Here is a 54,959-nt window from a genome sequence, read left to right on the forward strand (position 1 = left end):
GCTTGTCGTCGTCCCCGCTGTTCAGCCAGACCAGGCCGCCGACCAGGGCCACCACGGCGAGCACGCCGGCCGCCGCACCGAGCATCGACTGCCGGCGGCGACGCGCCTCGGCGGCCTTCTTCGCGGCCAGCTGGGCGGCCAGCCGCCGCCCTGCCTTGGTGGCCGGGGCGGCCTGGTCCTCCGACCGGTTCTCCACACGCTTGCTCACGTCGACTCCCTGCAGGGTGGGTGGGTGCGCCCCCGGCGGGCCGCCGCCGAGGCCAGCGCACACGGTACCCGCCCGGAGCCCCAGCGTGCCCATACGCCCGCCACGATCCGGACACGAAGCCCGATACGGGGAAGCCGAGCCGGAGTACGGTCCGGCCATGGCGATCCTCACTGAAGAAGATCTGGCACTGCTCGGCGAACCGCAGCTCGCGCACGTGGCGACGGTCGTGGCGGCGCCCCGGCGAGGAGCGCGTCATCGTCCGCGTCAGGCGCTCTTCTTCGCCGCGGTCTTCTTCGCCGTGGCCTTCTTGGCGGCGGTCTTCTTGGCCGGTTCGGCCTTTTTCGCCGCGGTCTTCTTCGCGGGCGTCTTCTTGGCGGCTGTCTTCTTCGCCGGTTCGGCCTTCTTCGCGGGCGTCTTCTTCGCGGCCTTCTTCGCCGAGCGGGCCGACGAGATCGGGGTCGGCTCGGCCCCGCCACCGGACGGCGCCTCGCCCCGGGCCGCGCGCGCCCGCTCCACCGACGCCTTGAGCGCCGCCATCAGGTCCACCGCGGCGGCCGGCGCCGCCTCTTCCTCCTCCGGCTGCACCACCTCGCGGCCCTCGACCTTCGCGTCGATGACCTCCTGCAGGGCAGCTCGGTAGTCGTCGGTGAACGCGTCCGGCTCGAACTCCCCGGCCATCGAGTCGATCAACGAGCTGGCCATGGCCAGCTCCGGCGGGCGTACCTTCAGATCCTCGTCCAGGAAACCGAAGTCGGGCCGGCGGATCTCGTCCGGCCACAGCATGGTGTTGAGCAGCAGCACGCCCTCGCGTACCCGCAGCGTGGCCAACTGCTCCCGCTGGCGCAGCGCCACCTTGACGATCGCCACCCGTTCCGAGTCGGACAGCGCGTCGCGCAGCAGCACGTACGGCTTGGTCGCCGAGCCCTCCGGCTCCAGGAAGTACGCCTTGTTGTAGAGGATCGGATCGACCTGCTCGGCCGGTACGAACTCCAGCACGTCGATCGCGTGCGAGGTGCTCAACGGCAGGTCGGCGAAGTCGGAGTCGGTGAGGATGACCATCTCGCCGCCGCCGATGTCGTACCCCTTGGCGATGTCGTCGTAGGTGACCTCCTCGCCGCAGACCGAGCAGGTGCGCTTGTAGCGGATCCGGCCGCCGTCCTCACGGTGCACCTGGTGGAAACGGATGTCCTTCTCCTCGGTGGCCGAGTAGACCTTCACCCCGATCGACACCAGGCCGAACGACACCGCTCCTTTCCAGATCGCCCGCATTCCCGCGCTCCTCTCCCCGGTTGAAGACCAGAATCGCAAACGATCGAACGGGATGCACGCGCTTCCGTGCGCAACTACAGTCGAGAGGTGCCCGGCGCGCCGTTGAAGCCGATGCTCGCGACGACCGGGCAGCTCCCGGCCGGCGCCGCCTGGTCGTACGAATTCAAGTGGGATGGCGTACGCGCGCTCGCCGACATCTCCCGCGGCGACCGGCACTTCTACGCCCGCTCCGGCGTCGAGATCACCACCGCGTACCCGGAACTGCTCAACCTGGCCGAGCAGGTGGACGACGCGCTGCTCGACGGCGAGGTGGTCCTCTTCACCGACGGGCAGCCCTCGTTCACCGCGCTCGCCGAGCGGATGCACGTACGCAACCCGGTCAAGGCGGCGCGGCTGGCGGCGACCGTACCCGTCACGTACATGATCTTCGATCTGCTGCGGCTCGACGGCGTCGACCTGACCGCCCGGCCGTGGCGGGAGCGGCGGGCGGCGCTGGAGTCGCTCGGGCTCGGCGCCGCCCGGTGGGCGGTGCCGCCGGTCTTCGGCGACGGCCCGGCCACCTACGCGGCGGCCGGCGAGCACGGGCTGGAAGGGGTGATGGCCAAGCGGGTCGACTCGGTGTACCGGCCCGGGGTGCGCTCGCCGGACTGGGTGAAGGTCAAGCTGGAGGTCACCGCCGACTTCGTGGTCGGCGGCTGGCGCCCCGGCGCCCGCCGAATCGGCGGCCTGCTGGTCGGCGTGCCCGGCCCGGACGGACGGCTGATCTACCGGGGACGGGTCGGCGGCGGGATCGGCGCGGCGATCGAACGGGAACTGCTGCGCGAACTGGAACCGCTGCGCGCCACCGACTCGCCGTTCGTGGCCGGCGTGCCGCGCGAGGATGCCCGGGGAGCGATCTGGGTAACTCCCCGGATCGTGGTGGAGGTCAAGTACGGCCAGCGCACGCCGGACGGCCGGCTGCGCTTCCCGCGCATCCTGCGCCTGCGCCCCGACAAACCGCCCGAGGAGGTCGACGATGCCGGCTGACCGGCTCAAGGTCGAGGTCGAGGGGCGCTCACTGGACCTGTCCAACCTGGACAAGGTGCTGTTCCCGAAAGCCGGCTTCACCAAGGGTGAGGTGATCGACTACTACACGCGGATCGCGCCGGTGCTGCTGCCGCACCTGCGTGACCGCGCGCTGACCCGGATCCGGTTCCCCAACGGCGTCGACGGCGGCTCGTTCTTCGAGAAGAACGCACCCGCCGCGACCCCCGCCTGGGTACGCACCGAGAACCTGCCCGCGCCCGGGTCGACGAAAGGGCGGGAGACCATCGACTACGTGGTCTGCGACGAGTTGCCCACGCTGGTGTGGCTGGCCAACCTGGCCGCGCTGGAGCTGCACACGCCGCAGTGGAAGATCGGCGGGCACCCGGACATGATGGTCGTCGACCTGGACCCGGGCGCCCCGGCCGCGCTCAAGCAGTGCTGCCGGGTGGCGTTGCTGATGCGCGACCGGCTGGCCGACGACGGCGTCGAGGCGTACCCGAAGACGTCCGGGAAGAAGGGCATGCAGCTCTGCTGCCCGATCGCCGGCACGCAGGACGCCGAGATCGTGTCCGGCTACGCCAGGCGGATCGCGCAGGAGCTGGAGCAGGCACACCCGAAGCTGATCGTGTCGAAGATGGCGAAGAACCTGCGCCCCGGCAAGGTCTTCATCGACTGGAGCCAGAACAACGCGGCGAAGACGACTGTGGCGCCGTACTCGCTGCGGGCCCAGCCGGTGCCCTCGGTGTCCACGCCGCTGACCTGGGACGAGGTGGAGGCCGGGACGGCGGGCAAGCGGCCGTCGGCGCGGCCGTACACCGCCGGCGAGGTGCTCAGCCGGGTGGAGAAGCAGGGCGACCTGCTGACCCCGCTGCTCGACGGCGGTCCCGAACTGCCCGCCCGCTGACCCGGGTCGCTCGGCTGCTCGCCTGCCCTGGACGGACGGCTCGGACGGTTAGGGTGAGCGGACCGGTAGACAGGAGTTCCGCGCATGGCACACCAGGCAACCGTCGCCGTCGCGCCCGACGCGGTCGGATATCCGCTGCTCAGCTACCACGACGACGCGACCGGGGAACGCACCGACCTCACCGCCGCGCAGCTCGGCGAGTGGACCGCCCGCAGCGCCGGTCTGCTGCGCGACGGGTGCGGACTACGCCCCGGTGACCGGGTGGCGGTGCTGCTGCCGCCGCACTGGCGTACCGCGGCGGTGCTGCTCGGAGCCTGGTCGGTGGGCCTGTCCGTGTCGTTCCGGCCCCGCGCGCTGGCCGGTCTGCCGGTGCTGGAACCGGGCGCGGACCGGCCGTACGACGCGGTGTTCGTGACCCCGGAACGCCTCGACGACTGGCTGGAGGACGTGCCCGAGGGGACGCACCGCTACCTGGTGGGCACCGGGCCGGGCCCGCTCGCCGAGGTGCCGCCGGGCTGGCTGGACTGGTCGGCCGAGGTGCTGCGGCATCCCACCGACCCACCGGACTACGCCGCGGTGGACCCGGCCGACCCGGCGACGCCGGACGGCACCAGCTTCGGCGCGTGGCGGCGTCTGGCCGCTGAGATCGCCACCCAGCTCGACCTGCACCCGGGCGACCGCCTCGTCGTGGACCCGAGGGAGGACGAGCAGCCCGTGAAGTGGCTGCTGGCCCCTCTGTCCGCCGACGCCACAGTCCTGATCCACGCCACCCCCACCCCCACCCCCACCCCCTAGCCCGGCCCGCGCCCGCGCTCTCGTCGATCTTGCGGATCCGGCCCTCGCACTGTCCGGGTTTGTCGCTTTCGTCGGGTTCGCAAGTGCATGATCAACGAGGGCCTCTGGGGGACTGGTCCCGCTTGGTGAAACGTCTCTCCCATGAGGCGGCACGGAGGGCGGTCCGGGTGGCGGGTGGGTGGGGAATCTGGTTGACCGTGGAGGGCGGGGTGGGGCCTACTGCCCCGGTGGACCGTGGGGGTCGGGCGTGGCCGGTGGCGGGAGTGGGCGTGGACGGGACGGACGGGACGGACGGGCTGGTCCGGCGGGAGTTCGGCGAGGACGACCTGCCGGCGCTGACCGGCCTGGCGCAGGCGTGCCTCGCCGCTGACGGCGGGTTGCCGCTGTTCGGGCGTACCCCGTTGGCGCGGGCGCGGCTGCTGCAGACGCGTACCCACGGCGCCTGGTCGGGCGGCGACCTGATCGCGGCCGTCGGGGTCGGCACCGGGCGGACGGCCTCCACCGCCACCGGCCTGGTGCACCCCGCGTGGCGCGGGCGTGGGCTCGGCGGCGCGCTGCTGGACTGGGCGGAGGAGCAGGCGGGAGAAGCGGGCCTGCTGGTCACCACGGAGACGTGGAACGCGGGCGCGGAAGAGTTGTTCGCGGCGCGCGGCTACACGCGGACGTTCCTGGAGTGGGTGCTGCGGCACGATCTCGACGCGCTGCCCGAGGTCGCCGCGCCGGACGGCGTGACGGTGGAGCCTGCGACGCTGGGGCCGGAACTGTTCGCCACCTACCGCGCGTCGTTCGCCGACCGGCCCGGCTTCGTCGAGCCCGAGGCCGGCGAGTGGCTGGGCGACCTGCGTGACGACCAGGACTTCCGCCCGGAGTTGACGCTGTTGGCGCACGGACCGGACGGTGAGGCGGCCGGATTCGTCACAGTGCTCGACGACTGGATCGATCAGGTCGGTGTGGTGCCCGAGTGGCGCGGTCGACGGGTCGGCGCGTACCTCGTGGCGCGCGTGCTGCGCGGTCTCGCCGACGGGGGCGCGGACGCCGCGTGGCTCTGCGTCAACGACGACAATCCGGCCGCCGGGCTGTACCGGCGGCTCGGCTTCCGCGACTTCGGCCGCCGCGCCCGCTACCTCCGTGACTGACGCGACGCGGGAGGCCGTCCTGCGAGGGCTCGCCGCGCTGCGGGCGCAGGGCTGCCCGATCGCCGCCGACCCGCAGTGCCACGAACGCCTCGCCGACGTCGGCCTGCGCCGCTGGCGCAGCGTCGCGCGCCGGCACCGGGGGCGGCGGCTCGGCCCGGACGACCGGTTCAGGGATCTGGTACGCGGACTGGTCGCCACGTTCGAGCCGGACCGGGCCCTGGTCGGTCCGCTGGTACGCGACTACGAGTCCGTGGCGCAGGTCATCGTCGACGCCGTGACGTCGACGGACCCGCCGGGGGGTGTCGCGGACACCCATTGACGTGGTCTTATGGCGGAACGACGACGTCATTGATCCGCAGCTTTGACAACCCCGCGTCGGTACTCCTTTCATGCCTCTCTCGAAAGGCCAACGATGCACAGGAAACCGACGATCCACCTGGCCGTGCTGGCTGCTGCAGCCGCCGCCGTCCTGACCGGCGGGGGAGCCCCCGTCGCGGCCACTGCCGCGCCCGGGACCGCCTCACCCGCAGTCGCCGAGTGCGCGCCGGGCGCCGACGCGCACAGCGCCGCCCGGGTACGCGAGGGCGCCACCGTCAAGGAGCCCGAGCTCTACTCGACGAACGAGGCCAAGGCGTACGGCGTCATCAAGGACGCGCCGCGCCTGCCGAACGGCACCGTCACCGTGCCGACGGTCTTCCACATGATCGCGGACCACGAGTTGAGCGGGGCCGAGAAGGCGCGCTGGAACACGCTCATCTCGGCGCAGATGACGGTGCTCAACGACTCGTTCGCCGGTCGTACCGCGGCCGACGCGTCGAACACGCCGTTCCGCTTCTCGCTCGTGGACACCACCTGGACCGTCAACAGCGCCTGGTACACGGTGGTGCCGGGCAAGAACGAGCGGGACATGAAGAAGGCGCTCTACACCGGCGACTCCCGCACCCTGAACGTCTACGCGGCGAACATCGGTGACGGGCTGCTCGGCTGGGCGTACTTCCCCAAGGGCTACAACAACGGCCGCGACTACATCGACGGCGTGGTGATGCTCGACGAGTCGATGCCGGGCGGCACGGCCGGCAAGTACGCGCTCGGCGACACGCTGACGCACGAGGTGGGGCACTGGCTGATGCTGGAGCACACGTTCGCGCACGGCTGCTCCGCCTCCGGCGACTTCGTGGCGGACACGCCGCGTGAGGCGGCGCCGCAGTTCAACTGCCCGATCGGGGCGGACACCTGCACCGCGCCGGGGCTGGACCCGATCCACAACTTCATGGACTACACGCAGGACTCCTGCATGAACATGTTCACCCCGGGCCAGGCCGACCGGATGAGCGACGCCTGGGTCGCGTTCCGCGCCAGCGGCAAGGGCTGACCGCCAGACCGGGCGGGCCGCACCACGGCGGCCCGCCCGGCCGGCACGCCGGTCAGTCGACGCTCGGCAACGACGGTCCGAGCACGTCGTCGGCGTCCACGATGGTGTACGCGTACCCCTGCTCGGCGAGGAACCGCTGCCGGTGCGCGGCGTACTCGGTGTCGATGGTGTCCCGGGAGACGACGGTGTAGAAGTGCGCCTGCCGGCCGTCGGCCTTCGGGCGTAGCACCCGGCCCAGCCGCTGCGCCTCCTCCTGCCGCGAGCCGAACGTGCCGGACACCTGGACCGCCACCGCCGCCTCCGGCAGGTCGATGGAGAAGTTCCCGACCTTGGAGATGACCAGGGTGCGGACCTCGCCGGAGCGGAACGCGTCGAACAGCCGCTCCCGCTCCTTGTTCGTGGTGGAGCCCTGCACGATCGGCGCGTCCAGGTATTCGCCCAACTGGTGCAACTGGTCGAGGAACCCGCCGATGACGAGCACCTGCTCGGACGGGTGCCGGTCCACCAGAGCCCGCACCACCGGCAGCTTGGTGCGGGCGGTGGCCGCCATCCGGTAACGCTCCTCGGCCTCCGCCGTCGCGTACGTCAGCCGCTCGGCGTCGGTGAGCGTCACCCGTACCTCGGTGCACTCCGCCGGGGCGATCCAGCCCTGCTGCTCGATGTCCTTCCACGGCGCGTCGTACCGCTTCGGGCCGATCAGGCTGAACACGTCGCCCTCCCGGCCGTCCTCGCGTACCAGAGTCGCGGTGAGGCCGAGCCGGCGGCGGGCCTGGAGGTCCGCCGTGAAGCGGAAGATCGGCGCGGGCAGCAGGTGCACCTCGTCGTAGACGACCAGGCCCCAGTCGCGGGCGCCGAACAGGTCCAGGTGGGTGAACGCGCCGCCGCGCCGCGAGGTGAGCACCTGGTACGTGGCGATGGTGACCGGGCGGATCTCCTTGCGCTCGCCGGAGTACTCGCCGATCTCCTCCTCGGTCAGCGACGTGCGGGCGATCAGCTCCCGCTTCCACTGCCGTCCCGCCACCGTGTTGGTGACCAGGATCAGCGTGGTGGCCTTCGCCTCGGCCATCGCCGCCGCGCCGACCAGCGTCTTGCCGGCGCCACACGGCAGCACCACCACGCCGGACCCGCCGGCCCAGAACGCCTCGACCGCCTCCCGCTGGTACGACCGCAGCGTCCACGGCTTGCCGCCGTCCTTGCCGGACTCGGCCAGCTCGATCTGGTGCGCCTCGCCGTCCACGTAGCCGGCCAGGTCCTCGGCGGGCCAGCCCAGCTTCAGCAGCGCCTGCTTGAGCCGCCCCCGCTCGGACGGGTGCACCGCGATGGTGTCGTCGTCGATCTTGGCGCCGAGCATGCCGGCGAGCTTCTTGCTCTTGGCGACCTCGATCAGCACCACCCGGTCCAGCGCGCGCAGCACCAGGCCGTGCACCGGGTCGTTGGCGAGCTGGAGCCGGCCGTACCGGTCCATCGTCTCGGCCACGTCGACCAGCAGCCCGTGCGGCACCGGGTAGCGGGAGTACTTGATCAGCGAGTCGACCACGCCCTCGGCGTCGTGGCCGGCGGCCCGGGCGTTCCACAGGCCCAGCGGCGTGAGCCGGTAGGTGTGCACGTGTTCGGGGGAGCGTTCCAGCTCGGCGAACGGCGCGATCGCCATCCGGCACGCCTGCGCGTCGGGGTGATCCACCTCCAGCAGCAGCGTCTTGTCCGACTGCACGATCAGTGGTCCACCGCTCACGCCAGCGTCCTCTCGCATCGCCCGGAACCCGCCGCCCGGAACCCGGTCCGCACCCCGGCTGACCTGCCGCAGGCCGACCATCCAGTGTTGCACGCCGGAGGGTGCCGCAAAAAAGTCTCGCTGGACAGGCAACGCCATACTCGTCTCACACGTCTAGCAAGCGGGACGATTGTCCAGGGAGGGCCCATGCAGCGTGTCCGGTTTCTCGCACGGGCCACCGCCCTGGCGGTGGTCGTGCTGGTCGGTGTCGGCGCCTGTGCGCTCGATCCGCAGACGGAAGGCGCCGGGGGGAGCACCCCCGGCCCGGTCGGGCTGACGGAGGAAGCATCGGGGGCGAGCGCGTCGCCCGCGCCGGAGCAGCCGGCCACGTCCCCGTCGGCGCAGCCGAGCCGGACGGCCTCGCCGAAACCCTCCCGGTCGCCGGAGGCGACGAAGACGACCAAGCCCAAGCCCAAGCCGAGCGCGTCCGCCGGGTGCCCGCAGGGTGAGCACCAGCGGGCCGTGGAGACGTACCTGACCCGGCTGGGCGGCTTCGGGACGCTGACCGTGGACGGCGAGCAGTCCGCCGCCGACTGCGCGGCGATCAAGAAGTTCCAGATCCGGTACGAGATCAGCCCGTCCTCCGGCCGCGCCGGGCCCACCACGTACGACGTGGCGAAGCGGCTCGCCGCCACCGACACCGCGCGGTGCAAGGGCGGTTCCCGGCTCACCTTCTGCGTCGACCTGACCCGGCAGACGGTCTGGGCGATGCGCGGCGGCACCGTGGTGATGGGCCCGACAGTCACCCGTACGGGCATGTCCGGCTACGCCACCCCGGCCGGCACGTACTCGGTGGGCCGGAAGAACCCGCGCGAGTGGTCCAACCCGTACGAGGTGTGGCTGCCGTACTGGCAGCAGTTCAACGGCGGGATCGGCTTCCACGAGACCACCACCTACCTGCACGACGGCGCGATCGGCTCGCACGGCTGCGTCAACCTGCTGCACCGCGACGCGGTACGCCTGTGGGAGCTGGGCTCGGTCGGCACCCGCGTGGTGGTGATCGGCCGCCGCCCCGGCACCTGAGCCGGCCCGGGACCCGCCCGCACCCGTGTCCGGACCGCCCGGATCAGGGTTTTAACCCCTGTCCGCGCGGTCCGGTTGGTGTAACCCTGGAAGCCGGGTCCATGCCGGTACGGGGAGGGACTGCCATGACCGTTGACCAGGACGTGCTTCCCGAGGACGAACGGGCGCGGCAGCAGGAGGTGCCCACGGCGGTGGTGCTCGCCTACGCGGCCGCCGCGGCGGGGGTGTTCGGCTGGTTCCTGTTCGGGCTGCTGGTGCAGCAGCAGGGCTTCGTCGACTCGGTGGGTGAGGCGGCCGGCACCGCGTTCGCGTTGCTGCTGGCCGTGTCGGTGATCGGCACGCTGCGCCGCAACGGGGAGTAGCTCACTCCTCCAGCACGGCGGCCGTGATCCGGTGCAGCGCGAACGTGTGCAGCATCTCCGTCCGGTCGTCCTCGGCGCGCAGATAGCCCGCGCCGATCGACACCGGCCGGACCAGCCGGGACGCGGTCGCCCCGTGCGCGTCGACGTAGCCCACCCAGACCAGCGCCTTGTCCCGTACCGCCTGCTGGAGCACCGCCAGCGCGTCGCCGTGCCCGGACACCGGTGTGGGACCACCCGTCGCCGTCGGGGCGCCGCGGACCACCGCCGGGGCCCGCCGTGCGGCCCGGGCCGCCGCCTCGCCGCGGCGGATCTGCTCCACCACGCCGAGCAGGCGGGGCATCGGCAGCTTCGGCGTGGCGAGCGGGTCGACCGCACGACCGCTCGCGGTACGGGCCGGCGCCCGCCGGGTCTTCGGGCGTGCCAGCACCATCACTCCGCTGGCGTCCTCGGGCACCGGGGCGTACCCGGCGTCGCGCAACGCGGTGAGCATCCGGTTGACCTGGTACGGGGTGACCAGCACCGTGGGCGCGAGCCGGCGGAACGCCAGCGGCTCCAGTCGCCGGTCCGCCTGGACCTCGCTGAGCAGCGCCTCGTCGTCGCTGCGCACGTACGCGCCGGCCGACCCGACGCGCAGCCCGCCGTGCTTGCGGGCCGCGTCGTCGACCAGGTAGGTCAGGCCCTGCGGCACCGGGGTGCGCGACCGTCGGCGGAACAGCGCGTGCAGGTCGTCGGCGGTGTAGCCGGCGTCGAGCGCCCGCCTGATGCTCGCCGTGGTGACCCGGTGCACGCTGGCGCCGCCCGCCGACTCGTGCTCGGCCACCACGTCCAGCTCGGCGGCGAGCGCCGGGTCGGGCGGGCCGGGCACCACCACCGTCAGGTCGGCCTGCACCAGGACGTGGTCGACCGGGGCGGGCAGCAGCGCGTCCAGCGCCCGTACCGTCGTCGAGGCGTCGCCCGACTCGGCGTCGGAGCGCAGCCCGAGCGGGTCGTCGCCGCGCTCGTCGGCCTCGGTCAGCTCGGCGAGCAGCAGCCGCCCGTACGAGGTGAGCGCTCCGAGCCCGGTCACGCCCAGCGTGGCGGCCTCGGCGAGCACCTCCCGGTGCGCCGCCTCCCGACCCCGGGCCCGCCGGGGCGCGCGCCAGTCCAGCAGCTCCAGCACCTCGTCCGGGGTAGGGGCGGTGCCGGGTGGCAGATCGGCCAGCACGGCGAGCACCGCGCGCCGGGCGGCCGGGGCACCGGCCCGTTCCGCCTCGGCGGAGAGCACCGAGATGGGCCGGTCCCGGTCGTCGCGCTGGCCGATCAGACCGGCCTGGCGGGGCATCGACATCCAGGCGCGGGCGAGCTGCTCCCAGCGCTGGGCCAGCGACACCGCGCGCCACACCTCGTACCCGCCGGTGGGCAGGATCTGCTGGTCACCGCCGTACCGGGTGGTGGCCGCGCCGGTCAGCTCCATCTCCCCGGTCAGCCCGGCCGCGTACGCCACCTCGAACAGCAGCGCGGTGGTCGGCTCGTCCAGCCCGAGGCCGCGGGCGAGCCGCCGCAGGTCGCGGACGCTGACGCCGCCGGAGCGCAGCACCGGGGCGGGTTCCGCGGTCAGCGCCTCCAGCATCGCCTCGATGTGCCGGACCACCTCCATGGTCTGCCCGGCCCCGGCCGAGTCGACGGACTTGACCTCGCGCGGCGGCCCGGACACCGCCGGTGGGCTGGTGCGCAGCGGGCCGAGCGGACCGGCGTCGCGGCGCAGCACCAGCCCCACCTCGCGGGGCAGCTCGACGGTGCCGTTGCGGCCGCCGGACATCCGGACCAGCAGCCGGTGCTCGACCAGCCAGCGGATCGGCGAGCCGGTCGGGGCGCCGCCGTTCACCAGGTCCGGCGGGAGCACGTCTTCGGCGCCGGTGGCGGGGGCCTCCAGCGCGCCGGGCGCCACGGTTCCGACCGGTGGCCCGGCGGCGAGCCGGTCCAGGACGGCACGGGCCGAGGGCGGCGCGGACAGCAGCGTTCGCCGCAGTTTCGCCGGGTCCGCGCAGAGCGCGGCCGCGCGCGGGTCCAGCTCCGCCGCCGGTCGCCCCAGCCCTGCCGGGTACGGGGACACCTCGTCGATGCCGCCGGCCACGCACAGGGCGTGCTCGGGGCCGTACAGCAGGAACCGGGCCCGGAGCCGGTCGACGGCGGCGCGGACCGCTGTGGGTGCGGGCGGCTGCGGCCCGGCGGTGGCCATGGCCAGGATCTGGTCGGTGGAGGTGGCGCCCTCCGGATCGCGGGTGAGCCGGGCGGCGTCGAGGATCTGGAGGGTGAACTGGTCCAGCCCGTCGAGCGCCCGGGCCACGGAGACCCGGGACTGGGCGCGCAGGGCGAGGGCGGACACGTCGGCCGGCACCGGCACGACGAGGTCCGGCCGCAGTTGGAGCAGGGCGGCCAGGGACTCGTCGGGGAGGGCCCGCAGGTGGTCGGCGAGTGAGGTGGTCATCGTCGTACCACGCTAGCCCGCTGGGTACGTTCTCGGCATGCCTCCGCTGATGGTCGGCTTCGACCTCGACATGACACTGGTCGACTCGCGCCCCGGTATCGCGGCCGCCTACCGGGCGTTGACCGAGCGCACGGGCGTGCCGGTCGACGCTGACCTGGCCGTCTCCCGGCTGGGCCCGCCGCTGCGTACCGAGCTGGCGCACTGGTTCCCGCCGGAGCGCGTCGAGGAGGCGGTGACGCTCTACCGGGAGCTGTATCCGGCGTACGCGATCACTCCGACCGTGCCGATGCCGGGTGCGGAGGCCGCGCTGCGCGCTGTGCGGGAGCGCGGTGGGCGGGTGATGCTGGTGACCTCCAAGATCGGGCGGTTGGCGAAGCTGCACCTGGACCACCTCGGGCTACCAGTGGACGAGCTGGCCGGGGACGTGTTCGCCGAGCAGAAGGCGGTCGCCTTACGCGAGCACGGTGCCACGCTGTACGTCGGCGACCACGTGGCCGACATGGCCGCCGCGCGGGCGGCGGGAATCCCGGGCGTGGCAGTGGCGACCGGTCCCTGCCCGGCCGACGAACTGACCGAGGTCGGGGCGTACCTGGTACTTGATGATCTCGTCGAATTCCCGAGGGCGCTGGACCGGATCATCGGGCTAGCCTTGGAGGGGTAGACGGTTCGAGTGGAGCGGGGTTCAACAGGTGCCGACGGGTCGAGTGAAGTGGTACGACGCCGCCAAGGGGTACGGGTTCGTCACCAGTGACGAGGGTGGCGACGTGTTCCTGCCGAAGGGCGCGCTACCGGCGGGTGTCGCCGACCTGAAGGGTGGCCAGCGGGTCGATTTCAGCGTGGTCGACAGCCGGCGGGGCGCCCAGGCGATGGGGGTCAAGCTGCTGGAGGCCCCGCCGTCGGTGGCGGAGCTGCGCCGCCGGCCGGCGGAGGAACTTCACGGCCTGGTGGAAGACATGATCAAGGTGCTGGAGGCGAAGGTGCAGCCGGACCTGCGCCGGGGTCGCTTCCCGGACCGCAAGGCCGCCCAGAAGATCGCTCAGCTGGTCCACGCGGTGGCGCGCGAGCTGGAGGTCTGAGGCACGAGCCCGGCGTCGGCGGCCCGGCCCAGCAGCGCCTCCACCGCGGCGAAGCCGGCCTCTCCCAGGTCGGCGGTGAACTCGTTGACGTAGAGGCCGATGTGCCGGTCCACCACGTCGGGCTCCATCTCCTGCGCGTGCGCGAGGACGTACTCCCGGCTGGCCTCCGGGTCGGCCCGCGCCTGGCGTACCGACTCGCGGATCCAGGCGGCGGCCTCGACCGGGTCGACAGCGCCCCGCCGGGCCAGGATCGCGCCGAGCGGGATCGGCAGCCCGGTGTCGCCCTCCCACCACTCGCCCAGGTCGACCAGCGCGGTCAACCCGTGCCGCGGGTAGGTGAAGCGCGCCTCGTGGATGACCAGGCCCGCGTCGTACCGGCCGGCGGCCACGCCCGGCATGATCTCGTGGAACGGCACCACCTCGATGCGCGCCGGGGCCTGGCCGGCCGCCCAGAGGCGGAACAGCAGGTACGCCGTGGTCCGCTCGCCGGGCACCGCCACCGTCGCGCCGGACAGGTCGGTCCGGTCCCCCCGGGTCAGCACCAGCGGGCCGCAGCCCCGGCCAAGCGCGCCGCCGCAGGGCAGCAGGTGGTAGTCGTCGAGCAGCCAGGGCAGCGCCGCGTAGCTCACCTTTACCAGGTCGAACGCCCCCTGCTCGGCGGCGGTGTTCGTGACGTCGACGTCCGCGTAGGTCACCTCGACCGCGGGCGCGCCGGGCACGCGGCCGTGCACCAGGGCGTCGAAGACGAACGTGTCGTTGGGGCAGGGGGAGATCGCCAGGGAGAGCGCCACTGTCCCACCGTAACCCCGGCGCCCGGCCCGCCGGTCACGGCGTCCGGTGTGACGTCCAGCCGTCCCGGTGCAGCCGCTCGATGCCGTCCAGCAGCAGGTCCAGCGCGAACTCGAACTCGAACTGGTCGTCGCAGCCCGGCCCGACGACGGAGTCGTCGTCGTGGGACGCCGCCGTGGCGATGGCCGCGAGGTTGGGGAACCGGGCGGCCGTCTCCGGCGGCAGATCGGCCGGCGCCTCGGGCACCGTCGCGCCGGACCGGCCGGCCTGCCGGGAGGCGTCGAACAGTTCCTGGCTGAAGCCCAGCACCCGGCTGCCCAGCGCGTGCATGACGTGGTGGGCCAGGTCGGTGGAGAATCCGCCCGCCCGCAACGCGCCGACAGTCGAGTCGAGGTAGGCGAGCACGGCCGGTGTGGCCATGGTCCGGGACTCGATCGCCAGCGAGGCCCAGGGGTGGCGGAGCAGCATCCGTCGCGCCGACAGGACGCGGCGGCGGATCGCCTGCTTCCAGTCGCCGGCGGCCGGCGGGTCGATCTCCGCGACGACGATGTCGATCATGCCGTCGAGCAGTTCGTCCTTGTTGGCGACGTGCTTGTAGAGGGCCATCGGCACGACGCCCAGATCCTGCGCGAGGTTGCGCATGCTGAGCGACTCGATCCCGGTCTGGTCGGCGAGCGCGACGGCGGCACGCAGGACGCGGTCCCTGGTCAGGGGTGCTCGGCGAACCGTTTCCACCTGCTCAGCCATGTCGTCCCCAGTCCTCCCGGTGGCCGTTGACACAGTAACCGCCTTGACTGGTGTACGGCGTACACCTAGCCTGGTCCTATCAGGGTGTACGCCGTACACCTGGGAGGGAGTGGGACATGAAGGCGATCGTCCAGGACCGGTACGGCCCCCCGGAGACACTCATGCTCGCCGACGTCGAGACGCCCGAGCCCGGCCCCGGTGACGTCCTCGTCCGGGTCGAGGCCGCCGCGTTGAACGCGTACGACTGGCACGTCATGCGCGGCGACCCCCGGCTGTCGCGGCTGGCGTTCGGCCTCGGGCGGCCCCGGGCCCGCGTCCGTGGCCGCGACTTCGCCGGCCGGGTCGAGGCAGTCGGCGCCCAGGTGCGGCAGGTGCGCCCCGGCGACGCCGTCTTCGGTGACCTCGGCGAGGCCGACGGCGCGTTCGCCGAGTACGTGCGCGTACCCGAGCACCTGGTCGCGCCGCGGCCGGCGAACCTGACGCCGGCGCAGGCGGCGGCCCTGCCGCTCGCAGGCGTCACCGCGCTCCAGGGGCTGCGGGACGCCGGGCAGGTCCGGCCCGGTCACCGCGTCCTGATCAACGGGGCCTCCGGCGGCGTCGGCACGCTCGCCGTCCAGCTGGCGAAGGCGCTCGGCGCGACGGTTACCGGCGTGTGCAGCACCCGCAACGTCGCGCTGGTCCACTCGCTCGGCGCGGACCACGTGGTCGACTACACCCGCGACGACTACACCCGCGCGGGAGACCGCCACGACGTGGTGTTCGACCTCGTCGGCAACCACTCCCTGACCGCGCTGCGGCGCGCGCTCACGCCGGCCGGGACGCTCGTGCTCTCCGGCGGCGGCGTCTACCGCGGCGGCAGCCTGCTCGGTCCCGTCGGGCTGCTGGCGCGGGGACGGCTGCTGGCGCCGTTCGTCCGGCAGCGCGTCGTCGTCCTCGCCACGTCACCCGGCCGGGCGCACCTCGACGCGCTGCGCGAGCACGCCGAGGCCGGCCGCCTCACGCCGGTCGTCGACCGCGCCTACCCGCTGCACGAGGTGCCCGAGGCCGTCCGCTACCTGGAAGCCGAGCACGCGCGAGCCAAGGTCGTCATCACGGTCTGAGGCCGTCCGTCCCCAGCCCGACGAGTTGTCCACAGGGTTGTCCACAGGTGGACAAGATCAGTGGAGGGCGGCAGCGGCGGTGGTGAGCGCGGTGAACGCCTCGCGCATGCGCCACGCGCTCCGGTCGCGCGGGCCGATCGGGTTGGAGACGGTCCGCAGCTCGGCGAAGGGCACACCGGCCTGGGCGGCGGCGACCGCCACGCCGTACCCCTCCATGGCCTCGGCCACCGCGTCCGGGTGCCGTCCGGCGAGCGCCGCGGTGCTGGCGGCGGTGCCGGTCACCGTGCTGACGGTGAGCACCGTGCCGACCGTGGCCCCCGGCAGCGCGGCGCGCAGACGGGCCAGCAGGCCCGGATCGGCGGGCACGGTCCGGCCACCGCCCAGCAGCTCGGGAGGCATGCCCAGGTCCTCGACCGGGATGAAACCGCCCGGCGACTCGGCGCCGAGGTCGGCGGCGACGCTGCGGTCGGCGAGCACCGTGCCGCCCACAGCGACCCGGCCGACGAACCCTCCGGCGATGCCGGCGCTGACCACCGCCCGGTACGGCCGCCCAGCCGCCTCGGCCAGCGCCAGCAGCCGCGCCGTGGCAGCCCCGGCGACGGCCGGGCCGACCCCGACCGGCAGCACCGTGACATCCGGCGGCGTCACGCGCGATGTCGTCCGGTCCGGTGCGGTGAGCCCGGCACGGATCGCCTCGGCCTCGGCCGGCACGGCCGTGACCACGAGCAAGCCGCTCACGCCACCGGCCCCCGGGGATCGCGCCGCTCGGTGTCCTCGACGCCGCCGGGGCCGCCCACCGAGGAGGACGGCCGGTAGATGTGGAAGCCGGGCGGCGCCAGCCCGTCGTCGTCCGGCGGGCCAGGGCGCTGCGGCGCCGGTGACGTGGGCGCCGGGTCGTCGAACGAGGTGGCGGCCGGTTCCTCGGCCCGGGCGGCCTGCTCCGCCCCCAGTTCCTCGTCGCCCAGCGGCCGGCCGGCCAGTTCCTCGTCGCCCAGCGGCCGGCCGGCCAGGTGCTCGCCGCGCAGCTTGCCGGCGACCAGCACGCCGCGTACGGCCACCAGCGCGGCCACCACGGCGGCCACCGTCACGCCGACCAGGCCGGTGAACGGCACCAGCCCGAGCCCGCCCCCGGCCACGAACGCCAGCATCAGCGCGGTCTCCGAGTGCGCGAACGAGCTGGCCCGCAGCCGCTCCGGGATGCGTTCCTGGATCGAGGCGTCCACCGCGAGCTTGGCGATCCCGCTCATCATCGCGGCCACCAGGCAGAGCAGCGCCACCATCGGCAGCGAGAACTTCAGCGCGGCGAGCACCGCCACGCCGGCCACCACTATCGTGCCGCTGGACTGCAGGGCGGTCGGCCGGTGGATGCGCAGCCGCGTGCCGAGCGCGGTGGCCAGGAACGTGCCGACCGCCAGCGCGCCGCCGACCAGGCCCAGCGCGCCCTGGGCGCCGAGGTCGCGGCCGAAGAAGTCGGTGGTCAGGTCACCGGCCTTGATCGCGAAGGCCAGGAACAGCAGCAGGAAGCCGTAGAGCCCGCGCAGCGCCGCCGCGCCGATCAGCGTGGCGATCACCAGCCGGCCGCTGGGGCGGCCCCGGCCCAGCGGGCGCTCGCCGTCCCGGCGGCGCAGCGCGCGCAGCGGGTGCGGCAACCGCTCGGGCGGCTCGGAGTCGGCCTTCGGCGGCAACCGGAGCGAGATCACCATGCCGATCACGAAGATCACCGAGGCGACCCGAAGCGGCCACTGCGGCCCGAACCAGAACGCGGCCAGCCCGATCGGCGCGACGAGCGCGCCGGCCACCGTGCCGTAGACGCTCGCGCGCGCGCCGACCTGGGACAGCCCCAGCCCTTCGGGGAGCAGCCGCGGCACCGCCGCCGAGCGGGCCACCCCGTACGCGCGGGAGAGCGCGAGCACGCCGAACGCCGCCGGGTAGAGCCCGAAGCCGCCGATGTAGTCGGAGATCAGCCAGGCCAGGAACGCCCGGCCGAGCATGGTGGCGGCCAGCGCGTACCGCCGGCCGTGACGGAAGTGGTCGAGCAGCGGGCCGACCACCGGGGCGAGCATGGCGAACGGAACCATGGTCACCAGCAGGTAGAGAGCCACCTTGTTGCGCGCCTCGCCGAGCGGCACGTCGAAGAAGATCGTCCCGGCCAGGCCGATCGCGATGAGCGTGTCACCGGCGCAGGAGAGCGCGTGCAGGTCGAACAGGCGGACCATGCCCACCTCGTTGCCCGCGCTGCGGGCCCGGGCGGTGCCGGCCCGCCGGGTCATCCAGCGCCCGCCGCGCATCGAGCCCCGCAGCAGCAGCCGGGTGGCGCGGATGCCGGTGCCGACGGTCCGCCCGAGGAAGGAGCGGCCGGAGCGGGAGGACAGCGCCATGCGTCCCATCCTCGCCCATCCGCTTCACGTGTGCCGCATCACCCGGAGAGAATGACTCCGGGGGAGTGCCTGTCGCTCGTGGACGGGCATGGGGAACAATGGTCGGGTGACCAGGCCCGCCTCCGCCCGCGCTCCCCGGCTCGACCAGGTCTGCGCCGCCGCCGTCGAGGTGGCCCGCGACGCGATCACCGAGGTGGAGCCCACCGACATCGGCGATCATCTCCAGGCGGTCGCCGAGGGCGATCGGGTCGTCACCCACTACTTCGAGTGCCGGATGGCCGGTTATCGCGGCTGGCGCTGGGCCGTCACCGTCACCCGGGTGCCGCGCAGCCGGCACGTCACCATCTGCGAGACGGTGCTGCTGCCCGGCCCGGACGCGCTGCTCGCCCCGGGCTGGCTGCCCTGGCAGGAGCGGCTCAAGCCGGGCGACCTGGGCCCTGGCGATCTGCTGCTCACCCCGGCCGACGACGAGCGGCTCGCTCCCGGCTATCTGCTCTCCGACGACCCGGCCGTGGAGGAGACCGCCTGGGAGCTGGGCCTGGGCCGCCCCCGGGTGCTGTCCCGGGAGGGCCGCGCCGAGGCCGCCCAGCGCTGGTACGACGGCGACCACGGCCCGGACGCCGCGATCTCGGCGGCCGCGCCGGCCGCTGCCCGCTGCGGCACCTGCGGCTTCTACCTGCCGCTCGCCGGTTCGCTGCGCCTGGCCTTCGGTGCCTGCGGCAACTTCTACGCCCCGGACGACGGCCGGGTGGTGAGCGCCGACCACGGGTGCGGCGCGCACTCCGAGGCGCTTGTGGAGACGCCGGAGACGCCCGTCGACGAACTGCCCACCGTCTACGACGACAGCGCGGTCGAGGCGATGACCGTGAGCCGGGCCCTGGGCTCGGTGGAGGCGGCCGAGCCGGCGGAGCCGTACGGCCACCCCTGACCGGTCAGGGCTGTCGCAGCGTGGCGGCCGCGCGCCGGCGACGCCGGTTGGCGTCGTGCCGCATCATCACCGCCAGGCCGGGAAAGCCCCACAGGAAACCGGCGAGGCAGGTCCAGAGCCAGTTCTGACGCCCGGATTCGGTGAGCCAGTCCCGGAAGAAGACCAGTAGCACCAGGCCGGCCACCGCCCAGGCGATCAGCCCGGCGACGGCGAACGGCACCATCGGCGGGTCGAGCGGCTCCGGCCGCGGCTGTTGCTCCTGTGACACCGGCCCAGCGTACGTGATCGTTCTTCCCTGCCTGGTGGGTGATCTGGGACGATGCGCGCGACAAAGTCCAGCCGATGACCTAGATGAGGACCAGATGTCCATTGCTCCGCCGCCGGATCACGCCACGCCGCCCGATCCGGCGCACCCACGAAACGCCTTCGACCGCTTCTTCGAGATCTCGGCACGCCGGTCGACGCTGAGCCGGGAGATCCGAGGCGGCTTCGCGACGTTCTTCACGATGGCGTACATCGTGGTGTTGAACCCGCTGATCCTGGGCAGCGGGAAGGACGGCGACGGGCGTTCGCTCGCGATTCCGGCGCTCGCCGCCGCGACCGCGCTCGTCGCCGGCCTGATGACCATCCTGATGGGCGTGGTGGCCCGGTTCCCGATCGCGCTCGCGGCCGGTCTCGGCGTGAACGCGCTCGTGGCGTACGAGATCGCGCCGCAGATGACCTGGGCGGACGCGATGGGCCTGGTGGTCATCGAGGGTGTGCTGATCGGCATCCTGGTGCTCACCGGACTGCGTACCGCGGTGTTCCGCTCGGTGCCCACACAGCTCAAGACCGCGATCGGCGTCGGTATCGGTCTGTTCCTGACCATCATCGGCCTGGTCGACGCCGGTTTCGTCAGGCGGGTGCCGGACGCGGCGAACTCCACGGTGCCGGTGGGGCTGGGCATCAACGGCAAGATCGTCAGCTGGCCGATGCTGGTCTTCGTGGTCGGCCTGCTGGTCACCCTGGTCCTCGTGGTACGTCGGGTCCGGGGCGCGATCCTGATCGGCATCCTGGCCTCCACCGTGCTGGCCATCGTGGTCGAGGCGATCGCCAACGTCGGCCCGTCCTTCGTCGACGGCAAGCCGAACCCGAAGGGCTGGGCGCTGAACGTGCCCGAGCTGCCCAAGCAGATCGTGGACCTGCCCGACCTGTCGTTGCTGGGCCAGTTCAACGTGCTCAACTCGTGGAGCCGGGTCGGCTGGCTGGTGCCGCTGATGTTCATCTTCACGCTGCTGATCACGGACTTCTTCGACACCATGGGCACGATGGTGGCGATCGGCCAGGAAGGGGACATGCTCGACGAGACGGGCACCCCGCCGAAGGCCAAGGAGATCCTGCTCGTCGACTCGATCGCCGCCGCCGCTGGTGGCGCGGCCTCGGTGTCCAGCAACACCTCGTACATCGAGAGCGCCGCAGGCGTCGCGGAGGGCGCCCGGACCGGCGTGGCCAACCTGGTCACCGGCGCGTTGTTCCTGCTGGCCATGTTCCTGGCGCCGCTGTCGCTGATCGTGCCGTTCGAGGCTGCCTCGACGGCGCTGGTGGTGGTCGGCTTCCTGATGATGACGGCGGTCCGCACGATCGACTGGACCGACTACGAGATCGCCATCCCGGCGTTCCTCACCATCGCGCTGATGCCCTTCACCTACTCGATCTCGAACGGCATCGGCGCCGGCGTGATCAGCTTCGTGCTGCTGAAGGTGGCCAAGGGCAAGGCCCGCGAGGTCCACCCCCTGCTGTACGGGGTCGCCGCGCTGTTCGTCGTGTACTTCCTGCGCGGGCCGGTCGAGTCCGTGTTGCTCTGACGCTGGTGAGCCTGGTCATAACGCATGTCGTTAGCCAGGCTCATTAGTTAAGCTAACTAGTTGTGACGGAGCGAACGGTGACGGCGAGACGCGTGCCACCGGCGCAACTGGCCCCTCAGTTGCAAGATGCGATCACCCGGCTCAACCGGCGGGTCCGACAAGCCCGGCCGGTCGGCGACCTCACGGTCACCCAGTTGTCGGCGCTCACCAGCCTCAAGCTGGCGGGCGCCCTCACGCCACGGGAACTGGCGGACGTCGAACGGGTGCAGCCGCCCACGATGACGAAGATCGTCGCGAAGTTGGAGGAACGCGGCCTCGTGCAGCGTACTCCCCATCCGACCGACGGACGGCAGGTCATCCTGGCGGCGACCGAAGGGGGACGGGCCGTGCTCGACCAGTTCGAGCGGGCCCGGAACGAATGGCTGGCCATCCGGCTGGCCGCACTGACCGAGGACGAACGCGACACGCTGCAACGGGCCGCGGAAATCCTCCAGGGCATCGCTCGCGCCTGACACCGCCGACCGCGGTTCGCTTCGTCACACGTGGATGAAGCGTACCGACGCGAGGAGGCGCACCTAGAGTGCAGGCCAAGCTGAGCACGATGTTCCAGTCCCTACGAGTCCGTAACTACCGACTCTTCGCCACCGGACAGCTGATCAAACTGATCGGCGTCTGGATGATGTTCATCGCCCAGGACTGGCTCGTCCTCGAGCTCAGCGACAACTCCGCGACCGCCCTCGGCGTGGTCGTCGCGTTGCAGTTCACCCCCGTCCTCCTGCTCACGCTGCTGTCCGGCCGGCTCGCCGACCGCTACGACAAGCGGATGCTGCTCTTCGTCGCCAACGCGTTCTGGACCGTGCTGGCGCTCGCCATGAGCGTCCTGGTCCTCACCGGCCTGGTGCAGCTCTGGCACGTCTTCACGTTCGCCGCCCTGCTCGGCGTCGCGAACGCGGTCGAGACGCCGGTCCGTCAGGCGTTCGTCTCCGAGCTGGTCGGCATGTCGCTGCTGCCGAACGCGCTCTCGCTCAACGCGGCAGTGTTCAACTCCGCCCGGATCGTCGGCCCGGCCGTCGCCGGCCTGGCCATCGCCGCCGTCGACGTCGGCCCGGTCTTTCTGGTCACCGCGCTCAGCTCGATCGCCCCGCTGGTGAACGTCGTCCGGATGCGTACCGAGGAACTGCACCGCAAGGACCTGCCGCCGGTCGGCGAGCGGGACCAGGCCCGGGTGGTCGACGGCCTCCGGTACGTGGCGCGGCGCCCGGACATCCTGCTGCCGATGGTCCTCATGTCGGTGATCGGGATGAGCCTGTTCAACTTCCAGCTCACCCTCGCCGCGCTCGCGAAGACCGTGTTCAACACCGGCGCCGCCTCGTTCGGCCTGTTCAGCACCGCCCTCGCGGCCGGCGCGCTGGTCGGGGCGCTGGCTGGCACCGGACGGCGCAGCCGGCCCTCGGTCTGGCTCGTGCTCGGCGCCGCGATCGGCTGCGCGGTCTTCGGCACGCTCGTCGGGCTCGCCCCGGCGTACTGGCTGGTCGTGACGCTGCTGCTGCCCGCCGGGTTCTTCATGATCTACTTCGCCCAGGCGGCCAACCAGCGCGTACAGCTCGGTGTCGACGAGTCCTTCCGTGGACGGGTGATGGCGCTGTGGGTGCTGGTGTTCCTGGGCACCAACCCGGTCGGTGCGCCGGTGATCGGCTGGGTCGCCGAGACGTACGGCGCGGGCGCGAGCATCTGGGCCGGCGGCCTGATCTCGCTGACCGCCGCGCTGCTGGCGCTCGCCTGGCAGCTGCGCCGCTCCGGCGCCCGGCTGCGGCTGCGGATGCTGCCCCTGCCCCGGTTCTACGTGGTGTCAGCCGGCGCGAAGTGACGCCGATAGCCGACCGTACCGGTCCGATTACCGAAACGGGTGGCGGGCCGGTGCGGTAGGGCTTAGCTTCGATGTGTGGAAGTAGGGCAGGGACTGCTCCTGGCGCTGGCGATCTTCACCGTCTGCTGCCTGCCCGCCCTGCTCGCGCTGCTGTTCTGCGCCGACGAGATCATCGACCGGGTCGCCTGCGGGTGGGCCGAGTGGCGGGAGCAGCGCCGGGAACGCCGCACCATCGCCCGGCTCGACCGGGCCATCGAGGCCGAGGCGCTGACCCGCGACATCGACCTCACCGAGTTCGACAAGGGCGGTCGCCGTCCGCTGGAACAACTCGCCACCGACCTGCGCCGACTCGGCGGCCACCGGCTCGCCGCGGTTGACCGCAGCGTGGTGTGGCACGGCGCGGTCATTGAGGCGTACGACGAACGGCTGCGCGCCGCCTGCCACGCGCTCGGCATCGCCGAGCATCTCGCTGAGCTGAACGGCGTCGACCGGGAGATCGAGCGGGTACGCGTCGAAGGGCTGCTGCACGCCGCCGGGCTGACCCTGCCGGCCGCCCGCGCCGCGCACCACCAGCGGCACCGCTGACCGGGTGCGTCTCTTCGCGGCGGTCTACCCGCCTGCCGTGGCGGTCGCGGACCTGACCGCCCGGATCGCGGGCCTGCGGGTCGCGGCCGCCCGCCACTCCCGCCTCGCCGACCCGGCCGGCCTGCACCTCACGCTCGCCTTCCTCGGCGAGGTGCCGGACGACCGGCTGGCCGACGTGGAGCGCGCGCTCGCCTCGACCGCGCGGACGGCTCGTGCGCCTCGGCTACGCCTCGCCGGTGGCGGCAGCTTCGGTCAGGGCCAGTCCACAGTGCTCTGGGCCGACGTGCGCGGCGAGGTCGGGGCACTCGACGCGCTCGCCCGGTCGATCCGCGGCAGGTTGCGCGAGGCCGGGCTGCCCTGTGACGACAAGCCGTTCCGGGCGCACCTGACCATCGCACGTCCCGGCGACAAGGTGCCCGAGGCCGACCTCCGCGCCGACCTGCAGACCCTGGACGGCTACACCGGCCCGGAGTGGCCCGCCGACCGCCTCGCCCTGGTCCACAGCCACCCCGGCCCACCCACCCGCCACACCCGGGTAACCACCTGGCCCCTGTAGCACCCCGCCCTGTCCGCCCGCACCCCTTCCCGCGATCTTGCAGTTTGTGCCCCGCGCGAGGGCGGTTCGGGCGTTTTGCCGGGGCACAAACTGCAAGATCGGCGGGGTCGAGGGTGAGGGGGTTACCAGGCCCAGGCCTCGGGGCCCGGGCCTCCGTTGCCCAGGGGCGGGAACAACTCGTCGAGACGAGTGAGGGTGGGCTCGTCCAGGTGGACGTCGAGTGCGCCCAGGTTGCGGTCGAGCTGGTCCAGGGTGCGCGGACCGACGATCGGGGCGGTCACGCCCGGCCGGGAGAGCAGCCAGGCCAGCGCCACGTCGGCCGGGTCGTGGCCGAGGTCGGCACAGAGCTTCTCGTACGCCTCGATGGTGTTGCGGTGCTCGGCCAGCGCGTCGGCCGAGCGGCCGGTGGTGCCGCGCGCCGCGCTGCCCTCGGCAATCTTGCGGATGATGCCGGAGAGCAGCCCGCCGTGCAGCGGCGACCAGGGGATGATGCCCAGGCCGTAGTGCTGCGCGGCCGGTACCACCTCCAGTTCGACGTGGCGGGTCAGCAGGTTGTAGATCGACTGCTCGGAGACCAGGCCGAGGAAGTTGCGCTGTCTGGCCGCGGCCTGCGCCTGCGCGATGTGCCAGCCGGCGAAGTTGGACGACCCGACGTAGATGACCTTGCCCTGGGCGACGAGCGTCTCCATCGCCTGCCAGATCTCCTCCCACGGCGTGGTCCGGGAGATGTGGTGCATCTGGTAGAGGTCGATGGTGTCGGTCTGGAGCCGGCGCAACGAGTCCTCGCAGGCCCGGATGATGTGCCGGGCGCTCAGGCCCTGCTCGTTGGGCCACTCGCCCATCTTGCCGTACACCTTGGTGGCGAGGACGACCTTGTCGCGGCGTCCGCCGCCCTGCGCGAACCAGCGGCCCACGATCTGCTCGGTGACGCCCTCACCGAGCTTCCAGCCGTAGACGTTCGCGGTGTCGAAGAAGTTGATCCCGTGTTCGAGCGCCCGGTCCATGATGGCGAAACTGTCCGGCTCGTCGGTCTGCGGACCGAAGTTCATCGTGCCGAGGCAGAGTCGGCTCACGGACAGACCGGTGCGTCCCAGGTTCGTGTACTCCATGACTCCACCCTGGCACGCCGGCACTTAGAGTGCCCTCTCAACGGGCCAGGGTGGAGCCGAGGATCAGGACGATTCGCGGGCCGCCGGGCCGGTGCCGAACAGCACGTCGTCCCAGCTCGGCAGCCGCTTGCGCGGCTTGCCGCCGGCCTCGGTGGACTCGGCGGCCGTGCCGCCGGCCGCCGCGGGGCCGGTGCGCCGAGGACGCAGCACGGCAAGCGAGGGTACGGCCGGGATCTCCTTCGGCGCGTCCGAGTCGTCGTCGAAGGCCGAACCCTGCCCGCCACCGAGCAGCGCGGCGGCACCACCGGCGACGGCCCGCTGACGGGGGGCCTCCGAGCCGGCCAGCGCGGCCGGGGACCGGGTGTCGAGACCACGCCCGGACGTGCCGCCGAGCGGCCGGTCCAGCGAGGCGAGCAGCGCGTCCCGGCCGGCACGGATCGGGTCACGCCCCGGACGGGCGTGCTCGGCTCCGGCCGGCAGGCCGTGCCCACCCCGGCTCGGCTCACCGCGCGACGGGCCGGGCAGCGCGTGACCGCCCCGCTCCCGCTCCGGCGCCGGCTCCTGGCCGAGGATCGGCGTGGGCCGCTCGGCGCAGAGGTATTGCGCCATGTCGTCGTGCGGGGCGACGTTCTGCCGGGTCTTGTCCAGATCCCACACCGCCTGCGCGGTGGCCTTGCCGGACGGCCAGGTCGCGATGATCCGCCAGGTGCCGTCGTCACGGCGGTAGGCGTCCCACGAGATCTTCTCGGTGTCGATGCCGTGCTGGGCCAGCCGGCCGTTGACGACCTCGGCCAGCGGGGTCGGCTTCTCGGCGCCCTTGAGCCGGGTGCGCCGGGCGTGCTGGGCGAGCATGGCCCGCTCCTGGAGCACCGGGCCGGCGTAACGCAGGACCCGGTCGACGGGCACGCCGGCGATGCGGGCGACGTCCTCCGCGGACTCGCCGGAACGGATCCGGGCCTGGATGTCCCGTGGGGACAGTGACGGTGTCAGGTCGGTGGCGCTCGGCACCACCACGAGCGGCGCGGCGCCCGGCTCGGCGTGCAGCGCCGACGCGATCCGCTCGTCGATGGGCAGCGCCAGGAGGCGCCCCACCTCGTCGGCGAGCACCAGGGCCTGGCCGTCCTCGGAGAGGGCGACGAAGCGTACTGGGCGCATCGGCTTGCCTCCGTCCCGCTTCGCTGGCCGTCACGCCACGGGAGCCGGCCACCCGGGCGTCTCGCACCACCGTACGCTCATCTACCCGCCGATGGGGATTGCGACACCCCGGCATGTCATGACTGAGCTGCGGTAACGATCACGGTGGGTGGCCGCCGGAGCCCCGACGGCCACGCACCGTGACGACGTGATCAGAGTCGCTCGACCACGTAGTCGATGGACGCGGTGAGCGCCTCGACGTCGGCCGGCTCGACGGCCGGGAACAGCGCCACCCGCAACTGGTTGCGGCCGAGCTTGCGGTACGGCTCGGTGTCGACGATGCCGTTCGCCCGCAGCACCTTGGCGATCGCCGTCGCGTCCACCCCGTCGGCGAAGTCGACGGTGGCGACCACGTTGGACCGCAGCGCCGGGTCCGACACGAACGGCGTGGCGAACGACGAGCGCTCGGCCCAGCCGTACACGATGCCGGCGCTCTCGGCGGTCCGCTTGGCCGCCCAGGCCAGCCCGCCCTGGGAGTTCATCCAGTCGGTCTGCTCCGCGGCCAGGAAGATGGTCGCCAGCGCCGGGGTGTTGTACGTCTGCTCCAGCCGCGAGTTGTCGATCGCGGTGACCAGGTCGAGGAAGGCCGGGATGTAGCGGCCGGACTCCTTGACCTCGGTGGCCCGGGCCAGCGCGGCCGGCGACATCAGGGCCAGCCAGAGCCCGCCGTCGGAGCCGAAGCACTTCTGCGGGGCGAAGTAGTAGACGTCGGTCTGGGCGACGTCCACGTCCAGCCCGCCCGCGCCCGAGGTGGCGTCGACCAGCAGCAGCGAGCCCTCGTCGGCGCCCGCCACCCGGCTGATCGGCACCGCGACGCCGGTGGAGGTCTCGTTGTGCGGGGTGGCGTAGACGTCCACGCCGGCCTCGGCCACCAGCGTCGGGGCGCTGCCCGCGTCGGACTTGCGGACGGTCGGCTCACCGAGGAACGGCGCGTCCTTGACGGACTTGGCGAACTTGGCGCCGAACTCGCCGAAGCTGGCGAACTGGGCCCGGTCACGGATCAGGCCGAACGTGGCGACCTCCCAGAACGCGGTGGTGCCGCCGTTGCCGAGCACCACCTCGTACCCCTCGGGCAGGGAGAAGAACTCGGCCAGGCCGCGGCGCAGCCGGGCCACCTCGTCGCGGACCGTCTTCTGCCGGTGCGACGTGCCCAGGTAGCTGGTGGCGACGTCGGCCAGGGCGGAGACCGCGGCCGGGCGAACCTTGGACGGGCCGCAGCCGAAACGTCCGTCGGCGGGCTTGAGGTCGTCGGGAATCCGGATGGTCGGTACGTCAGCCACGGTCTTCAAGATCCTTCCGCATGGGCGAGGACAGGCCCTTCGTGCGGGCTCGGACCGGTGGCCGGGTGTGCGCCGGGCGCACGAGGCGGCCGGGGTCCGAACCCGGCCGGCAGCGCTGCCGGCCTTCATCCTCCCACCCGGGCGGCCCGGACCGGCGGCTGGTCCCACGCCCGACGCTGAGTCGTGCGCCACAGCGGCGCGGCGCCACCCCGGCCGGCAGGCGGGCAGCGGGCAGGCGGGCGTCAAGAGGGGCCCCGCCTCTACCGGAGGCGTTGAGCGGGGCCCCTTCCTTACACCTCAGACGCCGTGCGGGATGGCGTCCCAGCCCTCGACCTGCTGCGGCTTGCGCGGGACGTGGCCGACGTAGGTGGCCGACGGCCGGACCAGCCGCTGGAGCTTCTTCTGCTCCAGGATGTGCGCCGACCAGCCGCCCATCCGGGCGCAGGTGAACATCGAGGTGAACATGTGCGCCGGCACCTCGGCGAAGTCCAGCACCACGGCCGACCAGAACTCGACGTTGGTGGCGAGGACGCGGTCCGGGCGGCGGGCCTGCAGCTCGGCGAGCGCGGCCTTCTCCAGCGCCTCGGCGACCTCGAAGCGGGGCGCGCCCAGCTCCTTGGCGGTACGCCGCAGCACGCGGGCGCGCGGGTCCTCGGCCCGGTAGACCCGATGGCCGAAGCCCATCAGCCGCTCGCCCCGGTCCAGGACGCCCTTGACGTACCCGTCGGCGTCGCCGCTGCGCTCGACCGCCTCCAGCATGCTGAGCACCCGGGACGGGGCGCCGCCGTGCAGCGGCCCGGAGAGCGCGCCGATGCCGGAGGAGATGCAGGCCGCGGCGTCCGCGCCGGTGGAGGCGACGATCCGGGCGGTGAAGGTGGAGGCGTTCAGGCCGTGCTCGGCGGCCGAGATGAAGTACGCGTCGACGGCCTTGACGTGCCGCGGGTCGGGCTCGCCGCGCCAGCGCTTCATGAACCGCTCGACGATGGTCTCCGCCTTGTCGATCTCCTTCTGCGGCACGGCCGGCAGGCCCAGGCCGCGCGCCGACTGGGCGACGAAGGACAGCGCGGTGACCGACACCCGGGCCAGGTCCTCGCGGACCTGCTCGTCGGAGATGTCGAGAAGCTGGCTCAGACCCCAGTAGGGGGCCAGCATGGCGACTGCGGACTGCACGTCGACGCGGATGTCACCGGAGTGCACCGGCACCGGGAACGGCTCGGCCGGCGGCAGACCCGGGCCGAACCGGCCGTCCACCAGCAGCGCCCAGACGTTGCCGAAGGAGACCTGGCCGATCAGATCCTCGATGTCCACGCCCCGGTAGCGCAGTGATCCCCCCGCGCGGTCGGGTTCGGCGATCTCGGTCTCGAAGGCTACGACGCCCTCCAGGCCCGGTTTGAAATCGGACATGTCGTCTCCTGGCTTCGGCTCGGTGCGCCCGGGCGGACTGATCGAGCCCCGCAGCTCAGGCGACCCTCAGGGTTGTGGTTCGTGACATCTTGCCCGGTGGGTAACAAGCTGCGCGACCCACAGCCACTGTGCGCCACGCGACATCCCCGCCGCTGGAAGTCGGTGCGAGAAGGAGAAGACTGGGTACCGGGGCCTGGCCAGCGTCGGGGGACGCCGGTGCGCCCGGGAGAGGGACAACCACAGTGACAGGCGACACACCCGCCCCGGCCGGCATGCGTAACGAGTACGCCGCCGACCTGGGCCTGACCGAGACGGACCTGGCACCGGACTGGCACATCCAGTTCGCCCGCTGGTTCGCCGACGCGGTGGCCCATCCGCTGCCCGAGCCGAACGCGATGGTGCTCGGCACGGCCGACGCCCAGGGGCGGCCCAGCGGCCGCACCGTGCTGCTCAAGGGGTACGACCCGGAGGGCTTCGTCTTCTACACCAACCACGGCTCGCGCAAGGGCGCCGAGGTGACCGCGAATCCGTGGGCCAGCCTGGTGTTTCCCTGGTTCCCGATGCAGCGGCAGGTGACGGTGACCGGCCGGGTCGAGCAGGTGGACCGCGCCGAGACGCAGGCGTACTTCGCCAGCCGGCCGCGCGGATCGCAGCTCGGGGCCTGGGCCAGCACCCAGTCGACTGTGGTGCCGGACCGGGCGGCGCTGGACTCGGCGTACCGGGCGGCGGCCGAGCGGTTCGCCGACGCGGATCCGATTCCCGCGCCGCCGTACTGGGGCGGGTTCCGGGTGCGTCCGGAGACTCTCGAGTTCTGGCAGGGCCGGGCCAGCCGGCTGCACGACCGGCTGCGCTTCCGGCGTACCGGGGACGGGGTCTTCGTCGTCGAGCGGCTGGCACCGTGACCGACGTCACAGAGTCCCGGCGGCGGGAACCGCGCCGCTGGGCGATCGACCTGCGCCCGCTGCGCGTGCCCGCGTACCGGCGGGTGTGGACCGGCAACGCGGTGGCGATGTTCGGCTTCCAGTTCACCGCGGTGGCGGTGCCGGTGGAGATGTTCGACCTGACCGGCGGCTCGCTCTGGGTCGGCCTGCTGGGCCTCGCCGGGTTCGTGCCGCTGCTGGTGTTCGGGCTGTGGGGCGGTGCGATCGCCGACGCCCGGGACCGCCGCCGGGTGCTGCTCGTCGGTGGCTGCGTGCTCTGGGCCTCGACGTTGGGGCTGCTGCTCCAGTCGCTGGCCGGGGTGCGCAGCCCGCTGCTGCTCCTGCTGCTGGTGGGCCTTCAGTCGACCGCCTTCGCGATCACCTCGCCGGCCCGCAGCGCGATCCTGCCCCGGCTGGTGCCCGCCGAGCTGGTCCCGGCGGCCACCACGCTGAACTTCACCACGTTCACCGCCGCCGCCGTCTTCGGCCCGCTCGCGGCGGGCCTGATCTTCGCCGGGTGGCAGGTCGAGACGGCCCTGCCCATCGCGTACGGGGCGGACGCGCTGCTGTACACCGCGGCGCTCTGGGCCACGCTGCGGCTGCCGGCGATGCCGCCCGCGCCGGACCCGGACGGCGGCGTCCGCAGGGCCGGATTCGCCAGCATCGTCGACGGCATCCGCTATCTGGCCACCACGCGGGTGCTGCTGCTCTCCTTCGCCATCGACCTGATCGCGATGATCCTGGCCATGCCGCGAGCGCTCTTTCCGGAGCTGGCGCAGGAACGCTTCGGCGGCGCCTCGGCGGTGGGCTGGCTCTACAGCTCCATCGCCATCGGCGCGATGCTCGGCGGTCTGACCTCGGGGTGGATCGGCCGGGTGCGCCGGCAGGGGCTGGCGCTCACCGTGGCGGTGGTCGGCTGGGGCGTGGCGATCGCACTCGCCGGCCTGGCCGGGCACCTGTGGCTCGCGGTGGTGCTGCTCGGCGTCGCCGGCGCCGCCGACCTGGTCAGCGCCACGCTGCGCCAGTCGATGCTGCTGGTCTACGCGCCGGACCGGATGCGGGGCCGCCTTCAGGGCGTGAACACGGTGGTGGTGGCCGGTGGCCCGCGCCTGGGCGACCTGCGCGCCGGTGCGACGGCTGCCGCTTTCGGCACCGGTTTCGCCATGGTCGGCGGCGGTATCGCCGCCGCCGTACTGGCGGTGTTGCTGGTGGCGGCGTTCCCGGCGTTGCTGCGCTATCGCTCGGTCACCCCCGCCGAGGACCGGCGCTGACGGTAGGGTCGCCGGCATGGGGATCGACGTGCAGCCACCGTCCGGTACACAGTGGACCATCGCCGCCGACGGCCACGAGGCCGTCGTGGTCGAGGTGGGCGGCGGGCTGCGGGCCTACCGCTACGACGGCGTGGACCACCTCGACGGGTACGCCGAGGACGAGGTCTGCCCCGGCTCGGCCGGACAGGTGCTGGCGCCGTGGCCGAACCGCATCCGCGACGGCGCCTACACGGTCGGCGAGCGGTCCTTGCAGCTCGACCTCACCGAGCCGGAGCGGCACAACGCCCTGCACGGCCTGGTCAACTGGGCGCGGTGGCAGCCGATCGAGCAGTCGGCGGACAGCGTCACCATCGGCTACGACCTGCCGGCCAGCCCTGGCTACCCGTGGACGCTGCGGCTGCGGACCCGGTGGAGCGCCGGCCCGGACGGCCTGCGGGCCGAGCACGAGGCGACGAACCTCTCCGGTGAGCCGGCGCCGTTCGGCTTCTCCGTGCACCCCTACCTGCAACTGCCCAAGGTCGGCGTGAACGAGATGCGGCTGCGCGTGCCGGCCCGGCGGCGGGTGCTGGTGGACAGCCGCCTGCTGCCGGTCGCCGCCGCCGAGGTGGCCGGCTCCGAGTTCGACTTCACCAGCCCGCGCCCGATCGGCGACCTGGTGCTGGACACCGCGTTCGGTGACGTCGAGCGCGAGGCCGACGGCGGCTCGGCGGTGGTGCTGAGCGCGCCGGACGGCTCGTCCGGGCTGCGGATCTGGGCGGACCGCGAGTTCGGCTGGTGGCAGGTGTTCACCGGCGACACGCTCGGCGGGGAACGGCACCGCCGGTCGGTGGCGGTGGAGCCGATGACCTGCCCGCCCGACGCGTTCCGCTCCGGCAGGGACCTGATCATGCTGGCGCCGGGGCAGACCTGGCGGGGCGCCTGGGGCGTCCGCCCGGAGGTCTGAGCGTGGAGTTCGCCGAGGTCGTCCGGCGCCGCCGGATGGTGCGTAACTACGACCCCGACCGGCCGGTGCCGCCGGAGGCGGTGGACCGGCTGCTGGACCACGCCGTCCGGGCCCCGTCGGCCGGGTTCTCGCAGGGCTGGGGCTTCCTGGTGCTGGAGGAACCGGCGGACCGGGAACGGTTCTGGGCCGCCACCACGCCGGGTGGCGGCGGCCGGGAACGCTGGCTGGCCGGGATGCGCCGGGCACCGCTGATCGTGGTGCCGCACGCCAACCGCGACGCCTACCTGGACCGCTACGCCGAGCCGGACAAGGGCTGGGCGGACCGCGACGAGGACCGCTGGCCGGTGCCCTACTGGTACGTGGACACCGGTTTCGCGGCGCTGCTGATGCTGCTCACGGCCGTGGACGAAGGGCTGGGCGCCTGCTTCTTCGGCATCCCGCCGCAGCGGATCGGGGCGTATCGGGAGGCGTTCGGGGTACCGCCGGAACTGCACCCGATCGGCGCCATCACTGTCGGTTACCGAGTCGTCGACCACCGGTCACCGTCGCTGCGCCGAGGGCGTCGTCCGGTGCAGGATGTGGTGCGGCGGGGACGGTGGACCTGAGCGGTTAGGCTGACATCCACATTGTCAGCCTGGCCTGGGGAGGAGAGCACGGCGTGATCTTCAGGGCAGTCCGGGACGGGCGTCCCTACCCGGAGCACAACCTCACGCTGAAGCAGTGGGCCGAGATTCCGCCGCGCCCGCTGCGGCTTGACCAGCTCATCACCACCAAGCGCGAACTCGCGCTGGACAAGCTGCTCGCGGAGGACTCCACCTTCTACGGCGATCTCTTCCCGCACGTGGTCCAGTGGCACGGCGGCCTCTACCTGGAGGACGGTCTGCACCGCGCGCTGCGCGCGGCGCTCCAGCAGCGCAACCAGATCCACGCGCGCGTGCTCGTGCTCGGTGGCCAGGGCGAGTGACGCCTCCCTGAGGGTTGGTTAAGGTGACGCCATGACTCCTCTCGACCTGCTCGACATCGACGCGTCGCTCAGCGAGGAGGAGCGGCAGATCCGTACCGTCGTGCGTCGGCTCGTGGCCGACCGGGTACGCCCGCACGTCGCCGGCTGGTACGAGGACGGCCAGGTGCCGGCCCGCGAACTGGCCCGCGAGTTCGGCAAGCTCGGCCTGCTCGGCATGCACCTGACCGGGTACGGCTGCGCCGGCGCCTCGGCCGTCGCGTACGGGCTGGCGTGCCTGGAACTGGAGGCCGGCGACTCCGGCGTCCGCTCGCTCGTCTCGGTGCAGGGCTCGCTGGCCATGTACGCCATCTGGCGCTACGGCAGCGAGGAGCAGAAGCAGCGCTGGCTGCCCGCCATGGCGGCCGGGGAGGCGATCGGCTGTTTCGGGCTCACCGAACCCGACCACGGCTCCGACCCCGGATCGATGGCCACCCGCGCCCGCCGCGACGGCGACGACTGGATCCTCAACGGCAGCAAACTGTGGATCACCAACGCGCCGATCGCTGACGTGGGCGTGATCTGGGCGCGTACCGACGAAGGGGTGCGCGGCTTCGCCGTACCCATGGACACGCCCGGGGTGACGGCGCGCGAGATCCGGCACAAGATGTCGCTGCGCGCGTCCCTGACCGGCGAGATCGCGCTCGACGACGTCCGGCTGCCGGCGGACGCGCGACTGCCCGAGGCGATCGGGCTCAAGGCGCCGCTCGGGTGCCTGACCGAGGCCCGGCACGGCATCGTCTGGGGCGCGCTCGGCGCGGCCCGCGACTGCCTGGAGACGGCCCTGGAGTACGCGACCACGCGCACCCAGTTCGGCCGCCCGCTCGCCGGTTTCCAGCTCACCCAGGCCAAGCTCGCCGACATGGCGGTGGAGTGGAACAAGGGGATGCTGCTCGCGCTGCACCTGGGCCGCCTCGCCGACGCGGGCACGCTGCGGCCCCACCAGGTGAGCGTGGGCAAGCTGAACAACGTGCGCGAGGCGCTGGCCATCGCCCGGCAGTGCCGCACGATCCTCGGCGCGAACGGCGTCTCCGGCGAGTACCCGGTGATGCGGCACGCCAACAACCTGGAGAGCGTGCTCACCTACGAGGGCACCTCGGAGATCCACCAGCTCGTCATCGGCCAGCGGCTGACCGGCCTTTCCGCGTTCGCCTGACCTGCGGTTTCACCCGATCGGCGCGCTCGGCGCGCGCCTGTCGCACGGTGGCCGTACCGTCATTGGCAGTCGATTTGTCGGCTGAGGACTCTGTCGGACGAGGACGGTGAGGGCGATGGCCCGCGACGGTGACATCAACGAGCCCACCCGGGAGTTCCCGGACTACCCCACCAGCGAGTCCCTCCGCGACCGGGCGGACGGCTCGCCCGACCCGGACCGCGATCCCGACCCGGACCGCGATCCCGGCCCGGGCACCCCGTCCACCGGGGGTGCGGCGCGCGGCCTGCTCTGGGTGCTCGGCGCCGCCGCGCTGGCGGTGGTGGTGCTGCTCGGCGTGCAGGCCACCGGCCTGCTGCCCGACTTCCGTAACCCGTTCGCCAAGGAGCAGGCCGACCGCAGCCAGCCGCCGCTGCTCAAGTCGATCCGTGACCTGAGCCGCTACGTCGCCGCCGAGGGCAACTTCCAGGTGGTGGTGGACGTGCAGAACGACCGGCGCAACGTGCCGGACTTCCTGCTCAACGAGCGCACGCTGTTCGTCGGGGCGGGCCGGGTCGAGGCGTACGTCGACTTCGCGAAGATCGCCGACGGTGCCGTTGTCGTCTCCGAGGACGGCAAGTCCGCCGAGATCAAGCTGCCCGCGCCACAGCTCGGCGAGACCGACCTGGACATGGACAAGAGCTACGTCTTCGCCGAGCAGCGCGGTCTGATCAACCGGCTCAACGACCTGGTGGCCGGCGACCCCAACCGGCAGCAGCAGGTCTACAAGCTCGCCGAGGACCGGATCACCGCGGCGGCCCGGGACAGCGGGCTCGCCGCCCGGGCCCAGGAGAACACCCGCAAGATGCTCGAAGGGCTGCTGCGCTCCCTCGGCTACGAGAAGGTGACGGTCACCTACGCGGCGCCCTGACCTTCCTGCCCCGATCTTCGTGCTCTGACGCCGCGCGCCCGCCCCGATGGTCCGGGGCGGGCGCGTTCGCGTGCCGGTGTCTCGGCTCGTCTCGCGTCAGCGGGTGGCGAGGTAGCGGTCCTCGTTCGGCATCAGGATCCACAGGACCAGGTAGACGATGACCTGCGTGCCGGGCAGCAGCAGCGACAGCAGGAACAGCAGCCGGACCATTCCGGCGGACATGCCGAACCGCTGCCCCAGACCGGCGCAGACACCGGCGATCATGCGCCCCTCGCGGGGCCGGACCAGTTTGCGACTCATTGTCGTCTCCCACTTCTGCGGCGATCCGCCGCGCTGATTTCACGGTAGAGGGGGGTACGCGCCGCGCCCTCGGCCCCGAGGAGGATCGGCGACCCGGGCACCCGTAGGTGCTTACCCCGTCCGGCCCTCACCGACGCCCCGTCCCGCCCGCGTGATCATGAAGTGGCGGCGCTCGCCTCTCGCGGGCGGGCGTGTGTCGGGGAACGGGCGGGTAGTGAACAGGCGAGGTAGGCTGGCCGGTCGGGCGCCCACACCCCGGGCACCGGCCGTCCACCCGCTCGACGGGCGCGGCACCCACGCACCGCTCGGATCCGCACAACGGGGACGACGGCGAGGAAAGCAGCAAAATGATCAGTGTCTTCGACCTCTTCAGCGTCGGTATCGGGCCGTCCAGCTCGCACACCGTCGGGCCGATGCGGGCCGCCCGTACGTTCGTGGCGGGCCTGAAGGCAGACGGGCAGCTCGCCGACGTGGCGCGGGTGCGGGCCGAGCTGTTCGGCTCGCTCGGCGCGACCGGGCACGGGCACGGCAGTGACCGGGCGGTGCTGCTGGGGCTGGAGGGGGAGGTCCCGGAGACCGTCGACACCGACTCGGTCGGGCCGCGTGTGGAGCGGATCCGCACGCAGCGGCGGCTCGACCTGTTCGGCAGCCAGGAGATCGACTTCGACCCGGACGCCGATCTGGTGCTGCATCGCCGGCGCTCGCTGCCGTACCACCCGAACGGGATGACGTTCGCGGCGTACGACGCGGCCGGGAACGAGGTGCGGGCGCGCACGTATTACTCCGTCGGCGGCGGGTTCGTGGTGGACGAGGCGGCCGCCGGGGCGGACCGGATCAAGGCGGACACCACCCGCGTACGGCACCCGTTCCTGACCGGCGCGGAGCTGCTGACCGTCACCTCCGAGACCGGCCTGTCGATCAGCGAGGTGATGCTCGCCAACGAGCTGTCCTGGCGCAGCGAGGCGGACGTACGCGCCGGGCTGCTGGAGATCTGGCGGGTGATGCGCGAGTGCGTGGAGAGCGGCTGCACCCGTGACGGCGTACTCCCGGGCGGGTTGAAGGTCCGGCGGCGCGCGGCCGAGCTGCGGCGCGGTCTGGAGGCGGAGACCGGCAGCCAGGATCCGCTGCGCGCGATGGACTGGGTGACGTTGTTCGCGCTCGCGGTCAACGAGGAGAACGCGGCCGGCGGCCGGGTGGTCACCGCGCCGACGAACGGCGCCGCCGGGATCATCCCGGCCGTGCTGCACTACTACACCCGGTTCGTGCCGGGCGCCTCCGAGGAGGGGGTGGTCCGGTTCCTGCTGGCAGCGGGCGCGATCGGCGTGCTGTTCAAGGAGAACGCGTCGATCTCCGGGGCCGAGGTGGGCTGCCAGGGCGAGGTGGGTTCGGCGTGCTCGATGGCGGCGGCGGGGCTGGCCGAGGCGCTCGGCGGCACGCCGGAGCAGGTGGAGAACGCCGCCGAGATCGGCATGGAGCACAACCTGGGGCTGACCTGCGACCCGGTGGGCGGCCTGGTGCAGATCCCGTGCATCGAGCGCAACGCGGTGGCGAGCATCAAGGCGATCACCGCCGCCCGGCTGGCGTTGCGCGGGGACGGGGTGCACCACGTGTCGCTCGACAAGGTCATCAAGACCATGCGGGAGACCGGCGCGGACATGAAGGTCAAGTACAAGGAGACCGCGCGCGGCGGGCTCGCCGTCAACGTGATCGAGTGTTGACCCCGTTGGGGTGACCCGGCGCTGACGGCCGTCGTGCCGGCAGTCGAGGGCGCGACCATGGCGCTGTGACGTCAGGCGTCGCGGCGCTCTGGTCCGCCCGCACCTCGCTGCGCATCCTGGTCCGGCGGGATCTCGCGGTGAAGTACCAGCAGTCGGTGCTGGGCTACTTCTGGTCGCTGATCGAGCCGCTCGGCATGGGCCTGATCTACTGGTTCGTCTTCGGCGTGCTCTATTCCGGCGCGACCCGGCGGCACCTGGGTGAGGCGGCCGGGTCGTACCCGCTGTTCCTGATCACCGGGATCTTCGCCTGGATGTGGGCGAGTTCGGCGCTGACCGAGGCGGCGAACGCGCTCACCGGACAGTCCCGGCTGATCACCACGATGAACCTGCCCCGGCCGATCTTCCCGATCGGGCGGGTCACCGGGCGGTTCGCCGAGTACCTGGCCGGGCTGCCGATCCTGGTCGCCGTCGCGGCGCTCTACGCGAGCCAGGGGAAGATCCGCCCTGGCTGGAGCCTGCTCGCCCTGCCGCTCGCGGTGGCGGTGCAGTTCGTGCTGCTGGTGGGCCTGGCGCTGCTGTTGTCGGCGGGCAACGTGCTGATGCGCGACATCGAGCGCACGATGCGGCTGGTCATCCGGCTGCTGTTCTACGCGACCCCGATCATCTATCCGTTCGACCTGGTGCGGCAGTCCGGCATGCCGGGTTGGGTCAAGCTCGGGTACGAGCTGAACCCGCTGGTCGGGATCTTCCAGCTGCACCACGCGGTCTGGTATCCCGACGAGTTCCCTGATGCCCGGCTGCTCACGATCACGGTGTCCGGCAGCGTGCTGGTGCTGGCGCTCGGCTGGTGGGCGTTCCACCGCCTCGAACCGGCAGTGCTGAAGGAACTCTGAATGGCCCCGATCATCGAGGCGGACGGGCTCGGCATCCGGTTCGTCCGCAACCGGCGCCGCCAGTTGCGGCTGCGGGAGCTGATCGTGCACCGGGGCGCCCGAGATCCCGACGCGGGCCGGTTCTGGCCGTTGCGCGACCTGTCGTTCCGGATCGAGCCGGGCGAGACAGTGGGCGTGGTGGGCCGCAACGGCACCGGCAAGAGCACGCTGCTGCGGCTGATCGCCGGTGTCCTCATCCCGGACGAGGGGTCGATCCGGGTGCACGGCCGGGTGGCGCCGCTGCTCGAACTCTCCGCCGGTTTCTCCGGAGACCTGACCGGCCGGGAGAACCTGTACCTGGTGGGCGGGCTGCACGGGCTGTCGTCGGCGTACCTGCGGGAACACTTCGACGAGATCGTCTCGTTCGCCGGTGAGCAGGTGGAACGCGCCATCGACACGTCGGTGCGGCACTACTCGTCGGGGATGAAGGTGCGGCTGGGCTTCGCGGTGATCGCGCACCTGCCGCATCCGGTGCTGCTGGTGGACGAGGTGACAGCGGTCGGGGACGCGGAGTTCCGCGCGAAGTGCTATGCGACCATCGAGCGACTTCTCGCGGAAGGGCGCACGCTGGTGCTGGTGTCACACAACGACAAGGACCTCACCCGGTTCTGCAGTCGGGGGCTCTACCTCGACGCCGGACGGCTGATCGTCGACGGGACGATCGACGAGGCGCTGGCCGCCTACGCCGACGCGGCGAAGCGGTGACGCTCGCGATCGTGCTCGCCGCCGAACCGGCGGCGGGCCGCTCCACCGAACCCCCGGGCCGCCCGCCCGAGCCGGCGGCGGGCCGACCGGGGGAACCGCTCGCCGAGCGGCTGGCCGCGCAGTGGCGCCGGGCCGGGGCGGACGACGTGCGCATCGCCGCCGACCTGACCGAGCTGGCCGACCTGGTGGTCGCCGCGACCGGCCCGGTGCTGGTCAGCGGCGCGGACCTGGTGGCGCACACGGCCGTACTCAAGCATCTCGCGACCAGCCCGGTGGGGCCGACGGTGGCGCTGGTGCTCACCGACCCGCCCGCTCCCGGGCAGGCCACGGTGCGCGAGGAGCGCGGCCAGGTGGTCGAGGTCGGCGCCGCCGACGCGAGTGGCGTGTTCGGGGGCGCGCTGCGGGTGGGCGCGGCCGACCTGCCGGCGCTCGCCGACGCCGCCCGCCGCGCCGCAGGTGGCGGGCCGCTGGACGCGGTGGACCGGCTCGTGGCCGACCTCGCCGCCGGGGGCACGCTGATCTTCGCCCATCGGGTACGTCTGCTCGTGGCACATCGGGTCGGCGACGAGGCACAGCGGGTGGCGGCCGAGGCGGCGGTGGCTGCCGTCGACGAGGACCGGGCCGAGTTGAAGCTGTCGGTGAAGGAGCGCGACGACTTCTTCACCACGTTCTTCGTCAGCACCTGGTCCCCGTACGTGACGAAGGCCGCCGCCCGCATCGGGATCGGCCCGACCGGCGTCACCATGGTCTCGGTGGCGTTCGCGGTGGCCGCGGCGGTGCTGTTCGGCGCCGGTGGGCGGCCCGCGCTGGTGTCCGGCGCGGTCCTGCTCTACCTGGGTTTCGTGCTCGACTGCGTGGACGGGCAGCTCGCCCGCTACACCCGGCACTTCAGCGCCTGGGGCGGCTGGCTGGACACGATGGCCGACCGGTTCAAGGAGTACGTGGTCTACGCCGGTCTGGGCTACGGCGCCACGCACGCCGGGTTCCGGTACGGCTGGGCGCTGGCGCTGGCAGCGATGACGTTGCAGACCGTGCGGCACATGACCGACACCTGGTACGGCGCGCTGCACGACGAGGCGGCCCGGCGGCCGAAGGTGGTGAGCGCCGACGCGGGCGGCATCGGCGGGAAGCTGAACGCCGCGTCGACCCGGGTGCAGGCGGACACCGGCTCGGTGTCGTACTGGCTGAAGCGCACGGTGGTGTTCCCGATCGGGGAGCGGTGGGCGCTGATCGCGATCGCCGCCGCGCTGTTCGGGCCGCTGGTGGCGCTCTGCGCGGTGCTGGTCTGGGGCACGCTGGCGTTCGCGTACACCGGGGGATTGCGGACCCTGCGGGCGCGGTGGATGCGCGTGCCGGTGCTGACCACGGTGGACGCGGGTCTGCACCGCGACGACGGCCTGCTGGTGCGGACGCTGCCGACCGCGCGGCGGCCGCTGCTGCTGGCGGTGCTGGGCGCGCTCGGCGCGGCGGGGACGCTGGTGTGGGCGCTGCTCGCGGTGCACGGAGGTGGGGACCTGCCGGTCTTCGTGCCGGTGCTCGCGCTGGTGCTGCTGCTCGGCGCGGCGCAGGGCTCGCGGGCCCCGCACGACGGGCCGCTGGACTGGCTGGTGCCGGCCGCGTTGCGGGCCGCCGAGTATCTGTTCGCCATCGCGGTCGGGGTGGCGGGCCGCGCGCCGGCCTGGCTGATCTTCGGGTACGTCCTGGTGCTCACGCTGCTGCACTACGACCTGACCGCCCGGCTGGAGAAGCGGCAGGCGGCGCCGCCGCTGCACGCGGCCACGCTGGGCTGGCTCGGACGCTCGGTGTTGCTGGCGGCCGCGTCAACCGCCGGAACTGTAAGCTTCGCGCTGGCTACAATGAGTGTGTACCTTTTCGTGGTTTTCGTCGCGAGCGTGGTCCTCGCCTGGGTGGTCCTGCCGGCTCGCGCCCGTGGGGGTGTGCACTCGCCGGGGTGACGAAGGGCGGGCGGCCGGGGTGACCTTGATCAGCTTCGTCGTGCCGGCCTTCAAGGTGCAGGGCTACCTGCGGGAATGCCTCGACTCGATACTCGACCAGCCGTTCGGCGACATCGAGGTGATCGGCGTCGACGACGCCTCCCCGGACGACAGCGGCGAGATCCTGGCCGAGTACGCGCACCGCGACCCCCGGGTCCGCCCGGTGCGCCTCGCCGAGAACGTCGGGCTCGGTCCAGCCCGCAACATCGGGCTGGACCGGGCCGTCGGCGAGTACGTCTGGTTCGTCGACGGGGACGACTGGCTGGTGCCCGGCTGCCTGCCGCACGTCGCCGACCGGCTCCGCGACACCGCGCCGGACGTGCTGATCGTGGACCATGTCCGGGCGCACTGGAACAACGTCGGCACCCGCAGCGCGATGCGTGACGTGTTCCCGGTACCGCCGGGCGCGACGACGTTCGCGCTGCGGGACCGGCCGGAGGCCCTGAAGCTGCTGCACACCGCCTGGAACCGGGTGGTACGCCGGGAGTTCCTGAACGAGCGCGGCCTGCGTTTCGAGCCGGGCTGGTACGAGGACGTCTCGTTCAGCTATCCGGCGCTGATGGCGGCCGAGCGGATCGGCGTACTCGACCGGATCTGCCTGAACTACCGGCAGCGCCGCACCGGCGCGATCACCCGCACCCGGGGCGACCGGCACTTCGAGGTCTTCCCGCAGTGGCACCGGGTGTTCGGGCTGATGGACCGCTGGGAGGTGTCCGAGCTGCGGCCCGCGGTCTTCGAGCGGATGATCTGGCACTACCTCACGGTGCTCGGCAACGGCGACCGGATCGCACCCGAGCTGCGGGCCCCGTTCTTCGCCCAGATGCACGCCGACTACCAGCGGTTCCTGCCGGCCGAGGGCTACCCGGTCCCGCCCGGAGCGGAAGGGCTCAAGCACCGGCTGGTGGCGGCCGGCCGCTGGCGGACGTTCAGCGCGTTGCGCGAGGCGCACCAGGCGAGAGAGACGGCCCGGCGGACCGCGCGACTGGCCCGGCGACGGATCACGCCGGTGGTGCGGCGTACCGCCCGGCGGGCGCGTGACCTGGCGCTGGGCGAGTACTACCGGGCCGAGCTGCACCGGCCGATCGACCCGACGCTCGCCGTCTACGCGGCCTACTGGTACCGGGGCTACTCGTGCAATCCGGCGGCGATCTACGAGGCGGCCCGCCGGCTCGCGCCGCAGGTGCGCGGCGTGTGGATCGTCCGCCGGGACCGGGTGGCCGCGTTGCCGTCCGGTGTGGAGTACGTGGTTGCCGGCACCCGCGAGTACCACCGCGTGCTCGCCCGCGCCCGCTGGCTGGTCAACAACGTCAACTTCCCGGACTTCGTCCGCAAGCGGCCCGGATCCGTGCACGTGCAGACCCACCACGGCACGCCGGTCAAGGTGATGGGGCTGGACCAGCAGCGCTACCCGGTGGGCGCGGTGGGGATGAACTTCGCCGGCCTGCTGCGCCGCATCGACCGCTGGGACTACAGCATCACCTCGAACAGCTTCTCCACCCAGATGTGGGAGCGGGCGTACCCGGCGGACTACACCACGCTGGAGGTCGGCTACCCGCGTAACGACCGGCTGGCGCTGGCCACCGCCGAGGACCGCGGCCAGGTCCGCGCCGCGCTGGGCATCGCACCCGACGAGTACGTGGTGCTCTACGCGCCGACGCACCGGGAGCACCTGCCCGGGTGGCGGCCACCGTTCGACCCGGACCGGATGCTCGACGTCCTCGGGCCCCGGGGCCGGCTGCTGATGCGCAGCCACTACTTCCACGACCGGGAGCGGCATCCCCGAGGGCCGGCGGCGGACGGCGTGCTGGACGTGAGCGCGTACGACCGGGTGGAGGACCTCTACCTGGCGGCGGACGCGCTGGTCACCGACTATTCCTCGGCGATGTTCGACTACGCGGTGCTGGACCGGCCGATAGTGGTCTACGCGCCGGACTGGGACGCCTACCGGGTCGCCCGTGGCGTCTACTTCGACCTGCTGGCCGAGCCGCCCGGGGCGGTGGCGCTGGACTTCCCCGGCCTGCTCGACGTGTTCCGTTCCGGCGCTGTGGACGACGAGGCGGCCGAGCGGGCCCGGTCGGCGTTCCGGGCGCGGTTCTGCACGCTCGACGACGGGCACGCCGCCGAGCGTGTGGTCCGCCGGGTGTTCCTTGGCGAAACGCCGTAAAAGCGGTTACCGGCAGGTCACCTGACTACTGAGTCGGGTGAACGCCACTTAATAGGACTGTCACGGGCCGAACATGGCACGTTTACCCGATGTGCGAATCGGATGATCCTGGTCACAGTCATTCCGGGTTTGGGGCGAGGAACTGGGGAGGTGACGGTGGCCACCGTCGCGCTCAAGGATGTCACCAAGGTGTTCCCGGACGGAACAGTCGCGGTCGACACCATCAATCTGGACGTCAACGACGGCGAGTTCCTGGTGCTGCTCGGCCCTTCGGGCTGCGGCAAGTCGACGGTGCTGCGCATGGTCGCCGGGCTGGAGGATCCGTCCTCCGGCGCGATCCTGCTCGGCGGTGAACTCGCGAACGACCTGCCACCGCGCGACCGGAAGATCGCCATGGTCTTCCAGGACTTCGCGCTCTATCCGCACATGACTGTCGGCGACAACATCGGTTTCCCGCTGCGGCTCTCCGGCGTCGAACCGGCGCCGCGCGGCGAGCGGATCCAGGATGTGGCGAGCGCGCTCGGCATCGGCGACGTCCTCGGGCGCAAGCCCAGCCAGCTCTCCGGCGGCCAGCGGCAGCGGGTCGCCATGGGACGCGCGATAGTGCGCCGGCCCGGCCTGTTCCTGATGGACGAGCCACTGTCCAACCTGGACAGCGGACTGCGGGCCGAACTGCGGGCGGAGATCTCCGGCCTCACCCGCGAGCTGGGCGTCACCACCATCTACGTCACGCACGACCAGGCCGAGGCGCTGACCATGGCCGACCGGGTCGCCATCATGCGCAAGGGCGTGCTCCAGGACGTGGGCACCCCCACCCAGGTGTACGGGCGGCCGGCCACCCTCTACGTCGCCGCGTTCCTCGGCAGCCCGCGGATGAACCTGCTGGAGGCGTCGGTCTACGTCCACCTCGACCGGTACGTCACGCTGAATCTCGGTGAGCAGTCGCTCTACCTGCCCTGGGACGACATCCGGAGCCGGGCGGTGGCGCACTACCACGGTGAGCGGATCGTGGTCGGCATGCGCGCCGAGGCGCTCACCCCGGTCGCCCCGGACACCGCCGGCGACGTGCTGCACGGGCGCATCCGCTACCTGGAGCACCACGGCCACGAGTCGCTCGCGTTCCTGGACATCGGCGCCACCGCGATCGTGGTGGACGAGATGGGCACGCCGGCCGAGCAGGCCGCACCGGGTCAGCGCGGCCTGCGCCGGTTCAACCAGGTGATGCAGCGGCTCACCGGGCGGGCCCCGGAGACGCCGGCCCCCGCTCAGGAATCCGGCGGCGGCAACCGTACGAGCGTGCTGCCCGACCCGGGCCGCCACCACCGCCGTCCGGCGGAACTGGCGGTACGGCTGGCGCCGTACCCGCAGGTGTCGTCCGGGCACCCGCTCGCCGTGCAGGTGCGGATGGACGCGCTGCACTTCTTCGACGAGCGAGGCGACCGCATCGACGTCGGCTGGCGGTGAGCCGCCCGTCTCAGTCTCGGACGGGCGGGCGGCGGTACGAGCACCAGCCGACGAAGCGGGCGAACAGGTCGGCCGGGGCGGGCGCGTCGTGCGGGTTCAGCCGGTAGAGGTCGCGCGTGGCCTCGTACAGCAGCCCGCACAGATAGATCGACAGCCCGATCCGGTTGTCCTCGTACTCGCTGCGCAGCAGCAGACGGGCCGTCGGGCACGGCCACGGCTGCCCGCACGCCCGGCAGCACCACATCGGACGCAGCGGCGTGTGCGGGGTGGCGTGCGACGGGTACGGCCGGGGGCGATCGGGCGTCGGCCCGTCCGGCGGCTGCCCGAGCTGGTGGCTGATCACCGAGGCTCCTCGTGGTGGCCGCCACGCCGGCGCCGGTCCGGGTGACCGCCGTCGGCGGGCCGGTTGCCGGCGTCGCCTCCCCGCTGCTCCGGGACCGACCAGCGGCCACCGTTCGCCCGCCACTGCTGGGCCGGGGTGAGGTTGCCGACCCGGCCGGGACCCATCGTCGGGAGTGGACGGGTGGGTTGCCGCATCCACTCCGGCAGGTTGTCGCCCCGTACCCGGTGGGGCAGTGTCGGTGCCGACGCACCCCGGCAGCGGAACCAGCGCAGTCGCACGGCGCAACTCCTCTCGGTAGCGGGAACCGGACGAATTCGGCTCCACTGCGTGACAGTCTCGTCACCGCGCCGCTAGGGTCGGAAGGCGTTCCACCCCCACCTTCCTGGCCGTCTGACCGGCCGTCTTTCCGTGTGCAGCCGTGTGCAGAGGTGTGCAGATGATCCGTGTGCCGTTGTGGGAACTGTTCGCCGGTGAGCTGCGCCGGTTACGTACCGATGCGGGGCTGACCCAGGAGGCCCTCGGCGAGCGGGTGAGCTATTCGGCCTCGCCGGTGGCGGCCGTCGAGCAGTGCCGTCGCGCGCCGCGCGCCGAGTTCACCGAGCGCTGCGACGAGGTGTTGAACGGCGGCGGCCTGCTGGTGCGGATCCGGGACGCGCTGATGCAGGAGGCGCTGATGCCGTGGTTCCGCGAGTGGGTGAGCATCGAGCAGGAAGCGACGGCGTTGCGCAGTTACGAGCCACTGGTGGTGCCCGGATTGCTGCAGACCGAGGGGTACGCCCGCGCGCTCTACGAAGGGGCCGCGCAGTTCGTGGGCGAGGCTGTCGAACAGCAGGTGGCCGCCCGGCTGGCCCGGCAGGCGGTGCTGGACGGCCCGACGCCGCCGCAGTTCGTGGTGGTGCTCGACCACGCGGTGCTGGCTCGCCCGGTCGGCGGGCCGAAGGTGATGCGGGAGGAGTTGGAGCACCTGATCGAGATGGCACGGCGGCCCCGGGTGCACCTGCACCTGGTGCCGGAGACGGTCGGGGCCTATCCGGGGCTCAACGGCGCTTTCGTGCTCGCCACCCCGGCCGACGGCGACGACCTGGGCTACCTGGATAACCCGTTGCACGGCACAATCGTGGAGCGCACGGTGGACGTGAACTCACTGCGGCAGACGTGGGAGTCCATACGCGCGGAGGCGATGCCGCACGGTGCGACCCTGGCGGCGATTTCGGAGGCGGCGAAGCGATGGAGTTGACCGGCGCGATCTGGCGCAAGAGCACCCGCAGCAGCGGTAACGGCGGCAACTGCGTCGAGGTGGCGGACAATCTGCCCGGCGTGGTGGGGGTGCGGGACAGCAAGGACCGGCAGGGGCCGGCGCTGACGTTCACGCCGTCGAGCTGGGCGGCGTTCGTCGCGCACGCCAAGCGGGGCTAGACAGCGGCCGCCGTCACGGCGCGAACGGCCACTCCTCGAACGACAGGCACCGGCCGTCCTCGGCGAAGCGCATGATCCAGAGGTCGCGCCACTCCTGGTGGACGGGCTCGCCGTACCGGACCCGCACGCGTGCCACAGCGGTGTCGCCGTCGACAGCGACGACCTCCGCGGTCATCTCGAACGTCTCGTCGGGCCCGTCGCGCTCGCTGTCCCACATGCGGGTGATGGCGGGCAGGCCGACGACCGGATCCCGGTACGGCCCCTGCCGGTAGCTCGCGTCGGAGGTGAACATCGTGCCGAGCGCCGCCGTGCCCGGTGTGCGCCACGCCCGCTCGTACGCCGCGATCCAGGCGGCCACCTGAGTCCTGTCCATGGTCGCCAGCCTGCCATCCGCGCGTGTCCGGGTCTCCCAGATCGGCTGCCGGGGGTCGTCGTTGTGCACGACGACGTGGGCGTGCCCGGCCGGACGGGCCGTGGCGAAGTAGAGCCGCTGGGCGGGCAGGTAACGCTCGCGCCAGCGCCGTTCGACGTCGGCTCTCGTCGACACGCGGCTCTCGCGGATCACGGCACGATCCACCGTCGTGTCGAGCGCTGTCGACACGAAGACGCGCAGCTCCCACCGGTCGAGCAGTTCCGGGCGCAGGAGGAAGACGCCGTCGAACACCAGCACGGCGTCGGCGGGGGCGGTGGTGAGCGGCGGGGACAGCACCGCGTCGGTGGCGTGGTCGTAGACCGTGTGCCGGAAGCGCCGGTCGCCGCCCGGGCCGAGCGGGTCGAGCAGCACCCGGTTCAGCGACTGGTGATCGTGGGTGTCGACGTAGCAGCCCTCGGCCGAGAACTCGCCCCGCCGGTAGCGCCGATCCCGGGGGAAGAGGAAGTCGTCGACTGTCGCCCGGATGACGAACCGGCCGCGGGCGCGCAGGACGGCGGCCAGCTCGTCGGCAAGCGTGGTCTTGCCGGCGGCGGGCGGCCCGTCGACGGCGACCCGCGTCGGATGCGCCACGGTGACGGACCCGACCGCGTCGGCCAGGAAGCCGATCAGCTGGTCGCGGCGGGGATAAACGGATTGCCCCTGCGCCGGGCCAGGAGTTTGACTGCGGTCCATGCCGTCCCCCTCACCGGTCTTCGTCGCGGGCACGGGCCGTTCGGGCACATCGCGGATCGCCGACGTCATCGGCCAGCATCCGCTGATCCACCGGATCCCGATGGAGACCAAGTTCCTCGTCGAGCCCGGCGGTCTGCGGGACCTGGCCGACGCGCTCACCGACCGGTACGACCCGATGGTCGGCGAGGACGCGCTGCACCGGCTGAGCGACTTCCTCACCGTACGCGTGCCGGGGCGGCGTGACGACCGTGGCAAGACCGTGCCCGAGCTGGTCGGCGAGCGGCGCTACCGGGACGCCGTACACCAGCTATGGCCGCTGCTGATCGCGGACGCCTTCGAGGAGCCCGTGCCCGCGGAGGGCTTCGGGAACGGCGACCGGCCCGCCGGGCCGTTCGGGCCGGCCAGCCGACGACGGGTCGTCCCGAGGTACTTCCGTGACCGGGCCGAGTTGATCGCCGTCCTGCGCGGCCTGGTCGACACCCTGTTCGGTGGGGCGGCGGCCGACGCGGGCAAGCCGGCCTGGTGCGAGAAGACGCCGTTCAATCTCTTCGCCATGGACTTCCTCTGGGAGCTGGTTCCCGAGGCGACGATCGTGCACATCAAGCGCCACCCGGTCTCGGTGCTCGCCTCCCACCTGGCCCAGCCGTGGGCGCCGCCGACCGTTGACGGGGCGCTGGCCTACCTGCTGCCGGTCTACCGCAGGTGGCTGGCCTGGAAGGACGCGGCCGACCTGGCAGGGCGGCGCTACGTCGAGGTGAAGGCGGAGGATCTGGCGGCCGACTGGGCCGGGCAGCGGCGTGCCCTGTTCGCACGGCTCGGTGTCGAGGACTTCGTCACCCCGTCGACGTTCCAGGCGGACAAGCTCGCGCACCGCGACGAGCAGTTCGACGCCGGCACTCGTGCGTTCGTCGAGCGGGAGCTGAGCGAGGTCATCCCCGCCATGGGATACGAGTGACGGCCGAGCGACCTCAGCAGGAGCCGGCCCGGTCGATCGGGATCATCAGGGCGGCGCTCAGGGCGAGTCCCAGTACGGCGACGGCCAGCCACGGCCAGGGGTTCCGGACGTTGGGCCGGGTGCCGGCCCGGGCCACGACGACGGAGAGGACCACCGTCGCCGTCATCGCCACGACCAGCAGTACGAACGCGTTCCTTCCCGCCTGCGCCGAGGCGTAGGTGTCACCCGGACACGGTGCCGAGGGGGCCAGGAGCGGGATGCAACCGAGACAGCTCGCGACGACGAGCAGTGTGCCCAGCACGGTCACCAGAGTCGCTGCCGTCTTCGCCGCACGGGATCGCATCGACCGGACAGTAGGGCCCGAAGGTCTCGGCGGTGACACGACCGGGCAACAGCAAGACCAGCGCTCAGGCCCTGCGGCGCAGTTCGCGTAGCACGCCGTGCCGGCGCAGCGCCCACGCGAGCCGCCGCGCGCTCGGGTGCCGGATGAACAGCACCGCCGCCCGGCGGATCAGCCCGAACCGGTTGTCGCTCACCTGGTCGTCGACCGCCCGCCAGATCAGCTCGCGTACGCCGGCGCTGTCCAGCATCGCCCGTACCTCGTGGCGTACTCCGGGATCCTCGGCCGCGGAGGTCAGGGCGGTGACCTGCCCGGGCCGGTGGGCGAGCGGCTCCGTCGCCGCGGCGACGAGCGGCCGGCGTACGGTGTCCCGCTCCAGCAGCAGCAACACCGCCTCCCGGACCTCGGTGCTGTCGAGCCCGGACCGCAGCAGGCCCAGTGCGCTGCGCTCGACCTCGCGGTCGCGGTCCGGAAGGGACAGCGCGGCCAGCAGCACCGTCACCTCGTCGAGGTCGACGAGGTGACGCAGCCCGTCGCGGAACTCGGGCAGCGCCCAGGCCACCGTCAGGCCACGCGCGAGATCGCGGTTCATGGGCCACTCGCTACCCGGAGCCGGCGGCCACTGAAACGTCGTGCTGTCGTTGCCATGCCGCTTGGCTAGTGTTCTACTTAACCATAACAATCTGACGGAGGGTCACCAGGGTGATCAACTTTCATGTCGACCGGTCCAGCAGCGTCCCCGCGTACGCCCAGCTGGTGCGGCAGGTCCGTGAGGCGCTGCGGATCGGGACGCTGCGGCCCGGAGACCAGCTCCCCACCGTGCGCAGCGTGGTGACCGCGTGCACCGTCAACCCGACCACGGTGCTCAAGGCATACCGGGAGCTGGAACTGTCCGGCCTGGTGGAGGCGAGGCAGGGAGCGGGCACGTTCGTCAGCGGGACGCTCGGGCACGCCGATCCCCACGTCATGGCCCGCCTGCGCGGCAGCCTGGCCCGGTGGCTCGGCCAGGCCCGCGAGGCCGGTCTGGAGGACGAGGACGTCCAGGCGCTGCTCGCCTCGGTGATCGCGGCGAACGCGGCGCCCGCGAAGAGAGAGAACACGGAGGGCGCGGCGTGAGCGGCGAGCCGGTCGCCGTCGAGGCGCGTGACCTGAGTCGGCGCTACGGCGCGGTGTGGGCGCTGCGGGAGTGCTCGTTCGCGCTGCCCGCCAACCGGGTCGTCGCGCTGGTCGGCGCGAACGGCGCGGGCAAGTCGACGCTGCTGAGCATCATCGCCGGTACGCTGGCGGCCACCGGCGGCACGGTGTCGGTGCACGGACGGCCGGTGGTGCGGGGCGGGTCCGTCGACGGTGGCAGCCGGGTGGCGATCCTGGCTCAGGACAAGCCGCTCTACCGCGACTTCACCGTGTCGGACATGCTCCGCTTCGGCCGCTCGACGAACCGCGTGTGGGACCAGCGGCGGGCGCTGTCGTGGCTCGACCGCTTCGCCGTCCCGCTGGACCGGCGCTGCGGCAAGTTGTCCGGCGGGCAGCGGGCGCAGGTCGCGCTGGCGGTCGCGCTCGGCTCCCGCCCCGCGGTGCTGCTGCTGGACGAACCGCTCGCGAACCTGGATCCGCTGGCCCGCGTCGAGGTCACAGGCGAGTTGCTGGCGGAGGTCGCCGACGACGACATGACAGTCATGCTGTCGACCCACATCGTCGCCGAGCTGAGCGGCGTCGGTGACCACCTGCTGCTGCTCGACGCCGGTCGGCCCCTCCTCGCCGGCGACGTCGAGGAACTGCTCGACAGCCATGTCCGGCTGACCGGGCCCCGCGCCGACCAGCCACCCGGGCCGGGCACGATCGTCCAGGCGCAGCACACCGGCCGCCAGTCCACCTTCGTCCTCCGGCGGCCGGCGGCACCGGCGGCCCACGCCGTCGTGGCACCCGGCTGGACCGCCCAGCCCATCACCCTGGACGAGCTGATCCTGACCCACCTCAGAGCGTCGGCCGCCGCGCCGCACGAGCGGGAGGCAGCCGCATGAGCCCGGTCGGCCAACTGTCCGCACCCACGAACCGCCGCAGCGACCCCGGGTACGCCGGGGGCGTACGCGGTCTGCTCTGGCTGACCTGGCGTCAGCACCGCTGGACGGTGATCGGCACGCTGGTCCTGGCCGCGGTCCTGGTGGGCTGGATGACCTACCTGTCGGTGGAGCTGACGAGCCTGTGGCACCAGTGCCACGAGACGTTCTGCGCGGAGGAGTCGCCGCAGGGCCGACGGCTCGGCGGCTCCTCCAGCCTGGTCCTGACGCTGGCCGTGCTGTCGCAGGTGGTGCAGTGGATGCCGCTGCTGATCGGCGTGTTCGTCGGCGTCCCGGTGCTGACGAGGGAACACGAGCAGCGCACCCTGCTGCTGGCCTGGAGCCAGGATGTCTCCCCGCAGCGGTGGCTCTGGACCCGGCTGGCCCTGCTCGGCCTGTTCGTGGCAGCGGTGACCTCGGCCGTCGCCGGTGTCAGCGACCACCTGGAGCGACTCCAGGCCCGGGTCGCCCCGGTGAGCCTGTTCGAGTACGGGCCGTTCCTCAACACCGCGATGCTTCCGGCCGTGATCAGCCTCTGCTGGTTCGCGGTCGGCGTCGCGCTCGGCGCCGTGATCAAGCGCACGCTCCCGGCCGTGTTCGGCGTGGCCGTGGGCTTCGTCGGCCTGACCTATCTCGTCCGGTGGCGCTACCCCACGCTGATGGAGCCGTTGACCGCGCACCGCGTCATCGGCGGGCCGGGCGTGGGTGTGTTGCGCGACAACGCCCTGGTCGTCGAGGGCGGCATGATCGACTACGGGATCGACGGGCCGTCCGGCGCGTTCGACGCCTCCGGGCGTGAGCTCAGCGGGGTCGAGCTGCAACGCCTCTGCCCACCCGACAACGGCACCGGCCGGACGCTCGCCTGCTTCGTCGAGCACAACCTTCAGCAGCACCTCCAGTACCAGCCGGGCAGCCGGATCCCCGAGTTCCACCTGATCGTCGCCGGCGGCTATCTGGGCCTGACCGCGCTGGCGCTCCTGGTCGTCTGGTTGATCGTCCGCCGTACCGACCTCAGCGCGGGCTGACCAGGCAGCCGGCCTTGCCGGTGTTGTTACTGGCGAGTAGCGTTCGGGCATGACAATCGACTCTCGCCAGGTGGCGGCCGGCCTCCTCGACGCCGTGCCGTTCGCCCGCACGCTCGGGATCGAGTTCGTCGAGGTGGCGCCCGAGGCCGAGGGTGGCGTCCGCGTCGTGGCCCGGCTCCCCGACCTGCCGGCGCACCACAACCACCTCGGTGGCCCGCACGCCGGGGCCATGTTCACGCTGGGCGAGAGCGCCTCGGGCGCGGCCGTCCTGGCCGCCTTCGGGCAGGTGCTCGACCGGGCCGTACCCCTGCCGGTGACCGCATCGGTCCACTTCCGCAAGATCGCGATGGGGCCGGTGCTGGCGACCGCGCGGCTCGGCGGCGTCCCCGCCGAGGTGCTGGCCGAGCTGGACGCCGGCCGGCGGCCGGAGTTCCCGGTCGAGGTGGAGGTCCGCACCGAGGACGGCACGCTCACCTCGTCACTCACCGTGATCTGGACGTTGCGCCCGAATCGCTGAACGGGAGGGGTGTTTGCCCGGCGCGGGCTCTGGTTAGATTCAAGCGATGCTGGGCCTTCCCGCGCACGTGAGCGCTTGTCTCTTCGATCTGGACGGTGTGCTGACGCAGACCGCCAAGGTGCACAACGCCGCCTGGACGGAGACGTTCGACGCGTACCTGCGGCGACGGTCGGCCGAAACCGGCGAGCCGTTCCACCCGTTCGACAGCGGACCGGACTACAACCGGTACGTGGACGGCAGACCGCGCGCCGACGGAGTGCGCACATTCCTGGCCTCGCGTGGCATCACACTGCCCGAGGGATCGCCGGACGACCCGCCCGAGGCGGACACCGTCAACGGCCTCGGCAACCGTAAGAACGTCGTCCTGCTCCAGCGGATCGAGCACAACGGCGTCGAGGCGTACGAGGGTTCGGTGCGCTACCTGGAAGCGACCGTCGAGGCCGGGCTGCGCCGCGCGGTCGTCTCGGCCAGCGCCAACTGTGCCGCCGTGGTGCACGCCGCCGGGCTGGACCGCTGGCTGGAGGCACGGGTGGACGGCGTGGTCGCCCGCGCGAACGGGCTGCGCGGCAAACCGGATCCGGACACATTCCTGGAAGGCGCCCGGCTGCTCGGCGTCGAACCGGCGCGGGCCGCCGTCTTCGAGGACGCCCTCGCCGGGGTGGCCGCCGGACGGGCCGGCGGATTCGGATACGTCGTCGGCGTCGACCGGGTCGGCCAGGCCGACGAACTGCGCGCGCACGGCGCCGACGTGGTGGTCACCGACCTCGCCGAACTGCTCGCCGCGGAGCCGGCCGCGTGATCCGGGAACGGGCGTATCCGGTCGAGCCCTGGCACGTCCGGGAGATGCAGCTCGACATGGACGTGCTGGCCCAGTCCGAGTCGGTGTTCGCGCTCTCCAACGGCCACATCGGGCTGCGTGGCAACCTCGACGAGGGCGAGCCGCACGGGCTGCCCGGCACCTACCTGAACTCGTTCTACGAGCTGCGCCCGCTGCCGTACGCGGAGGCCGGCTTCGGTTTCCCCGAATCCGGGCAGACCATCGTCAACGTCACGAACGGCAAGCTGATCCGGCTGCTCGTGGACGACGAACCGCTCGACGTGCGCTACGGCGAACTGCTCGCCCACGAGCGGGTCCTCGACATGCGCGCCGGCACGCTCCAGCGGGACCTGCACTGGCGTTCCCCGGCCGGCCGCGAGGTCAAGGTCCGCACCACCCGGCTGGTGTCGTTCACCCAGCGCTCGGTGGCCGCCATCCACTACGAGGTCGAGGCGGTCGGCGGGCCGCTGCGGCTGATCCTCCAGTCCGAACTGGTCGCCAACGAGTCGCTGCCGCCGCAGAGCCGCGACCCCCGGGTGGCGGCCGTGCTGGAGTCGCCGTTGCAGGCCGAGGAGGAGCTGACCACCGACGACGGCGGGCAGCTCATCCACCGGACCAAGGTCAGCGGGCTGCGGGTCGCCGCCGCCATGGGCCACGACGTGACCGGGCCCGAGCGCACCACGATCGAGAGCGAGGGGTACGAGGACTGGGTCCGCACCACCATCGGCTGCGTGCTCAAGCCCGGCGAGACGCTGCGGGTGGTCAAGTACCTCACGTACGGGTGGTCCAGCCGCCGGTCCCTCCCGGCGCTGCGCGACCAGGTCGGCGCCGCGCTGGCCGGGGCCCGGCTCGACGGATGGGACGGGCTGCGCCGCGAGCAGCGGGAATACCTCGACACGTTCTGGGACGCCGCCGACGTGCGCGTCGAGGGCGACCCCGAGGTCCAGCAGGCCGTCCGGTTCGGCCTCTTCCACGTCCTCCAGGCCGGCGCCCGCGCGGAACGGCGGCCCATCTCGGCCAAGGGCCTCACCGGCCCGGGGTACGACGGCCACGCGTTCTGGGACACCGAGATGTTCGTGCTGCCGGTGCTCACGTACACCCAGCCGGGCGCCGTGCGCGACGCGTTGCAGTGGCGGTACGACACGCTGGCCCAGGCGCAGGAACGCGCCCGCACGCTGAACCTCGCCGGGGCGGCCTTCCCGTGGCGCACCATCGAGGGGGCGGAGTCGTCGGCGTACTGGCCGGCCGGGACCGCCGCGTTCCACATCGCCGCCGATGTCGCCGACGCGCTGCGCCGCTACGTGCTGGTGACCGGCGACGAGGCGCTGGAACGGGACATCGGGCTGGAACTGCTCGTCGAGACCGCCAGGCTGTGGCGCTCCCTCGGCCACCACGACCGCGCCGGACGGTTCCACATCGACGGCGTGACCGGCCCGGACGAGTACACCGCGGTGAAGAACGACAACGTCTACACCAACCTGATGGCGCAGCGGAACCTGCTGACCGCGGCGGACTGCGCGATGCGCTACCGGGACCAGGCGCTCGACCTCGGCGTCACCGAGGAGGAGGCCGCCGCCTGGCGGGACGCCGCGAACGACATGCACATCCCGTACGACGCGGAGACCGACGTCCACGAGCAGGTGGAGGGGTTCACCCGCTTCCAGGAGTGGGACTTCGAGCACACGCCGCCGGAGAAGTACCCGCTGCTGCTGCACTATCC

At 72.6% G+C, this 54,959-nt stretch carries 58 protein-coding genes and 1 pseudogene (2 of these 59 cut by a window edge); 39 read left to right on the forward strand and 20 right to left on the reverse strand.

Going from position 1 to position 54,959, the window contains the following annotated elements:
- Together ACFYON_RS05035 and ACFYON_RS05040 are read right to left on the reverse strand one after the other, a co-directional pair.
- Positions 1–301, reverse strand: partial view of an FKBP-type peptidyl-prolyl cis-trans isomerase gene (locus ACFYON_RS05035; RefSeq protein ID WP_354868030.1) — the beginning only. The gene continues 455 nt to the left of window position 1, outside the view; the window shows 301 of its 756 coding nt (coding positions 1–301); the start codon lies at positions 299–301; its stop codon lies off the left edge, out of view.
- A gap of 171 nt (positions 302–472) precedes the next feature.
- The gene (locus ACFYON_RS05040; protein ID WP_354868033.1) at positions 473–1,477 is read right to left on the reverse strand and encodes a Ku protein; all 1,005 of its coding nucleotides are present in this window, start codon (positions 1,475–1,477) and stop codon (positions 473–475) included.
- Positions 1,478–1,564: 87 nt separating this feature from the next.
- On the opposite strand from ACFYON_RS05040, the gene ligD (ACFYON_RS05045) reads away from it, so the two are divergent.
- The 6 genes from ligD (ACFYON_RS05045) to ACFYON_RS05070 all read left to right on the forward strand — a co-directional run bounded on the left by ligD (ACFYON_RS05045) (position 1,565) and on the right by ACFYON_RS05070 (position 6,710).
- Positions 1,565–2,503, forward strand: a complete 939-nt coding sequence (gene ligD / locus ACFYON_RS05045; protein WP_354868036.1) for a non-homologous end-joining DNA ligase — start codon at positions 1,565–1,567, stop codon at positions 2,501–2,503.
- Complete coding sequence (ligD, locus tag ACFYON_RS05050; RefSeq protein WP_354868039.1) at positions 2,493–3,407, forward strand: non-homologous end-joining DNA ligase; 915 nt, start codon at positions 2,493–2,495, stop codon at positions 3,405–3,407. The genes ligD (ACFYON_RS05045) and ligD (ACFYON_RS05050) overlap by 11 nt, the downstream gene beginning before the upstream one ends.
- A gap of 84 nt (positions 3,408–3,491) precedes the next feature.
- The gene (locus tag ACFYON_RS05055; protein ID WP_354868041.1) at positions 3,492–4,202 is read left to right on the forward strand and encodes a TIGR03089 family protein; all 711 of its coding nucleotides are present in this window, start codon (positions 3,492–3,494) and stop codon (positions 4,200–4,202) included.
- Positions 4,203–4,471: 269 nt separating this feature from the next.
- Positions 4,472–5,338, forward strand: coding sequence for a GNAT family N-acetyltransferase (locus tag ACFYON_RS05060; protein WP_354868043.1), 867 nt, complete (start codon positions 4,472–4,474; stop codon positions 5,336–5,338).
- Positions 5,331–5,657 carry a hypothetical protein gene (locus tag ACFYON_RS05065; RefSeq protein ID WP_354868045.1) on the forward strand — a complete coding sequence of 109 codons (327 nt, stop codon included), beginning with the start codon at positions 5,331–5,333 and terminating at the stop codon, positions 5,655–5,657. The genes ACFYON_RS05060 and ACFYON_RS05065 overlap by 8 nt, the downstream gene beginning before the upstream one ends.
- Positions 5,658–5,750: 93 nt before the next feature.
- Positions 5,751–6,710: a zinc metalloprotease gene (locus ACFYON_RS05070; protein ID WP_354868048.1), complete on the forward strand. Its 960-nt coding sequence runs from the start codon at positions 5,751–5,753 to the stop codon at positions 6,708–6,710.
- A gap of 52 nt (positions 6,711–6,762) precedes the next feature.
- On the opposite strand, the gene ACFYON_RS05075 is transcribed toward ACFYON_RS05070, so the two are convergent.
- A complete protein-coding gene (locus ACFYON_RS05075; RefSeq protein ID WP_354868050.1) occupies positions 6,763–8,442 on the reverse strand; it encodes a DNA repair helicase XPB in 1,680 nt (559 codons plus the stop codon).
- Positions 8,443–8,628: 186 nt separating this feature from the next.
- On the opposite strand from ACFYON_RS05075, the gene ACFYON_RS05080 reads away from it, so the two are divergent.
- Both ACFYON_RS05080 and ACFYON_RS05085 read left to right on the forward strand, forming a co-directional pair.
- Positions 8,629–9,504, forward strand: a complete 876-nt coding sequence (locus tag ACFYON_RS05080) for a L,D-transpeptidase family protein (protein ID WP_387188835.1) — start codon at positions 8,629–8,631, stop codon at positions 9,502–9,504.
- 125 nt (positions 9,505–9,629) lie between these two features.
- Entirely contained in the window at positions 9,630–9,866 is a 237-nt protein-coding gene (locus tag ACFYON_RS05085) for a hypothetical protein (protein ID WP_269702695.1), read from the forward strand.
- A gap of 1 nt (position 9,867) precedes the next feature.
- Here ACFYON_RS05085 and ACFYON_RS05090 read toward each other — a convergent pair whose 3' ends face one another.
- Complete coding sequence (locus ACFYON_RS05090; protein ID WP_354868056.1) at positions 9,868–12,333, reverse strand: helicase-associated domain-containing protein; 2,466 nt, start codon at positions 12,331–12,333, stop codon at positions 9,868–9,870.
- A gap of 37 nt (positions 12,334–12,370) precedes the next feature.
- Between ACFYON_RS05090 and ACFYON_RS05095 the strand changes: the two genes are divergently transcribed.
- On the forward strand, positions 12,371–12,994 hold the full coding sequence (locus tag ACFYON_RS05095) for an HAD hydrolase-like protein (protein ID WP_354868058.1): 624 nt from the start codon (positions 12,371–12,373) through the stop codon (positions 12,992–12,994).
- Between the two features lie 28 nt (positions 12,995–13,022).
- Positions 13,023–13,409, forward strand: coding sequence for a cold-shock protein (locus ACFYON_RS05100; RefSeq protein WP_073826071.1), 387 nt, complete (start codon positions 13,023–13,025; stop codon positions 13,407–13,409).
- On the opposite strand, the gene ACFYON_RS05105 is transcribed toward ACFYON_RS05100, so the two are convergent.
- A complete protein-coding gene (locus ACFYON_RS05105) occupies positions 13,370–14,200 on the reverse strand; it encodes a 1,4-dihydroxy-6-naphthoate synthase (RefSeq protein ID WP_354868061.1) in 831 nt (276 codons plus the stop codon). The two genes, ACFYON_RS05100 and ACFYON_RS05105, sit on opposite strands and share 40 nt — an antisense overlap.
- A gap of 34 nt (positions 14,201–14,234) precedes the next feature.
- Positions 14,235–14,945 (reverse strand): TetR/AcrR family transcriptional regulator C-terminal domain-containing protein, encoded by a 711-nt coding sequence (locus ACFYON_RS05110; protein WP_354868064.1) that lies wholly within the window; start codon positions 14,943–14,945, stop codon positions 14,235–14,237.
- A gap of 116 nt (positions 14,946–15,061) precedes the next feature.
- Here ACFYON_RS05110 and ACFYON_RS05115 point away from each other — a divergent pair, with 116 nt between their 5' ends.
- Entirely contained in the window at positions 15,062–16,045 is a 984-nt protein-coding gene (locus tag ACFYON_RS05115; RefSeq protein ID WP_354868067.1) for an NAD(P)-dependent alcohol dehydrogenase, read from the forward strand.
- 57 nt (positions 16,046–16,102) lie between these two features.
- Here the strand turns inward: ACFYON_RS05115 and ACFYON_RS05120 are convergent, their stop codons facing one another.
- Entirely contained in the window at positions 16,103–16,783 is a 681-nt protein-coding gene (locus ACFYON_RS05120; RefSeq protein ID WP_354868070.1) for a futalosine hydrolase, read from the reverse strand.
- Entirely contained in the window at positions 16,780–18,423 is a 1,644-nt protein-coding gene (locus ACFYON_RS05125) for an MFS transporter (protein WP_354868073.1), read from the reverse strand. Before ACFYON_RS05125 ends, ACFYON_RS05120 begins: the two co-directional genes overlap by 4 nt.
- 88 nt (positions 18,424–18,511) lie before the next feature.
- Here ACFYON_RS05125 and ACFYON_RS05130 point away from each other — a divergent pair, with 88 nt between their 5' ends.
- The gene (locus tag ACFYON_RS05130) at positions 18,512–19,351 is read left to right on the forward strand and encodes a DUF3027 domain-containing protein (RefSeq protein WP_354868076.1); all 840 of its coding nucleotides are present in this window, start codon (positions 18,512–18,514) and stop codon (positions 19,349–19,351) included.
- 4 nt (positions 19,352–19,355) lie between these two features.
- Here ACFYON_RS05130 and ACFYON_RS05135 read toward each other — a convergent pair whose 3' ends face one another.
- The gene (locus ACFYON_RS05135; protein ID WP_354868079.1) at positions 19,356–19,619 is read right to left on the reverse strand and encodes a DUF2530 domain-containing protein; all 264 of its coding nucleotides are present in this window, start codon (positions 19,617–19,619) and stop codon (positions 19,356–19,358) included.
- A 94-nt stretch (positions 19,620–19,713) separates the two neighbouring features.
- Between ACFYON_RS05135 and ACFYON_RS05140 the strand changes: the two genes are divergently transcribed.
- The 5 genes from ACFYON_RS05140 to thpR all read left to right on the forward strand — a co-directional run bounded on the left by ACFYON_RS05140 (position 19,714) and on the right by thpR (position 24,203).
- Positions 19,714–21,195 (forward strand): NCS2 family permease, encoded by a 1,482-nt coding sequence (locus tag ACFYON_RS05140; RefSeq protein WP_354868081.1) that lies wholly within the window; start codon positions 19,714–19,716, stop codon positions 21,193–21,195.
- 62 nt (positions 21,196–21,257) lie between these two features.
- The gene (locus ACFYON_RS05145; RefSeq protein ID WP_354868084.1) at positions 21,258–21,707 is read left to right on the forward strand and encodes a MarR family transcriptional regulator; all 450 of its coding nucleotides are present in this window, start codon (positions 21,258–21,260) and stop codon (positions 21,705–21,707) included.
- 68 nt (positions 21,708–21,775) lie between these two features.
- Positions 21,776–23,062, forward strand: a complete 1,287-nt coding sequence (locus ACFYON_RS05150; protein ID WP_354868086.1) for an MFS transporter — start codon at positions 21,776–21,778, stop codon at positions 23,060–23,062.
- Positions 23,063–23,137: 75 nt separating this feature from the next.
- A complete protein-coding gene (locus tag ACFYON_RS05155) occupies positions 23,138–23,647 on the forward strand; it encodes a hypothetical protein (RefSeq protein ID WP_354868089.1) in 510 nt (169 codons plus the stop codon).
- A gap of 4 nt (positions 23,648–23,651) precedes the next feature.
- Positions 23,652–24,203, forward strand: coding sequence for an RNA 2',3'-cyclic phosphodiesterase (thpR, locus tag ACFYON_RS05160; protein WP_354868091.1), 552 nt, complete (start codon positions 23,652–23,654; stop codon positions 24,201–24,203).
- Positions 24,204–24,325: 122 nt separating this feature from the next.
- Here thpR and ACFYON_RS05165 read toward each other — a convergent pair whose 3' ends face one another.
- From ACFYON_RS05165 to ACFYON_RS05180, 4 genes are all read right to left on the reverse strand, one after another.
- Complete coding sequence (locus tag ACFYON_RS05165) at positions 24,326–25,312, reverse strand: aldo/keto reductase (protein WP_354868094.1); 987 nt, start codon at positions 25,310–25,312, stop codon at positions 24,326–24,328.
- Positions 25,313–25,375: 63 nt separating this feature from the next.
- Complete coding sequence (gene sepH / locus ACFYON_RS05170) at positions 25,376–26,467, reverse strand: septation protein SepH (protein WP_354868096.1); 1,092 nt, start codon at positions 26,465–26,467, stop codon at positions 25,376–25,378.
- A gap of 191 nt (positions 26,468–26,658) precedes the next feature.
- Entirely contained in the window at positions 26,659–27,786 is a 1,128-nt protein-coding gene (gene serC, locus ACFYON_RS05175; RefSeq protein WP_354868098.1) for a phosphoserine transaminase, read from the reverse strand.
- Positions 27,787–28,083: 297 nt separating this feature from the next.
- The gene (locus ACFYON_RS05180; RefSeq protein WP_354868100.1) at positions 28,084–29,190 is read right to left on the reverse strand and encodes a citrate synthase 2; all 1,107 of its coding nucleotides are present in this window, start codon (positions 29,188–29,190) and stop codon (positions 28,084–28,086) included.
- A gap of 272 nt (positions 29,191–29,462) precedes the next feature.
- On the opposite strand from ACFYON_RS05180, the gene pdxH reads away from it, so the two are divergent.
- The 7 genes from pdxH to ACFYON_RS05215 all read left to right on the forward strand — a co-directional run bounded on the left by pdxH (position 29,463) and on the right by ACFYON_RS05215 (position 35,387).
- A complete protein-coding gene (pdxH, locus tag ACFYON_RS05185; RefSeq protein WP_354868440.1) occupies positions 29,463–30,092 on the forward strand; it encodes a pyridoxamine 5'-phosphate oxidase in 630 nt (209 codons plus the stop codon).
- Positions 30,089–31,381: an MFS transporter gene (locus tag ACFYON_RS05190; protein ID WP_354868103.1), complete on the forward strand. Its 1,293-nt coding sequence runs from the start codon at positions 30,089–30,091 to the stop codon at positions 31,379–31,381. Before pdxH ends, ACFYON_RS05190 begins: the two co-directional genes overlap by 4 nt.
- Before the next feature lie 16 nt (positions 31,382–31,397).
- The gene (locus ACFYON_RS05195) at positions 31,398–32,324 is read left to right on the forward strand and encodes an aldose 1-epimerase family protein (protein ID WP_354868106.1); all 927 of its coding nucleotides are present in this window, start codon (positions 31,398–31,400) and stop codon (positions 32,322–32,324) included.
- Between the two features lie 2 nt (positions 32,325–32,326).
- Positions 32,327–32,929 carry a nitroreductase family protein gene (locus ACFYON_RS05200; protein WP_354868109.1) on the forward strand — a complete coding sequence of 201 codons (603 nt, stop codon included), beginning with the start codon at positions 32,327–32,329 and terminating at the stop codon, positions 32,927–32,929.
- A gap of 53 nt (positions 32,930–32,982) precedes the next feature.
- On the forward strand, positions 32,983–33,288 hold the full coding sequence (locus ACFYON_RS05205) for a type II toxin-antitoxin system VapB family antitoxin (RefSeq protein ID WP_354868111.1): 306 nt from the start codon (positions 32,983–32,985) through the stop codon (positions 33,286–33,288).
- A 31-nt stretch (positions 33,289–33,319) separates the two neighbouring features.
- Positions 33,320–34,480, forward strand: a complete 1,161-nt coding sequence (locus tag ACFYON_RS05210) for an acyl-CoA dehydrogenase family protein (RefSeq protein WP_354868114.1) — start codon at positions 33,320–33,322, stop codon at positions 34,478–34,480.
- A 115-nt stretch (positions 34,481–34,595) separates the two neighbouring features.
- On the forward strand, positions 34,596–35,387 hold the full coding sequence (locus tag ACFYON_RS05215) for a DUF4230 domain-containing protein (RefSeq protein WP_354868116.1): 792 nt from the start codon (positions 34,596–34,598) through the stop codon (positions 35,385–35,387).
- A 96-nt stretch (positions 35,388–35,483) separates the two neighbouring features.
- On the opposite strand, the gene ACFYON_RS05220 is transcribed toward ACFYON_RS05215, so the two are convergent.
- The gene (locus ACFYON_RS05220) at positions 35,484–35,687 is read right to left on the reverse strand and encodes a PspC domain-containing protein (protein WP_281589962.1); all 204 of its coding nucleotides are present in this window, start codon (positions 35,685–35,687) and stop codon (positions 35,484–35,486) included.
- A gap of 347 nt (positions 35,688–36,034) precedes the next feature.
- Here ACFYON_RS05220 and ACFYON_RS05225 point away from each other — a divergent pair, with 347 nt between their 5' ends.
- The 6 genes from ACFYON_RS05225 to ACFYON_RS05250 all read left to right on the forward strand — a co-directional run bounded on the left by ACFYON_RS05225 (position 36,035) and on the right by ACFYON_RS05250 (position 44,664).
- Positions 36,035–37,405 carry an L-serine ammonia-lyase gene (locus ACFYON_RS05225; protein ID WP_354868119.1) on the forward strand — a complete coding sequence of 457 codons (1,371 nt, stop codon included), beginning with the start codon at positions 36,035–36,037 and terminating at the stop codon, positions 37,403–37,405.
- Between the two features lie 65 nt (positions 37,406–37,470).
- Positions 37,471–38,298, forward strand: a complete 828-nt coding sequence (locus ACFYON_RS05230) for an ABC transporter permease (RefSeq protein WP_354868122.1) — start codon at positions 37,471–37,473, stop codon at positions 38,296–38,298.
- Entirely contained in the window at positions 38,299–39,042 is a 744-nt protein-coding gene (locus ACFYON_RS05235) for an ABC transporter ATP-binding protein (protein WP_354868125.1), read from the forward strand.
- The gene (locus tag ACFYON_RS05240; protein ID WP_387320604.1) at positions 39,039–40,997 is read left to right on the forward strand and encodes a DUF5941 domain-containing protein; all 1,959 of its coding nucleotides are present in this window, start codon (positions 39,039–39,041) and stop codon (positions 40,995–40,997) included. The genes ACFYON_RS05235 and ACFYON_RS05240 overlap by 4 nt, the downstream gene beginning before the upstream one ends.
- Before the next feature lie 19 nt (positions 40,998–41,016).
- A complete protein-coding gene (locus ACFYON_RS05245) occupies positions 41,017–43,200 on the forward strand; it encodes a CDP-glycerol glycerophosphotransferase family protein (RefSeq protein WP_387188830.1) in 2,184 nt (727 codons plus the stop codon).
- Between the two features lie 156 nt (positions 43,201–43,356).
- Positions 43,357–44,664 carry an ABC transporter ATP-binding protein gene (locus tag ACFYON_RS05250; RefSeq protein WP_354868445.1) on the forward strand — a complete coding sequence of 436 codons (1,308 nt, stop codon included), beginning with the start codon at positions 43,357–43,359 and terminating at the stop codon, positions 44,662–44,664.
- 10 nt (positions 44,665–44,674) lie between these two features.
- On the opposite strand, the gene ACFYON_RS05255 is transcribed toward ACFYON_RS05250, so the two are convergent.
- On the reverse strand, positions 44,675–45,007 hold the full coding sequence (locus tag ACFYON_RS05255) for a hypothetical protein (RefSeq protein WP_354868130.1): 333 nt from the start codon (positions 45,005–45,007) through the stop codon (positions 44,675–44,677).
- Positions 45,004–45,285 (reverse strand): hypothetical protein, encoded by a 282-nt coding sequence (locus ACFYON_RS05260; RefSeq protein ID WP_354868133.1) that lies wholly within the window; start codon positions 45,283–45,285, stop codon positions 45,004–45,006. Before ACFYON_RS05260 ends, ACFYON_RS05255 begins: the two co-directional genes overlap by 4 nt.
- 158 nt (positions 45,286–45,443) lie before the next feature.
- On the opposite strand from ACFYON_RS05260, the gene ACFYON_RS05265 reads away from it, so the two are divergent.
- Complete coding sequence (locus ACFYON_RS05265) at positions 45,444–46,244, forward strand: helix-turn-helix transcriptional regulator (protein WP_354868135.1); 801 nt, start codon at positions 45,444–45,446, stop codon at positions 46,242–46,244.
- Positions 46,235–46,423 (forward strand): DUF397 domain-containing protein, encoded by a 189-nt coding sequence (locus ACFYON_RS05270; protein WP_354868137.1) that lies wholly within the window; start codon positions 46,235–46,237, stop codon positions 46,421–46,423. Before ACFYON_RS05265 ends, ACFYON_RS05270 begins: the two co-directional genes overlap by 10 nt.
- Positions 46,424–46,436: 13 nt before the next feature.
- On the opposite strand, the gene ACFYON_RS05275 is transcribed toward ACFYON_RS05270, so the two are convergent.
- Both ACFYON_RS05275 and ACFYON_RS05280 read right to left on the reverse strand, forming a co-directional pair.
- Positions 46,437–46,796 (reverse strand): nuclear transport factor 2 family protein, encoded by a 360-nt coding sequence (locus tag ACFYON_RS05275; protein ID WP_354868447.1) that lies wholly within the window; start codon positions 46,794–46,796, stop codon positions 46,437–46,439.
- A 21-nt stretch (positions 46,797–46,817) separates the two neighbouring features.
- Positions 46,818–47,528 (reverse strand): annotated as a pseudogene (locus tag ACFYON_RS05280) (hypothetical protein); the annotation flags it as partial.
- Here ACFYON_RS05280 and ACFYON_RS05285 point away from each other — a divergent pair.
- Positions 47,527–48,483: a sulfotransferase gene (locus ACFYON_RS05285; RefSeq protein ID WP_354868139.1), complete on the forward strand. Its 957-nt coding sequence runs from the start codon at positions 47,527–47,529 to the stop codon at positions 48,481–48,483. The pseudogene ACFYON_RS05280 and the gene ACFYON_RS05285 overlap by 2 nt on opposite strands.
- Before the next feature lie 13 nt (positions 48,484–48,496).
- Here ACFYON_RS05285 and ACFYON_RS05290 read toward each other — a convergent pair whose 3' ends face one another.
- Positions 48,497–48,826, reverse strand: coding sequence for a hypothetical protein (locus tag ACFYON_RS05290; protein WP_354868141.1), 330 nt, complete (start codon positions 48,824–48,826; stop codon positions 48,497–48,499).
- Positions 48,827–48,890: 64 nt separating this feature from the next.
- Positions 48,891–49,415: a hypothetical protein gene (locus ACFYON_RS05295; protein ID WP_354868143.1), complete on the reverse strand. Its 525-nt coding sequence runs from the start codon at positions 49,413–49,415 to the stop codon at positions 48,891–48,893.
- Between the two features lie 110 nt (positions 49,416–49,525).
- Here ACFYON_RS05295 and ACFYON_RS05300 point away from each other — a divergent pair, with 110 nt between their 5' ends.
- The 6 genes in view from ACFYON_RS05300 to ACFYON_RS05325 are tightly spaced (at most 49 nt apart) and all read left to right on the forward strand, a layout consistent with a single transcriptional unit that may run on beyond the window.
- Positions 49,526–49,939 (forward strand): GntR family transcriptional regulator, encoded by a 414-nt coding sequence (locus tag ACFYON_RS05300; protein ID WP_354868145.1) that lies wholly within the window; start codon positions 49,526–49,528, stop codon positions 49,937–49,939.
- Positions 49,936–50,844: an ABC transporter ATP-binding protein gene (locus ACFYON_RS05305; RefSeq protein WP_354868147.1), complete on the forward strand. Its 909-nt coding sequence runs from the start codon at positions 49,936–49,938 to the stop codon at positions 50,842–50,844. Before ACFYON_RS05300 ends, ACFYON_RS05305 begins: the two co-directional genes overlap by 4 nt.
- On the forward strand, positions 50,841–51,905 hold the full coding sequence (locus tag ACFYON_RS05310) for an ABC transporter permease (protein WP_354868149.1): 1,065 nt from the start codon (positions 50,841–50,843) through the stop codon (positions 51,903–51,905). Before ACFYON_RS05305 ends, ACFYON_RS05310 begins: the two co-directional genes overlap by 4 nt.
- A 49-nt stretch (positions 51,906–51,954) precedes the next feature.
- Complete coding sequence (locus ACFYON_RS05315) at positions 51,955–52,422, forward strand: DUF4442 domain-containing protein (RefSeq protein ID WP_387188828.1); 468 nt, start codon at positions 51,955–51,957, stop codon at positions 52,420–52,422.
- Between the two features lie 46 nt (positions 52,423–52,468).
- Complete coding sequence (locus ACFYON_RS05320) at positions 52,469–53,221, forward strand: beta-phosphoglucomutase family hydrolase (RefSeq protein WP_357707134.1); 753 nt, start codon at positions 52,469–52,471, stop codon at positions 53,219–53,221.
- Positions 53,218–54,959, forward strand: partial view of a glycoside hydrolase family 65 protein gene (locus tag ACFYON_RS05325; RefSeq protein ID WP_387320606.1) — the 5' portion only. The gene runs 631 nt beyond the window's last position; 1,742 of the gene's 2,373 nt are visible here — the first part of the coding sequence; the start codon lies at positions 53,218–53,220; its stop codon lies beyond the right edge, outside the window. Before ACFYON_RS05320 ends, ACFYON_RS05325 begins: the two co-directional genes overlap by 4 nt.

It is taken from the genome of Micromonospora sp. NPDC005686, from assembly GCF_042871665.1.
Taxonomy (GTDB): Bacteria; Actinomycetota; Actinomycetes; order Mycobacteriales; family Micromonosporaceae; genus Micromonospora.

Excerpts from the sequence above, each read along its gene's own strand:
- ACFYON_RS05285 (WP_354868139.1), top strand. The coding sequence starts at position 47,527 with ATGCCGTCCCCCTCACCGGTCTTCGTCGCGGGCACGGGCCGTTCGGGC.
- ACFYON_RS05180 (WP_354868100.1), bottom strand. The coding sequence starts at position 29,190 with ATGTCCGATTTCAAACCGGGCCTGGAGGGCGTCGTAGCCTTCGAGACC.
- ACFYON_RS05110 (WP_354868064.1), bottom strand. The coding sequence starts at position 14,945 with ATGGCTGAGCAGGTGGAAACGGTTCGCCGAGCACCCCTGACCAGGGAC.
- ACFYON_RS05195 (WP_354868106.1), top strand. The coding sequence starts at position 31,398 with ATGGGGATCGACGTGCAGCCACCGTCCGGTACACAGTGGACCATCGCC.
- ACFYON_RS05215 (WP_354868116.1), top strand. The coding sequence starts at position 34,596 with ATGGCCCGCGACGGTGACATCAACGAGCCCACCCGGGAGTTCCCGGAC.
- ACFYON_RS05235 (WP_354868125.1), top strand. The coding sequence starts at position 38,299 with ATGGCCCCGATCATCGAGGCGGACGGGCTCGGCATCCGGTTCGTCCGC.
- ACFYON_RS05040 (WP_354868033.1), bottom strand. The coding sequence starts at position 1,477 with ATGCGGGCGATCTGGAAAGGAGCGGTGTCGTTCGGCCTGGTGTCGATC.
- ACFYON_RS05080 (WP_387188835.1), top strand. The coding sequence starts at position 8,629 with ATGCAGCGTGTCCGGTTTCTCGCACGGGCCACCGCCCTGGCGGTGGTC.
- ACFYON_RS05275 (WP_354868447.1), bottom strand. The coding sequence starts at position 46,796 with ATGGACAGGACTCAGGTGGCCGCCTGGATCGCGGCGTACGAGCGGGCG.
- ACFYON_RS05270 (WP_354868137.1), top strand. The coding sequence starts at position 46,235 with ATGGAGTTGACCGGCGCGATCTGGCGCAAGAGCACCCGCAGCAGCGGT.
- ACFYON_RS05090 (WP_354868056.1), bottom strand. The coding sequence starts at position 12,333 with ATGACCACCTCACTCGCCGACCACCTGCGGGCCCTCCCCGACGAGTCC.
- ACFYON_RS05290 (WP_354868141.1), bottom strand. The coding sequence starts at position 48,826 with ATGCGATCCCGTGCGGCGAAGACGGCAGCGACTCTGGTGACCGTGCTG.
- ACFYON_RS05070 (WP_354868048.1), top strand. The coding sequence starts at position 5,751 with ATGCACAGGAAACCGACGATCCACCTGGCCGTGCTGGCTGCTGCAGCC.
- ACFYON_RS05220 (WP_281589962.1), bottom strand. The coding sequence starts at position 35,687 with ATGAGTCGCAAACTGGTCCGGCCCCGCGAGGGGCGCATGATCGCCGGT.
- ligD (WP_354868039.1), top strand. The coding sequence starts at position 2,493 with ATGCCGGCTGACCGGCTCAAGGTCGAGGTCGAGGGGCGCTCACTGGAC.
- ACFYON_RS05265 (WP_354868135.1), top strand. The coding sequence starts at position 45,444 with ATGATCCGTGTGCCGTTGTGGGAACTGTTCGCCGGTGAGCTGCGCCGG.
- ACFYON_RS05295 (WP_354868143.1), bottom strand. The coding sequence starts at position 49,415 with ATGAACCGCGATCTCGCGCGTGGCCTGACGGTGGCCTGGGCGCTGCCC.
- ACFYON_RS05130 (WP_354868076.1), top strand. The coding sequence starts at position 18,512 with ATGGGGAACAATGGTCGGGTGACCAGGCCCGCCTCCGCCCGCGCTCCC.
- ACFYON_RS05115 (WP_354868067.1), top strand. The coding sequence starts at position 15,062 with ATGAAGGCGATCGTCCAGGACCGGTACGGCCCCCCGGAGACACTCATG.
- ACFYON_RS05140 (WP_354868081.1), top strand. The coding sequence starts at position 19,714 with ATGTCCATTGCTCCGCCGCCGGATCACGCCACGCCGCCCGATCCGGCG.
- ACFYON_RS05095 (WP_354868058.1), top strand. The coding sequence starts at position 12,371 with ATGCCTCCGCTGATGGTCGGCTTCGACCTCGACATGACACTGGTCGAC.
- ACFYON_RS05310 (WP_354868149.1), top strand. The coding sequence starts at position 50,841 with ATGAGCCCGGTCGGCCAACTGTCCGCACCCACGAACCGCCGCAGCGAC.
- ACFYON_RS05320 (WP_357707134.1), top strand. The coding sequence starts at position 52,469 with ATGCTGGGCCTTCCCGCGCACGTGAGCGCTTGTCTCTTCGATCTGGAC.
- ACFYON_RS05315 (WP_387188828.1), top strand. The coding sequence starts at position 51,955 with ATGACAATCGACTCTCGCCAGGTGGCGGCCGGCCTCCTCGACGCCGTG.
- ACFYON_RS05210 (WP_354868114.1), top strand. The coding sequence starts at position 33,320 with ATGACTCCTCTCGACCTGCTCGACATCGACGCGTCGCTCAGCGAGGAG.
- ACFYON_RS05165 (WP_354868094.1), bottom strand. The coding sequence starts at position 25,312 with ATGGAGTACACGAACCTGGGACGCACCGGTCTGTCCGTGAGCCGACTC.
- pdxH (WP_354868440.1), top strand. The coding sequence starts at position 29,463 with ATGCGTAACGAGTACGCCGCCGACCTGGGCCTGACCGAGACGGACCTG.
- ACFYON_RS05055 (WP_354868041.1), top strand. The coding sequence starts at position 3,492 with ATGGCACACCAGGCAACCGTCGCCGTCGCGCCCGACGCGGTCGGATAT.
- ACFYON_RS05225 (WP_354868119.1), top strand. The coding sequence starts at position 36,035 with ATGATCAGTGTCTTCGACCTCTTCAGCGTCGGTATCGGGCCGTCCAGC.
- ACFYON_RS05125 (WP_354868073.1), bottom strand. The coding sequence starts at position 18,423 with ATGGCGCTGTCCTCCCGCTCCGGCCGCTCCTTCCTCGGGCGGACCGTC.
- ACFYON_RS05085 (WP_269702695.1), top strand. The coding sequence starts at position 9,630 with ATGACCGTTGACCAGGACGTGCTTCCCGAGGACGAACGGGCGCGGCAG.
- sepH (WP_354868096.1), bottom strand. The coding sequence starts at position 26,467 with ATGCGCCCAGTACGCTTCGTCGCCCTCTCCGAGGACGGCCAGGCCCTG.